This is a genomic window from Pseudoalteromonas sp. KS88 (genome assembly GCF_004766475.1).
Lineage (GTDB): Bacteria > Pseudomonadota > Gammaproteobacteria > Enterobacterales > Alteromonadaceae > Pseudoalteromonas.
Window position 1 is genome coordinate 1 of the sequence record NZ_PYHV01000011.1, and the last position, 57,671, is coordinate 57,671.

At 39.3% G+C, this 57,671-nt stretch carries 45 protein-coding genes and 1 pseudogene (1 of these 46 running past the window's edge); 20 read left to right on the forward strand and 26 right to left on the reverse strand.

Going from position 1 to position 57,671, the window contains the following annotated elements:
* From C7Y70_RS07005 to glnB, 4 genes and pseudogenes are all read right to left on the reverse strand, one after another.
* Nucleotides 1–226: helix-turn-helix domain-containing protein (locus tag C7Y70_RS07005; RefSeq protein WP_135473963.1), on the reverse strand; the 226-nt coding region annotated here is incomplete at its 3' end.
* A gap of 64 nt (nucleotides 227–290) precedes the next feature.
* The gene (locus C7Y70_RS07010; RefSeq protein WP_135473965.1) at nucleotides 291–1,187 is read right to left on the reverse strand and encodes an EamA family transporter; all 897 of its coding nucleotides are present in this window, start codon (nucleotides 1,185–1,187) and stop codon (nucleotides 291–293) included.
* 80 nt (nucleotides 1,188–1,267) lie between these two features.
* Nucleotides 1,268–1,640 (reverse strand): annotated as a pseudogene (gene tnpA, locus C7Y70_RS07015) (IS200/IS605 family transposase).
* Nucleotides 1,641–1,817: 177 nt separating this feature from the next.
* Complete coding sequence (gene glnB / locus C7Y70_RS07020; RefSeq protein WP_058559912.1) at nucleotides 1,818–2,156, reverse strand: nitrogen regulatory protein P-II; 339 nt, start codon at nucleotides 2,154–2,156, stop codon at nucleotides 1,818–1,820.
* A gap of 194 nt (nucleotides 2,157–2,350) precedes the next feature.
* Here glnB and C7Y70_RS07025 point away from each other — a divergent pair, with 194 nt between their 5' ends.
* Together C7Y70_RS07025 and C7Y70_RS07030 are read left to right on the forward strand one after the other, a co-directional pair.
* Nucleotides 2,351–2,896 carry a GspH/FimT family pseudopilin gene (locus C7Y70_RS07025; protein WP_099297870.1) on the forward strand — a complete coding sequence of 182 codons (546 nt, stop codon included), beginning with the start codon at nucleotides 2,351–2,353 and terminating at the stop codon, nucleotides 2,894–2,896.
* A gap of 74 nt (nucleotides 2,897–2,970) precedes the next feature.
* Nucleotides 2,971–3,501, forward strand: a complete 531-nt coding sequence (locus tag C7Y70_RS07030; protein WP_099297872.1) for a GspH/FimT family pseudopilin — start codon at nucleotides 2,971–2,973, stop codon at nucleotides 3,499–3,501.
* Between the two features lie 14 nt (nucleotides 3,502–3,515).
* Here C7Y70_RS07030 and C7Y70_RS07035 read toward each other — a convergent pair whose 3' ends face one another.
* The 13 genes from C7Y70_RS07035 to murJ all read right to left on the reverse strand — a co-directional run bounded on the left by C7Y70_RS07035 (nucleotide 3,516) and on the right by murJ (nucleotide 18,456).
* On the reverse strand, nucleotides 3,516–3,938 hold the full coding sequence (locus tag C7Y70_RS07035) for a type IV pilin protein (RefSeq protein ID WP_099297874.1): 423 nt from the start codon (nucleotides 3,936–3,938) through the stop codon (nucleotides 3,516–3,518).
* Entirely contained in the window at nucleotides 3,919–7,149 is a 3,231-nt protein-coding gene (locus C7Y70_RS07040) for a PilC/PilY family type IV pilus protein (RefSeq protein ID WP_135473967.1), read from the reverse strand. Before C7Y70_RS07040 ends, C7Y70_RS07035 begins: the two co-directional genes overlap by 20 nt.
* Before the next feature lie 12 nt (nucleotides 7,150–7,161).
* On the reverse strand, nucleotides 7,162–7,644 hold the full coding sequence (locus C7Y70_RS07045; protein ID WP_099297878.1) for a pilus assembly protein PilX: 483 nt from the start codon (nucleotides 7,642–7,644) through the stop codon (nucleotides 7,162–7,164).
* Nucleotides 7,632–8,630, reverse strand: a complete 999-nt coding sequence (locus C7Y70_RS07050; RefSeq protein WP_099297880.1) for a PilW family protein — start codon at nucleotides 8,628–8,630, stop codon at nucleotides 7,632–7,634. Before C7Y70_RS07050 ends, C7Y70_RS07045 begins: the two co-directional genes overlap by 13 nt.
* A complete protein-coding gene (pilV, locus tag C7Y70_RS07055) occupies nucleotides 8,631–9,194 on the reverse strand; it encodes a type IV pilus modification protein PilV (protein WP_099297882.1) in 564 nt (187 codons plus the stop codon).
* A gap of 171 nt (nucleotides 9,195–9,365) precedes the next feature.
* The gene (locus tag C7Y70_RS07060; RefSeq protein ID WP_135473969.1) at nucleotides 9,366–10,070 is read right to left on the reverse strand and encodes a LytTR family DNA-binding domain-containing protein; all 705 of its coding nucleotides are present in this window, start codon (nucleotides 10,068–10,070) and stop codon (nucleotides 9,366–9,368) included.
* Entirely contained in the window at nucleotides 10,067–11,098 is a 1,032-nt protein-coding gene (locus C7Y70_RS07065; RefSeq protein WP_099294588.1) for a histidine kinase, read from the reverse strand. The genes C7Y70_RS07060 and C7Y70_RS07065 overlap by 4 nt, the downstream gene beginning before the upstream one ends.
* Before the next feature lie 29 nt (nucleotides 11,099–11,127).
* Nucleotides 11,128–12,057: a 4-hydroxy-3-methylbut-2-enyl diphosphate reductase gene (ispH, locus tag C7Y70_RS07070; protein WP_135473971.1), complete on the reverse strand. Its 930-nt coding sequence runs from the start codon at nucleotides 12,055–12,057 to the stop codon at nucleotides 11,128–11,130.
* Entirely contained in the window at nucleotides 12,057–12,515 is a 459-nt protein-coding gene (gene fkpB / locus C7Y70_RS07075) for an FKBP-type peptidyl-prolyl cis-trans isomerase (RefSeq protein ID WP_135473973.1), read from the reverse strand. Before fkpB ends, ispH begins: the two co-directional genes overlap by 1 nt.
* Nucleotides 12,512–13,012, reverse strand: a complete 501-nt coding sequence (lspA, locus tag C7Y70_RS07080; RefSeq protein ID WP_099294582.1) for a signal peptidase II — start codon at nucleotides 13,010–13,012, stop codon at nucleotides 12,512–12,514. The genes fkpB and lspA overlap by 4 nt, the downstream gene beginning before the upstream one ends.
* 9 nt (nucleotides 13,013–13,021) lie before the next feature.
* On the reverse strand, nucleotides 13,022–15,850 hold the full coding sequence (ileS, locus tag C7Y70_RS07085; protein WP_135473975.1) for an isoleucine--tRNA ligase: 2,829 nt from the start codon (nucleotides 15,848–15,850) through the stop codon (nucleotides 13,022–13,024).
* A gap of 25 nt (nucleotides 15,851–15,875) precedes the next feature.
* Nucleotides 15,876–16,802, reverse strand: coding sequence for a bifunctional riboflavin kinase/FAD synthetase (ribF, locus tag C7Y70_RS07090; protein WP_135473977.1), 927 nt, complete (start codon nucleotides 16,800–16,802; stop codon nucleotides 15,876–15,878).
* Between the two features lie 73 nt (nucleotides 16,803–16,875).
* Nucleotides 16,876–18,456, reverse strand: a complete 1,581-nt coding sequence (gene murJ / locus C7Y70_RS07095; RefSeq protein WP_280953825.1) for a murein biosynthesis integral membrane protein MurJ — start codon at nucleotides 18,454–18,456, stop codon at nucleotides 16,876–16,878.
* A gap of 254 nt (nucleotides 18,457–18,710) precedes the next feature.
* Here murJ and rpsT point away from each other — a divergent pair, with 254 nt between their 5' ends.
* Nucleotides 18,711–18,971 (forward strand): 30S ribosomal protein S20, encoded by a 261-nt coding sequence (gene rpsT / locus C7Y70_RS07100; RefSeq protein WP_016708897.1) that lies wholly within the window; start codon nucleotides 18,711–18,713, stop codon nucleotides 18,969–18,971.
* A gap of 54 nt (nucleotides 18,972–19,025) precedes the next feature.
* On the opposite strand, the gene C7Y70_RS07105 is transcribed toward rpsT, so the two are convergent.
* Nucleotides 19,026–19,409 (reverse strand): response regulator, encoded by a 384-nt coding sequence (locus C7Y70_RS07105; protein WP_099294576.1) that lies wholly within the window; start codon nucleotides 19,407–19,409, stop codon nucleotides 19,026–19,028.
* Between the two features lie 108 nt (nucleotides 19,410–19,517).
* Here C7Y70_RS07105 and C7Y70_RS07110 point away from each other — a divergent pair, with 108 nt between their 5' ends.
* The 3 genes from C7Y70_RS07110 to smrA all read left to right on the forward strand — a co-directional run bounded on the left by C7Y70_RS07110 (nucleotide 19,518) and on the right by smrA (nucleotide 21,015).
* A complete protein-coding gene (locus tag C7Y70_RS07110; RefSeq protein WP_135473979.1) occupies nucleotides 19,518–19,964 on the forward strand; it encodes a hypothetical protein in 447 nt (148 codons plus the stop codon).
* Nucleotides 19,965–20,063: 99 nt separating this feature from the next.
* Nucleotides 20,064–20,309, forward strand: a complete 246-nt coding sequence (locus C7Y70_RS07115; protein WP_058559944.1) for a hypothetical protein — start codon at nucleotides 20,064–20,066, stop codon at nucleotides 20,307–20,309.
* Between the two features lie 127 nt (nucleotides 20,310–20,436).
* Nucleotides 20,437–21,015, forward strand: coding sequence for a DNA endonuclease SmrA (gene smrA, locus C7Y70_RS07120; RefSeq protein WP_099294572.1), 579 nt, complete (start codon nucleotides 20,437–20,439; stop codon nucleotides 21,013–21,015).
* Between the two features lie 19 nt (nucleotides 21,016–21,034).
* On the opposite strand, the gene C7Y70_RS20745 is transcribed toward smrA, so the two are convergent.
* Nucleotides 21,035–21,166, reverse strand: coding sequence for a hypothetical protein (locus C7Y70_RS20745; RefSeq protein ID WP_256827023.1), 132 nt, complete (start codon nucleotides 21,164–21,166; stop codon nucleotides 21,035–21,037).
* Nucleotides 21,167–21,264: 98 nt separating this feature from the next.
* Nucleotides 21,265–22,185 carry a glyoxylate/hydroxypyruvate reductase A gene (locus tag C7Y70_RS07125; protein ID WP_135473981.1) on the reverse strand — a complete coding sequence of 307 codons (921 nt, stop codon included), beginning with the start codon at nucleotides 22,183–22,185 and terminating at the stop codon, nucleotides 21,265–21,267.
* 153 nt (nucleotides 22,186–22,338) lie between these two features.
* On the opposite strand from C7Y70_RS07125, the gene C7Y70_RS07130 reads away from it, so the two are divergent.
* Complete coding sequence (locus C7Y70_RS07130; protein WP_099294568.1) at nucleotides 22,339–24,057, forward strand: GNAT family N-acyltransferase; 1,719 nt, start codon at nucleotides 22,339–22,341, stop codon at nucleotides 24,055–24,057.
* Nucleotides 24,058–24,656: 599 nt separating this feature from the next.
* On the opposite strand, the gene dapE is transcribed toward C7Y70_RS07130, so the two are convergent.
* Together dapE and C7Y70_RS07140 are read right to left on the reverse strand one after the other, a co-directional pair.
* The gene (dapE, locus tag C7Y70_RS07135; RefSeq protein WP_135473983.1) at nucleotides 24,657–25,838 is read right to left on the reverse strand and encodes a succinyl-diaminopimelate desuccinylase; all 1,182 of its coding nucleotides are present in this window, start codon (nucleotides 25,836–25,838) and stop codon (nucleotides 24,657–24,659) included.
* A gap of 55 nt (nucleotides 25,839–25,893) precedes the next feature.
* The gene (locus tag C7Y70_RS07140) at nucleotides 25,894–27,312 is read right to left on the reverse strand and encodes an MATE family efflux transporter (RefSeq protein WP_135473985.1); all 1,419 of its coding nucleotides are present in this window, start codon (nucleotides 27,310–27,312) and stop codon (nucleotides 25,894–25,896) included.
* 234 nt (nucleotides 27,313–27,546) lie between these two features.
* Between C7Y70_RS07140 and C7Y70_RS07145 the strand changes: the two genes are divergently transcribed.
* Entirely contained in the window at nucleotides 27,547–28,200 is a 654-nt protein-coding gene (locus C7Y70_RS07145) for an OmpW family outer membrane protein (RefSeq protein WP_099294560.1), read from the forward strand.
* Between the two features lie 46 nt (nucleotides 28,201–28,246).
* Here the strand turns inward: C7Y70_RS07145 and C7Y70_RS07150 are convergent, their stop codons facing one another.
* A complete protein-coding gene (locus C7Y70_RS07150) occupies nucleotides 28,247–28,783 on the reverse strand; it encodes a thioesterase family protein (RefSeq protein WP_135473987.1) in 537 nt (178 codons plus the stop codon).
* A gap of 108 nt (nucleotides 28,784–28,891) precedes the next feature.
* Here C7Y70_RS07150 and C7Y70_RS07155 point away from each other — a divergent pair, with 108 nt between their 5' ends.
* On the forward strand, nucleotides 28,892–29,380 hold the full coding sequence (locus C7Y70_RS07155; RefSeq protein ID WP_099294556.1) for a hypothetical protein: 489 nt from the start codon (nucleotides 28,892–28,894) through the stop codon (nucleotides 29,378–29,380).
* 14 nt (nucleotides 29,381–29,394) lie between these two features.
* Here the strand turns inward: C7Y70_RS07155 and tyrR are convergent, their stop codons facing one another.
* On the reverse strand, nucleotides 29,395–30,951 hold the full coding sequence (gene tyrR, locus C7Y70_RS07160; protein ID WP_135473989.1) for a transcriptional regulator TyrR: 1,557 nt from the start codon (nucleotides 30,949–30,951) through the stop codon (nucleotides 29,395–29,397).
* A gap of 262 nt (nucleotides 30,952–31,213) precedes the next feature.
* On the opposite strand from tyrR, the gene C7Y70_RS07165 reads away from it, so the two are divergent.
* The 8 genes from C7Y70_RS07165 (at nucleotide 31,214) to C7Y70_RS07200 (ending at nucleotide 51,495) form a co-directional block, all read left to right on the forward strand.
* Nucleotides 31,214–33,439 (forward strand): CapA family protein, encoded by a 2,226-nt coding sequence (locus tag C7Y70_RS07165; protein ID WP_245321404.1) that lies wholly within the window; start codon nucleotides 31,214–31,216, stop codon nucleotides 33,437–33,439.
* A 78-nt stretch (nucleotides 33,440–33,517) separates the two neighbouring features.
* On the forward strand, nucleotides 33,518–35,428 hold the full coding sequence (locus C7Y70_RS07170) for a hypothetical protein (RefSeq protein WP_135473991.1): 1,911 nt from the start codon (nucleotides 33,518–33,520) through the stop codon (nucleotides 35,426–35,428).
* An 8-nt stretch (nucleotides 35,429–35,436) separates the two neighbouring features.
* Entirely contained in the window at nucleotides 35,437–38,553 is a 3,117-nt protein-coding gene (locus tag C7Y70_RS07175) for a poly-gamma-glutamate biosynthesis protein PgsC/CapC (RefSeq protein ID WP_135473993.1), read from the forward strand.
* A complete protein-coding gene (locus tag C7Y70_RS07180; protein ID WP_135473995.1) occupies nucleotides 38,540–40,810 on the forward strand; it encodes a hypothetical protein in 2,271 nt (756 codons plus the stop codon). The genes C7Y70_RS07175 and C7Y70_RS07180 overlap by 14 nt, the downstream gene beginning before the upstream one ends.
* The gene (locus tag C7Y70_RS07185) at nucleotides 40,797–41,561 is read left to right on the forward strand and encodes a hypothetical protein (RefSeq protein WP_135473997.1); all 765 of its coding nucleotides are present in this window, start codon (nucleotides 40,797–40,799) and stop codon (nucleotides 41,559–41,561) included. Before C7Y70_RS07180 ends, C7Y70_RS07185 begins: the two co-directional genes overlap by 14 nt.
* A complete protein-coding gene (locus C7Y70_RS07190; RefSeq protein ID WP_135473999.1) occupies nucleotides 41,546–45,847 on the forward strand; it encodes an autotransporter outer membrane beta-barrel domain-containing protein in 4,302 nt (1,433 codons plus the stop codon). The genes C7Y70_RS07185 and C7Y70_RS07190 overlap by 16 nt, the downstream gene beginning before the upstream one ends.
* Nucleotide 45,848: 1 nt before the next feature.
* Nucleotides 45,849–49,961 carry a poly-gamma-glutamate synthase PgsB gene (locus C7Y70_RS07195; RefSeq protein WP_245321405.1) on the forward strand — a complete coding sequence of 1,371 codons (4,113 nt, stop codon included), beginning with the start codon at nucleotides 45,849–45,851 and terminating at the stop codon, nucleotides 49,959–49,961.
* 319 nt (nucleotides 49,962–50,280) lie between these two features.
* Nucleotides 50,281–51,495 (forward strand): DUF642 domain-containing protein, encoded by a 1,215-nt coding sequence (locus tag C7Y70_RS07200; protein WP_135474001.1) that lies wholly within the window; start codon nucleotides 50,281–50,283, stop codon nucleotides 51,493–51,495.
* A gap of 120 nt (nucleotides 51,496–51,615) precedes the next feature.
* Here the strand turns inward: C7Y70_RS07200 and bcsG are convergent, their stop codons facing one another.
* Together bcsG and bcsE are read right to left on the reverse strand one after the other, a co-directional pair.
* Nucleotides 51,616–53,190, reverse strand: coding sequence for a cellulose biosynthesis protein BcsG (gene bcsG / locus C7Y70_RS07205; RefSeq protein ID WP_135474003.1), 1,575 nt, complete (start codon nucleotides 53,188–53,190; stop codon nucleotides 51,616–51,618).
* A gap of 169 nt (nucleotides 53,191–53,359) precedes the next feature.
* On the reverse strand, nucleotides 53,360–54,979 hold the full coding sequence (gene bcsE, locus C7Y70_RS07210) for a cellulose biosynthesis protein BcsE (RefSeq protein WP_135474005.1): 1,620 nt from the start codon (nucleotides 54,977–54,979) through the stop codon (nucleotides 53,360–53,362).
* A gap of 116 nt (nucleotides 54,980–55,095) precedes the next feature.
* On the opposite strand from bcsE, the gene bcsR reads away from it, so the two are divergent.
* The 3 genes in view from bcsR to bcsA are tightly spaced (at most 14 nt apart) and all read left to right on the forward strand, a layout consistent with a single transcriptional unit that may run on beyond the window.
* Complete coding sequence (gene bcsR, locus C7Y70_RS07215) at nucleotides 55,096–55,299, forward strand: BcsR/BcsP family cellulose biosynthesis protein (protein WP_099294538.1); 204 nt, start codon at nucleotides 55,096–55,098, stop codon at nucleotides 55,297–55,299.
* 14 nt (nucleotides 55,300–55,313) lie between these two features.
* Nucleotides 55,314–56,033, forward strand: coding sequence for a cellulose biosynthesis protein BcsQ (bcsQ, locus tag C7Y70_RS07220; protein ID WP_135474007.1), 720 nt, complete (start codon nucleotides 55,314–55,316; stop codon nucleotides 56,031–56,033).
* Nucleotides 56,026–57,671 carry the 5' portion of a UDP-forming cellulose synthase catalytic subunit gene (gene bcsA, locus C7Y70_RS07225; protein ID WP_135474009.1) on the forward strand. It continues 1,021 nt past the right edge of the window, so only the first 1,646 of its 2,667 coding nucleotides appear in the window; it begins with the start codon at nucleotides 56,026–56,028; its stop codon lies beyond the right edge, outside the window. Before bcsQ ends, bcsA begins: the two co-directional genes overlap by 8 nt.

The window sequence follows — 57,671 nt, forward strand, 5'->3', positions numbered from 1 at the left end:
CTTTTGATTTAGGCATATCGGTCATATAAGTTGGTGTAGACCAATCTAATTTACCATATTTTCTTAGCCATACAAGAACGGTGCTGCGACCTTGAATACCATAGTGTTTTTGAGCTTGTTTATACGTAAAGTCGCCTTTTTCTACCAGCTCAACAATGGATAGTTTAAAGCCCAATGTATAATCTCGTTGAGTACGCTTAGTGCCTTTAGTTTCGGTGGTCTTCATAAATAAGTCCTAAATGTGTAAACACATTTCAGGACAAGACAAAATACAGTCATGAAAAGCCCGCTTAATTGCGGGCTTCTTGTATCATCATTCTTCGTTTTATTAAGTCCAAGCCTTGTGGCAAAACCGAAAACACAATCATCAATAACATAATTGCATATTGCCAACTTGCATACTGCTCGTTAATTAATATTCCTGCACATAAAATACCGGCAATTGGGTTGGCTATAGTGCCAAAAGTAAATTCAACTACTGACATTCGCCCTAATAACCAAACATATAGAATGTAAGCCAAAGCAGTATTAGGGACCACCAACCAAAATAACGCCAGCCATTGCGTGGTATTTATTGATGCAGTTAAAAATTGATACTGCTGAGGAGTAAAATAAAAAGCTTGCACCATAGCCGCCATTGCTAGCAAACTGCCACCAATGATTAGCTGCCACGTAAGTACCGTCCACCAGTGTACTTTAGCAGTTACTTTTTTTACCAGCGTACTGCCTATAACAATGGTTAATAGCGCCCCTATCAGTGCCAAAACTCCCAATACATTAAGCGCAACATGTTGTGGATCAAATAAACGCCATGCTAAAACGACTAAAGCAAGCGCACAAAAGCTTTGCACTAGCGCTGGCTGTTGTCGCTTTACAAGCCATGCATATAATAATGCAATCACAGGGACAGATACCATTCCAACGCCTGCAATAGCTGCAGGTAGGTTAATTGCCATTACAAAAATAAAGCTAAAAAATAACGCAATATTAATTGTGCCGATTAGAAAAATGCCTGGCCATTGTTTAGCCGTTGGCCAAGAAGGTTTAAACAGCAACAACAATAAACCGGCAGGCAATGACCGTATAGCACCGAGTAAAATAGGTGGCCAGTCGGGTGTTGCATACTTAGTTACCGCATACGTAGTGCCCCATAAAAAAGCAGGGATCATGGCGAGGAGGATATTCATTTCATTCCTTTGTATATTTAAGAAATGCAAGGTTAAAACCTTAACTTGGGTTGAGGTCAATATGTGAAAATATATTTATTCTAAAGAAAGTAGCTTTGGATTACCTTTTCGCTTATGCCTACCGTAGTAAGCAATGCCCTAGCAACCAAAAGTAATTACCCTCACTTTTTTCTTTATTAAATGTGGGTATTTACTAAACATTTTTAACGCTATTTTACCTTTCAATACACCCATTAAATTTGAAATTGGCCCCTTTGGGGGCACTTAACGACTAAATGTACGTTGTCTATATGTAGATTTAGCCCAACAACTTTCACCCAAGCTGTTCATATTAGACCTGTATACAGCTCTAATCACTTTATTTTCAAGAATACTAAATCTATATTTAGGTGTCTAAACTATATGATTTTGGCATAGCGAATACACATTCGGTGCTTTTTCGTATCTGATCATGCTTTTTCCTGTTTTGACTTGGCTAAAAACCAACTACGGAATTAACTTGAGTACTTTTTACAGGCAAAGAATATTTAATGATAACCAGCTACTCAAGTAGTTGAAGCAGGGGCTTAAAATAAAAAAGGCACTAATTTGAAATAGCGCCTTTCTTATTATTTAATTACTTGGTTGAAGTTAAATTGCGTCTTCGTCTTCTTCCGCAGTACGGATACGCACAACGCGTTCAACATCAGTTACAAAAATCTTACCATCGCCTATCTTACCAGTTTGCGCCGTTTTCACAATAACTTCAATCGCACGGTCAACATCTTCATCACCAAGTACTATATCTAATTTTACCTTTGGTAAAAAATCAACCATATATTCTGCACCGCGATATAGCTCAGTATGCCCTTTTTGACGACCAAAGCCTTTTACTTCGCTTACTGTCATACCTGTAATACCGACTTCTGACAAAGCTTCACGCACATCGTCCAGTTTGAACGGCTTAATAATTGCTTCTATTTTCTTCATTTTTTATTGCTACTTTAAATTCTTATTGAGTCGATTTTAGACAATCCTGCTGTTCATAGCAAACAAAGCAATTGAATAACGGGGATTTAATCACCAACAATGGTATCATTAACTAAAATATAATAATCACAAAAATATTACATCCGCTATCGGCGTTAGTTAATCACAATTTGATCTGTACTTAGAGGTGTAGAATGAAAAAAATACAACGCGGCTTTACACTTTTAGAGCTGATGGTCACTATTTCAATAGTCGGCATCATCGCTGCTATTGCATTTTGGAACAGCAGCAATATGTTAGAAGAAAACCAAGCTGAAAATTATTTGTTGGACTTAAAACGCACCCTTACTTTTGCCAGAGCGAAAGCGACAAGTACTGACGCCCTCGTTGTTGTATGTAGTGGCGATTCCAGCAATATTGCAAACAACAAGCGCGTCCCCTGCACTAACAGCTGGACATCTGGGACAGTATTTGTGTTCTATGACAGTAACAGCAATGGCGTACAAAACCCAAAACAAGGAGATGTGATCTTAAGAGCTCTTGACGAAATCCCTGATAATAGTCGTCTTAGCTTCTCAGGTGACAAATCGATTATATTTGATGCCAGTGGTCGCATTACAACGGCAGCGGGCACCTTTGTTTACTGCCCTAATAATGACAATGAAAACAATAAAGCGCTTACCATCACGCAGTCTGGCACTACGCTTTATAATGGCGATACCGACAGTAAGTGCAATTAATTAAGCAGATCACCTTGCATCTAAAATAGGGTCAGCTAAGTTTAATATAACTGTCACAATTCAGGTCTTCATGGATGAAGGTTATTCGCAACAAGCAAAGTCAGGGCACCTCTTTAATCGAGAGCATGGTGGTATTAAGTATCATTGCGATAATGTGCCATATCGCGCTATATAACTATCAGCCATTAATCATCGAAAACAGACTAGACAACCACATAGCAAAAATTAATCGAGCCGTTGGGCTTTCGCGATTAAGTGCGGTTTCGCACGGTTCAAACGTGACCTTATGTGCACTTAAGCACAATAAATGCGAAGCAAACCAATGGCACAAAGAGCTAACCGTATTCACAGATTCAAATAAGTTAGGTGTACTTGACGACGATGATGTTGCTCTTTTAAATGTTGATGCAACACACCTACAAGATAAACTAACTTACCCTAGAACGTATTTAACATTTCGTAACGATGGAACACCTATGGGCTTTCATAATGGTACGTTTGTTTACTGCCCCGAATACGAAAAAGCAAGCCACGCAGGGCTTGCTATATCGATAAGTTACACAGGCAGAACAAAAATAAGAAATACAGAAAAGTGCTTAGAGTAAAGCTATTCTCATTCTTAATTCCCCCAGCATTTAGCACTATTAGTACTAGGTGTTGCTGTTTTAAGGCCCGCGTCGTTAATAACGAAAGTTTTGCATTCATCATCTTTTAAAGGTGGCCCGTCAGCGGGGGTCGCCTCAAAGCTAAAAGTACCTGCATCGTTATCCACTTCAACAGTAATTGTATAAAAGCCATGCTCAGTTGGCGATACAACACCTAGATTATCTAAATCATTGGTGTATTCTCGGTTATCAACAAAGAATTGCTCCTGTCTGTTTGCAGCATCCAGCAAGGTCGTTATAGCCTCTGTGCGTGCCGTTCGCTTAACATGTTCAAAATAACTCGGTATGGCGACAGAAGCTATAATGCCTACAATCGCAACCGCTATCATTAGCTCAATGAGCGTGAACCCTTGTTGTTTACTTGTCTTTATTATCATTCACTTCTCGCTTATATATGAAAGTCTGCTGGGTATTAAAGCCAAAACCGATAGGAACTGCACTGTCAACCAAATCAATATTGCCATCTTCATCGAATGAAATGCCAGGTCCTTTTATTTTTTTCGGAATAAACGGATTTTGTGCACTTAAATCAGAGCTGTCACTCTCTTTTATACCTGGCCCAATCATTAAAAATTGGCTTGTTGTTTCTACCTTTTTATTCTTATCATTTCCTCCATCTTCTCCGTCATCGCCCATACCGTCACAATACCCATTAGAGTTACTATCGACACAACTATCAGCACTACCAAAATAAAGTTGAGGGGTATCTGGCACGTCATTACTTGTTGTAAATCTTAACTGATCATACACTTTAGTCCCATAGTGCAAATGAAAGGCATACAATGAACCGGAACCGCCAGTTAATGAACATTGATTAATGGTTTCTGTGGCTGAAGCTGGCGTGTAACTAGTGTAATAAGCAACTCCCCCAACCACTGTAGCAGCCGCTAGAGACTTTTCACCGCTAGCGGGCAAATCATAGTACCAGCCAGATTGCTTACTTAACTTTATTTCATTTTTAACAAACGTGTCGATATCGTCCAGAGAATTACCAAAAGGGTCATCATTGACATTCATTAAATCTGAAACAGTGATTGTATCTGGAATATCTAAACCCTTAAATGACTTGGTTAGCGTATTTACATCTCTAATCATATAGAGCTGATCTTTAGTAACAGTGCCAATTGGATTTGAGCGATTACCACTGCCAACTAAAACAGCATCAAATGGCGTGTCTTTTCGAGTAACAATCGTTTTTCCATTATAGGTTGTGTTCGTCACCTTGCTATACATAGTGCGAGCAATCATGGGTTTATAAAAGAAACGTCTATCAAGCGCATTCGTTGAACCATTTAGTTTTGCGAACTCAAAATGACTCCACTCACTTGTTTTGTTGCTTGGCATGTCAACTCGCCAAATGCTGCCGCTAGTATCTGTTGCATAAATACGATCAATATAACCATCGTAATCTGAATCCAGTGGAGTTACTGACGCTGCAATGCTATTTTTACCTTTAAAGCCTTTTTTAGGGGTTAATTCCCATAACAAGGTACCGTCAGAGGCTTTTACGATATAAATACCGCGACCTTTGCTATCATCTCCAAGTATTACGGTATCTTTATTAATATCGTAACCAGCTCCAAATATTAGCACAGGCTCATCACCAAATGCTTTTATAAAAGAAACCGTCGGTGCAGACCATGTTTGCGCTAACTCAGTGAAGCTCCCAGTGCCTCCCTGGATTGGCCCACCCCACATTAAACTTGGGTTATCTGGATCGGTAATATTTAAACCATAATAGTTATTACCTCCACGACGCATGCCAAAGAAAGCCCACACTTTATCGCTACCGTTTACGATGCCATCACGGTTTGAGTCATCAAAATAGATCGTAATTGGGCCATCAACACCGTATTTTTTAGTATCGGCAGCATTTTTACGAATGGGGTCAATAATGCCATACAGGCTACTGGGTATGAACGCCCAACTTTCACTGACTGTGTTACCACTGTCTTTGAACATATGTAAAAACCCAGCGTTAGTGCCAATAAGAATTCTTACATCGTCATTGCCATAGTCAACTGTAACAGGTTTAGAATGTAAAGGATCACCAAAGATATCTAGCCGTTGGTCGCTGCTTGAAGCGTCTCCATCTTCGTTATCTACATCTATGCCTCGGGCCCAATCAATCGTGTTTTTAAGTTCACCCTGATCAACACCAAATGCTTTAGCCGCTTTAGCATCACCACCATAAGCTGATGATACTGCATTCTTATTAAATGCGATAAGCCCCGCGGTTCCTGCATCCGTGTATAAATTGCGACCACTATTTGCGGTAGTTGAAAGCATCAAGTTAACCCCGCCATTTTCAACTGAATTACCATCTGCAGCAGCAGTACTAGGTAACCAAAATGTGCGTGCACCTTTATCAATTAAACCTTCCGAGTTAAGAGCTTGCAGGTTTGCAGAGTCAATAATTTGAGTGCCTGAAACTTTAAGCTTTTTTAAATTACCACGCCAACGAGCGCCACTGTCAGGGTAAAACATTGCGTAGTAGATAGAATCACGACTACGTGTTTGGTCAACATTATTACTGGCAATTGAAGGTGAGGTAAATGTGTCGTTTACTTCGCGAATACGCGTAATGGTATTTTTAAGTGCTTCAGATAATTGCTCTGCTGTGTCTGCGTGCAAATATTGCCCACCACCATACTTTGCTGCTTCAGATAATAAGTTTTTACCTGCGTTACTCATCCCGGTACCAAAACCAATTGGGTAGATTCGACCGAATTCACGCGTTTTCGTTGTGGGTGAATATAAGTCAATCTCTACGTCTTTTGTTCCATTGATCACCTTAGACAGTGCGGTTAAATAGCTGTTACTCACTACAGGTGGGTTGGCAGTAAAATAATAATTGTGTAAATTCTTAATATCGCTATTTCTGTTTGAATCGCTGGTTGGGTCGCCATCAGTCATCAAAATAATGTTAATACTGTTATCACAGCGCAGTGGCTCACCAGTAATTGGCTTAAATGGAGACTTATAAATACCAGAAGACTCTGCTGTATAATCCCTGTCAGTAGTATTTCCACCATAATAGACGCCTTGACCTGTGATATAAAGGTAGGCTTCCCACAAAGTCTCGGTAAGCGGTGTACTTCCGCTTGCAGGCAAATTATCTACTTTATCAAGTAGAAAAGATTTTGTTGCCCCTAACTTTGCTAAGACATAACCACCAGCACTGCCATTAAAGCGCATAAGACCAAACTCAATATCATCGTTATCACTAATTAACTGCGTGATCGCTTTTTTCGCAACGCCTAATCGAGTGTCATCACACTCAGCTCGATAGTATCCACTTCTAACGATATAACACTGCTCCTTCCAAGTGTAAGTATCTAAGCTTTTAAAACAATCTCCACGTTCAAACTTATTTTTTTTCACTCTTCTATAGCAAGTTTGGCTTTTGCCATCAACCACACTCCACGCCATACTCCCCGATGTATCAAACACAAGTAACACCCGTGGTTTTTCATCGAGCTCAACCTCATGATTTACATATAACTCGATATCTTCAGCCACACTAAAAAAACTAAAGCACGCAAAAACAATATATACCGACTTAATAATTAACTGTTTTATCTTCATTTTTAATCTCACTTAACCGCCAGTATTTAGGCTAGCCATTTGCTGTGCTATTCCAGTGGTTACCGTTATGGTGTGCTTACTCTTTGAACCATAAGTAATCGTTGAATTTATTTGAATCATGTTACATGCAATGCCCGCTGTGAAGTCATAATCTCGCGGACAAGGCAGATCAAGCGCGCCATTATTAAGGTTACTTAATTCACTCGCTGTGTCGTCAATTTGTGTGAGTGGGATTGAACCGTCTGGAATTTGCGCTTGTGTAAACAATAACTTACTTGTTCCACCTTTTTGCGCCTCTGTCGCAATTACCTTTTGTACATTCCCCATTAAGATATTCTCAGCTTCTTCTCGCTCTAATGCAGCGTTGGTAATTTTTATATCAACACTTGCACTGCTCATCAGCGTAACTGCAATGCCTGTCACAGCAACGACCATAATAAGCGCAGCAATTAAAACAACACCGCGTTGGTTGTTTGCTAAGGTTAAATTCGCCATTGACTAGCTCCTACATTGTTTAAGCGTATCGTGGTGGTAAACAAAGCCCGACGAAAACGATCATTGAACTTCAAAACGCGTTGATTTGCATCTTCACCTAAGGTGTATGTTTGATTCACTTGATTAAGGTCAGCATCTGGCTGGAGTGATCTTACTAACAGAAACACCTGAACAGTTAAAATGCCACGGCGATTTTCCCAGTCTGATGCTGTCATATTTTCAACACTACGATATGTATCGATTCGGCTGTCAAAGTTAGTATCTAAACCAAACAAAAAGCGCATATTTTCAACACCTTCCATAATAGTTTCGGTGATCATCCCCCCTTTAGGGGTTAGCCTTTTACGCATCAACACGGGGATTGTTAGATCTTGCTTATTTACCTTATAAGTCTGTTCATCAATGTAATATACGTGATGACGATACCGCCACACGGTTGAGTTTGGGTTGGCTGGATTAGCAGGACCGCGAGTAAACTCCCCCCACTCTTGCTGAGCAATAAAATAATAATTGCCGTTGTTATTTTGTACAGCATCTGTGGTGTCTATTTGCAACCCTTCTAAAAACTTGAGCTGCAAAACATCAGTATTATCTTGTGCGTTTGAAATACAATTTAGCTGGGCACCACCGCTTGATTCAATAGCATAAATAAGTCGGAAATTAGAATTAACACTATTATCTGGGAAACTTTTATTATTCAGCCCTTCGGTGCAATCCCCGGCCGGGTTACTAGCACTGCCTGCAACAATTGTATTGTCTGCTGAAAATGAATCTTCATAAAACGTGCCCCAAAAACCAATTTGTTCTATATCGCGCTGCATTATACTCAAAGCCAAGCGGCCAGTTTCCTGTAATTCACCGATGGTCATGGTGTCTCGGGTGGTTACTTTCATACTCACGTAAGTAAACATGACGCCACCTAATACTAAGCCACCTACAAATAAAGCGACCATCATCTCAACTAGAGTAAACCCTTTTTGCTTCATTTAAGATGCCCTCAAATACATAAAACTTGTTAGCACAACGACTCTGCGCTTTTTATTGTTGGCACCACATTTAATCGCTGCGGTGTCACCAGTAGCAGTATATTCTTGGCGCCCTTGCCAACTAATGATTACTTCAAGGTTAAATGCGTTACTGCCCCTTGCAGCATCAGCTTGGTTGTTAATACACACTGTTGCATCATCAAGCGCACCTGTGTTCTCACGTGCTTGAATTGCGCGAATCCATTGTTGCTTATCAAGTGCTGCAATTTCAGCGGCCGTACACACATTTGAATAGCAGCGTAACTGTTTGTTTAATTTGTCATCACTTGTAAAGTTACCATTATAGCGCGCTGTTAATCCTGCATCGTCATTTGCACGCATCCGCTGAATAATATCATTGCCAAGTGCTATTGCTGCTGAGCGCTGCATAGCATCAAAGCTTGCTTGCTTTGCTTTTGCCTGCAATGCCACTGCACCCAATAGTCCAAAGCTTAAAATTATAAACGCAATTAACACTTCCACTAAAGTGAAACCGCGTATCGATTTAGGTGATAAATTAGACATAATAGCGCCAAAAAAATTACTTACAGTAAGATTAATTGACCTTATTTGAAATACAAGAGGTAGGTAGATGAGCGGTAGATTTAACTGATAAACGGTACTTAACCTGAACTCTGGTTAAGAGATATACTAATGTATTGATATTAANNATTTATTATCCAGAGTTCAGGTTACTTAAGATAGAAAAGATTTAACAACTTTATATTCACGCCTACTCACTACCAATTCGTGTGCACAACCATTAATTTGTACTGTATGTGTTCCATCGCTATGTGTTTTTAATGCCGAAATTCGTTCTTTATTCGCCAGTACTTTACGATGAGTCCTCAAGAAGGAGGATGGATAGTCTTGTTCTATTTGCTTTAAACTTTGATCGATTAATGCCTCCCCTCCACTAAATACTATACGGGTATATTTATCCTCAGCAGACAGAAAATATACATCTTGAATTTGGACTGTTTTAATAGTGCCGCCACTTTGATAGCTGATTGATTTAGATCTTTGGGCTTGAAGATGCGCCCGATTTAACCGGCCTAACTGGGCAGTTAGCTTTTCAACTGAATCTTTGGTAACAGGCTTAACTAAATACCCAACTGCTGATAATTGCAGTGCATCTAGTGCATGCTCAGGGTGTGCAGTAATAAATACAACTGCTGGCGGAAGAGTAAACTCATTCAGTTTTTCAGCCACTTCTAAACCACTCATTTGGGGCATATCAATATCTAAAAATACAATGTCAGGACTAAAAGAATTGGCCAACTCCAGCGCTTCTTGACCATTACAGGCTTGTTCAAAAGCTGAATATTCACTCATATTACTTAGCAAGCGCTGAACTCTTATTCTCGCTAACGGTTCGTCATCTACTATCAGTGCCTTCATACTTTCCTCTCACTGAACAACGGAAGTACCAGCTTAACTCTAAAGGTCGAATTGCGAGCACTTATATTCAATGTAGCTCTACCTTTATAATACAAGTTTAAACGCTGACGAATATTATCAAGTGCCATGCCATTTCCTGTACGCTCATGCTCTGTTGTTGGTATCTGGTTTTCAACTATAAACGTGATGGACTGCTTACTCACATTTGATAGAACATTTATTTGCGAACCTTTTGAAAATGGCTCTACCCCGTAACAAATTGCATTTTCGATTATCGGCTGCAACGTTAAACAAGGAATACTGATATCAGGAAGTGAACCTGGCAATTCCCAATTCACTTTTAATCGTTCACCAAAACGCCAACTTTCAAGACTAATATATTGCTTCGTCAGAGCTATTTCATCTTGTAGTGTTACTCCTTTACCTGCTTTGAGAGCTGCTTGTGATAATGCAGCTAACGCTAAAATAGCATTCTCTGCTGCGTCTGGATCGCACTGTGTTAGCTCTGCAGCGGTATTGAGACTATTATATAAAAAATGTGGACGAATACGGGCTTGCAATGCATCTAGCTCTGCTCTTGCAAGTGATTGTGTTTGCTTGTGTTTTTCAAAATATATTGTCAGAAATTGAACAAATAAACAGGCAACTAAAAATACAATCAACAAATTATGAGATACAAATATCCATGGCTTTGCAATATCGACGATACCGTCAATCATGGTTATAGCTAATATACTCATTAGTATGGTAGTCATAATTAATGACAAAAATAAGCTTATGCTTTGTACAAGTTGAGAATGCCTACTCAGTAGGTTACGTGTTAGATAAAGCGCACTCAGGCTAAGTAGAAAGGTAAGTTGTATAAAAAGGCTGATAATTCCAAGACGAACCCAAGTACCATGTGATGCTGTGGGGGCAAAGGCAAGTATCGTTGCAATAACTTGGCCAACCACTAACGTAGCAAGTACACCTCTTTCAGTAAAAAGAGGTCCAAAAAGCAACGCATTGGGTTGCATTGACTTGCTCATTGGACCTTCTCCTTTGCATATTTACGTAATTAACGTAACTCCACAGGTACAGCGAATACGATATTTTCCTCTTCGCCTGGATTTTCTATTACCTGTTTGCCACCGAGTTCTTTTAAACGACTAATAACTTGTTGTACAAGCACCTCAGGAGCTGATGCGCCTGCTGTAACACCAACGCTATTTGTACCGTCAAACCATGCATCTTCAACACTGCTTGCATCGTCAATCAAATAAGCCACTGTGCCCATTTTATCAGCAAGTTCACGTAAGCGATTAGAGTTTGAGCTGTTTTTGGCACCCACAACTAAAAGCACATCTACTTTATCTGCTAGGTCACGCACAGCATCTTGACGATTTTGTGTGGCATAACATATGTCATCTTTTCTTGGACCATCAATGACAGGGTACTTAACACGAAGTGCGTCAATAACATCAGCAGTGTCATCAACCGAGAGCGTTGTTTGGCTACAGTAAAATAAATTATCGGGGTTTTTAACTGTTAGGTTAGCGACATCCTCAACAGTTTCGACAAGATAGATACCGCCTTCACTGTTGCCATATTGCCCCATTGTGCCTTCAACTTCGGGGTGCCCATGATGGCCAATAAGCACACATTCAGTCCCCTTTCTACTTGCACGAGTTACTTCCATATGCACTTTAGTAACAAGTGGGCAGGTTGCATCAAATACTTTTAATTCTCGACGCTTAGCCTCGCTGCGAACAGCTTGCGATACACCGTGAGCACTAAAGATAACAATACTGTCGTCGGGCACTTGATCGAGTTCTTCAACAAACACCGCGCCGCGCCGCTTTAAACCATCCACTACATAACGGTTATGAACAACTTCATGACGTACATAAATTGGTTTTTCAAAAATATCCAGCGCGCGTTCTACAATGCTAATAGCACGGTCAACACCGGCACAAAAACCACGCGGGTTAGCTAATAAAATATCCATTAATCACTTACCTTAGCCGTATTATCAACTTCTAAAATTTCCACTTCAAAAGTCAGTTTCTGACCTGCAAGAGGGTGATTAAAGTCGATAGTAACTGACTCGCCTTGCACTTCACGAACAAGTCCTGGTAACTCGGTACCATCAGGTTGAGTAAACGCAATAATAGAACCAACAGTCGCAGGAGTCTCAGAACCAAATTTGCTACGGTCAACATAATAAATGTTATCTGGGTTTGGCTGACCAAACGCGTCTTCAGGCTCTAGTTCAAATGATTTACTATCGCCTGGTGCTAAACCAAATAAACACTTTTCAAAATTAGCAGTTAAGCTACCATCCCCCATCACAAGCTTTGCTGGCTTGTTATGGACCTTGGTCGAGTCAGCCGCAGAGCCATCAGATAGCTTTATTGAAAAATGAAAAATGACTTCTGAGTTTTCAGTAATAACTGTTTGGCTCATGCTTTATGCTCCTTTGGACTTTCGCCAGTAAAGGCATCAAATAATAACAACGCAGCACCGACACAAATTGCGCTATCAGCAATATTGAACGCAGGGAAGTGCCAGTTTTCATAATAGAAATGTAAAAAGTCGATAACGTAGCCGTAATACATACGATCGTAAAGATTACCTATCGCACCAGCTAATACTAAAGAATAAGCACCACACAAGACTTTATTTGATGCAGGCAAGCGCTTTAACCACCAAATTAATAGTGCGCTAATCGTGATTGCGATTGCACTTAAAAACCAACGCTGCCAACCGCTTTCGTCACTCAAAAAACTAAATGCCGCACCGTAGTTATGTACATAAGTTAGATTAAAAAACGGTAAGATATCAATTGAATCTCTAAGATTCATAGTATTCACGACCAGTGTTTTACTAGCGAAGTCTGCTACTAAAAATAGCAGACTCAACCAAAGCCACACTAAACCACTTTTTTGGGCTAGCTTGCTCACTTACTACTCCTATGCGAATTGACGAGTTTCGCCTTCGCCATCTACGTTGCTTACACAACGACCACAGATTTCAGGATGAGCAGGATTACTTCCTACATCATCACAGTAATGCCAACAACGTTCACATTTTTGTGCATCCGTTGCCGCAACGCTAATGTATAACCCTTCGATTTCAGTTGCATGAGTCTCATCAGGCTGTGCATCGACTACTGTAACCGTTACCTTTGATGTTAATAATACAAAGCGTAACTCATCACCTAAAGCGGCTAGCTTTTGAGCAAGTTCAGCTGTCGTATAAATGCTTACATCTGCTTGCAATGTTGCACCTATAGTTTCTTCTTTACGTGCAGCTTCTAGAACGCGGTTCACTTCATCACGAACAGTTAAGATAGTGAGCCAATCATCATTGCTAAACTGACCTTCACTTACTGTCTCTAAGCCATCATACCAAACCGACGTAAACACGTATTGCCCACGTTCACCAGGTAAAGCTTCCCAAATTTCTTGAGCTGTAAAGCTCATTATTGGTGCCATCCAGCGCGTCATTGCCTCTGCAATATGATAAAGCGCAGTTTGACAAGAACGACGAGCGTGGCTGTCACTTTTAGCTGTGTATTGACGGTCTTTGATTACATCCAAGTAGAACGAACCAAGCTCACCTGTACAGAAGTTCATCAGCTTTTGCGTCACTTGTAGCATTTGGTAGCTATCATAAGCCGTGACAATTTCATCTTGTAGCTGTGCCGCACGACTCACAATCCAACGGTCAAGCTCAACCATGTCTTCAATAGCAACTTGATCTGTTTTTGGATCAAAGCCACTTAAGTTAGCCAATAAGTAGCGGCTGGTGTTACGAATGCGACGGTAACGATCTGCTGAACGCTTAAAAATTTCATCAGAGACGGTCATTTCAGCAGTGTAATCCGTTGAAGCAACCCACAAGCGTAAAATATCAGCGCCTAGTTTGTTCATCACATTTTGCGGAGAAATAACATTGCCTAATGATTTTGACATCTTACGACCATTCTCATCCACGGTGAAACCGTGCGTAAGTACTTGGCGATAAGGTGCATGACCATTAATTGCAACTGACGTCATCATTGATGACATAAACCAACCTCGATGCTGATCCGATCCCTCTAGGTATAAATCAGCTGGGCCAGTTAACTCTTCACGCGCATCAACAACACAAGCATGTGTCACGCCTGAGTCAAACCATACATCAAGTGTATCTTGCACTTTCATGTATTGCTGAGCATCAGCTTCACCTAATAGTGTTGCAGGGTCTAAGTCATACCAAGCTTGAATACCTGATTTTTCAACCAGTTTAGCAGCTTCTTCAATCAGTGATTGCGTATTAGGGTGCAATGCACCGGTGTCTTTGTCTACGAATAACGCGATTGGCACACCCCAAGTACGTTGGCGTGAAATACACCAGTCAGGGCGCCCTTCTACCATGTTTGCAATGCGGCTTTCGCCCCACTCAGGTAACCACTGGGTATTTTTAATTTCAGATAACGAGTCTTGACGCAAATTAGCCTGATCCATGCTGACAAACCACTGAGGTGTTGCACGGAAAATAATCGGCGTTTTATGACGCCAGCAATGCGGGTAGCTATGCGTTAGTGCATGGTGATGCATTAGTGCATTACGCTCAGTAAGCACATCTATAACGCTCGCATTAGCTTTAAATACATGCTGACCTGCAAATAACTCTGTATCAGGTAGATATACGCCATTAGCACCCACCGGATTGGCAACTTCTAGGCCGTACTGTAAACCTGCCACGAAATCTTCCTGACCATGTCCTGGTGCTGTATGAACAATACCTGTACCAGAATCTGTGGTTACGTGTTCAGCAACAATAACAGGCACGTTAAAGTCATAAAATGGATGCGCAACGTGTAAGTTCTCAATTGCAGCACCTTTTACATAACCCAAAACGTGGTAATGATTAAAGCCATAACGGTCCATGGCATCTTTGACAAGCTCTGAGCCTAAGATCAAACGCTGCTGCGCGCCTTCATCGTCAACTTGAACAAGGGCATACTCTAGGTCAGCATGAACAGCAACAGCTCGGTTAGCTGGTAGCGTCCATGGTGTTGTTGTCCAGATAGCTGTACTTACCGTACCAGTACCTTCATGACCTGCTTTTAAATCAAATGCGTTCACGACCGCGGCTTGATCAGTAAACTCAAAGCGTACGTCAATAGCGGGTGATTGTTTATCTTGGTATTCTACTTCTGCTTCAGCTAATGCTGAACCACAATCTGTACACCAATGAACCGGCTTTGCGCCTTTGTGTAAATGGCCTTTTTCGATAATGCGACCAAGCACGCGAATAGCGTTGGCTTCAAAATCAAAATTCATTGTTAAGTAAGGTTTATCCCAATCGGCAAAAACACCTAAGCGTTTAAAATCAACCTTTTGGCCTTCAACTTGCTTTTTAGCGTAAGCACGGCATTTTTCACGAAATTCGCTCGCAGTTACTTTAACGCCAGGCTTACCAACTTTCTTCTCAACCATTAGTTCAATTGGAAGACCATGACAGTCCCAACCTGGTACATAAGGGGCATCGAAGTCAGACAACGTTTTTGCCTTAACAATAATGTCTTTTAATATTTTATTAACTGAATGGCCTAAATGGATATCGCCGTTCGCATACGGAGGACCGTCATGCAAAATAAAAGTTTTCTTACCTTTTTTAGCGTTGCGAATTTGACCGTATAGGTCGTCTTCATACCATGTTTTAAGCATTTTTGGTTCACGTTGTGCCAAATTGCCGCGCATTGGAAACATTGTTTCCGGTAAATTCAAAGTATGTTTGTAGTCGCTCATTAATCCTACTTTCCGTATCGGCTACCTAATTTAAACCAAAACACTGTTTAGCGGCAGCAACATCAGTTGCTATTTGTGCCGTCAATTGTGTTAATGTCTCGAATTTTTGCTCATCGCGAAGTTTTTTTATTAACTCCACATGCATAAACTGTCCGTAAATATCTTGCGCAAAACTAAATAAATGTACCTCTAATAATGCGCGTGTTCCATTAAATGTGGGCTTGTTACCAATGTTTGCAACCCCATGCAGTGTTTTATCACCCAGTGTTATTTGCACTGCAAACACCCCGTTTACAGGGCATACTTGGCGCTTTAAAGCTATGTTAGCAGTTCTAAAGCCAAGCTCTCGACCACGTTTCCAACCATGAATAACTCGCCCTGAAATAGCGTAGTTATGACCAAGCATTAATTTTGCTTGCCCAAGTTCACCGTTAGCCAATGCTTCACGTATTAATGTGCTGCTTACTCTAGCATTTAATTGACGAAAACTCGCAGTGCTTTTCACGTCCATTTGCGCAGCTTCACCCATTTGGGTAAGTAACTTAAAGTTACCTCTACGCTGTTTACCAAATCTAAAGTCATCACCCACAGTTAATGCTTTTACGCCTAACTTATTAATCAAAATTTCACTAACAAACTGCTCTGCTTGCATATTCGCAAATTGTTGATTAAAACTAATACAAATAACGCGTTCAATACCAAGATTATCTAGCAGCTTAAGTTTATCACGTAAACGTGTAAGTCGAGCAGGTGCGTTATTTTTTGCAAAAAACTCTTGCGGCTGGGGTTCGAATAACATCACTGTGCTTGGCAAATTATGCTTTTTAGCGTCTTTCAGCAAGCCTTTTAAAACTTCGGCATGACCTAAATGAACACCATCAAAATTACCAATGGTTAATACACAGCCGTTATGCTGCGTACGAATGTTGTAAATACCTCTAATTAACTCCATACCACCTAATTGCCTTTGCTAACCCGCCCGAAAATTTATTTCAGCCGTAGAATGGCCGATTATAATCTTTTTTTTAATTTGATTCAGTAGTTGCTACGTTTTTTATCGTATTTAGTCTTACACCTAGCAAAAACATCGACAAGAAATAGGCAACCCCTGCTAGCGCTAATAGGCTGCATAGTAAAACAACTTGTTGACTAAAGTGCCACTCACGCCATAAAAACTGGTTTGAAATATACCAAACACTCAATCCCATGACCGCACTAGAAATAAGACACTTCACGGTAAACCAACTACTAAAACTTGAAAAGCTGTATACTTTTTCTTTCTTTAATTGTCTATATAGCAAGTAAGCATTGCAACTAGCGGACATTGAAGTGGCCAAAGCAAGCCCCAAATAACCAATAAATGGGGCAAGCATTATATTGAAAACCATATTAAGTACGAGCGTAATAATACCAATTCGAACGGGGGTTTTGGTATCTTGGCGAGCATAAAAACCTGGCGCTAGAATTTTAATCAACATAAAGCTCACCAGGCCAACCGAATAAGCTGTAACGCCCAAGCTTACCGCGTGCACATGGTCAACCTCACCATTTTTAAAAGCACCATGATCGAACAACACTGAAATAATTAACGGGCTAATAAGTATTAAGCCAATCATTGCGGGCAGACCTAAAAAAATTACAAATCGTACCCCCCAATCCAGTGTATGCTGAAAATCACCACTACTTTTAGTGCTATGTAACTTAGATAACGCAGGTAAGATGACTGTGGCTATACCAATGCCAAACAGCCCTAGCGGGAACTCAATCAATCGGTCTGAGTAATACAGCCATGCGATAGAACCGGTCATCAATAGCGAGGCAATCAGGGTATCGAGTAGTAAATTGATTTGGCTAATAGAAACACCAAACAACGCTGGAATCATCAGTTTACGTACTTTCTTTACATTGCTATCTTGCCAAGCCCAGCGGGGCTTACTAAGCATTTTTGCGCGATACAAAAACGGCAGTTGAAACAATAATTGCACGACCCCACCAACAAACACGCCAATGGCAAGTGAATACGCTCCAACGTTAAATTTATCGTGCAACAACATAGCACAACTAATGATTGAAATATTAAGTAACACAGGTGTAAATGCAGCAACAGCAAAACGATTGTAGACATTCATAACTGCACCACTTAATGCCACTAAACTTACAAAAAATAAGTAAGGGAATGTCCACTTTAACAATTCACTGGCAAGAATGAACTTTTCACCGTCGGGGTTGCCTTGATACCAATCGATAAACCAACCGGCTCCAAATAACCCTGCAATCACGGGTGAAGCGATAACACCTAACACTGTGACGATTAATAAAATGGTTCCTAGTGTGCCTGCGGCCTGAGCAACAAAAAGCCTGACTTTATCATCGCCCTGTTGCTCTTTAATATCAGACAATACAGGCACAAATGCTTGGGCAAAGGCACCTTCTGCAAACAAGCGACGTAAAAAGTTAGGTATTCGATTAGCAAATAAAAATACATCTGCGGCAGCATTAGCACCCAGTAAATTTGCTACAACGGCATCACGCACAAGACCTAAAACACGCGAAATCATGGTCATTGCACTTACAATCATACCTGAACGAAATAATCCTTTTGCCACACTAAAACCTGCTTAAAAACCAATGAGAAAGTTAATTATGCCACAGTCTTTTTTATAAATCGCTCTAAAGCACTAGGCTCAGTGCATGGGCTTTGTTACAATAGGGATATTAACTGCTAGAGCGGCAAATTGATGTTCGTTACAAAGGAGCAGTTTTTCTTGTTTTGTCAATTTTTTATTGACAATCATGATTAAAAAAGGCATATTCCACGGCCTTTAAATTAAGCTTATTTTAAGATTGTTAGGAGCAAACCTTGGCTAACATCAAGTCTGCAAAAAAACGCGCTATCACTAGCGAAAAAAACCGTCAGCATAACGCAAGCCGTCGTTCAATGATGCGTACATACTTCAAAAAAGTAGTTGTTGCTATTGAAGCGGGCGACAAGGAAGCTGCACAGCAAGCTTTCGCAGTTGCTACACCAATTTTAGACCGTTACGCAACTAAAGGTCTAATTCACAAAAACAAAGCTGCTCGTCATAAGAGCCGTTTAGCTGCTAAGATCAAAGCACTATAATTTGTTTTTGTAGAATATAAAAAACCGGCCTTGGCCGGTTTTTTTGTATCTGAATCAGGCTATTTCAAGGTCTGGATAAAACTTTTTCAGCATGGCTGCTATTTTCTTTGGTGTAAAAGGTTTAACTACAAACCCCTTTGCTCCCTTATCAATAGCGTCTTTAACGTTCTCAACTGTTGAGTGTGCTGAAACCATCACAACATTCGAAGCGGGATTGATTTCATTTATCTTCGCAATTATTTCTTTGCCATCGCCATCTGGCAACTCAATGTCTAAAAAAATAATATTGTAATCGGCCTCTTGGCAAGCGCTAATGCATTGGGCTGCTGTAGACGCTTCTCTTACCTTCTCTATCCCTAAATGCATAAGTGTTTGATGCAAAAAGCTACGAACCGTACCTACATCATCGACTATTAAAATTGAAAGCTGCGCATTCATACTTGATCCCCATAGGCTATCCGCTAGGTTTAAGTTATTATACTTAAGAATTTTTTAATACACTGATCTCATTATAGAGACACCTGCTTAAAAGGCCAGATTTGCTTTATGTCAAATAAAATAAAAAAACAATCTCTGTTGGGGAAAACGCCACAGCGAAATAAAACGCAAAAGTCTTCAGCGAAGAAAACAACCGCAGCCACAGCTCAAAGTACTGCCAATACAGCGAATAATGTGAGTGCGGATGAAAACAAGCCAAAAAGCCGAAAATTAATAATAAGTTTAATTGTTATCGTATTAGGCTTTTTAATTACGCCAAAACCACAATTGATAACTTATCAGAAGCTAGGTTTAGTTACCCAGAGTGTCTATTGGCCAGGCCTATTCGGCTATGGTGCCAATCTATTTGACTCTAGCTTGCAGCCTAGAGCCGATCTGGAGCGCAATACAATTTACCTTTGCCAAGACCTTAAGCAACCAGCTACATGCCAAAAGTACCGAGTAACAGAAAAAAGTGGCTTTTTTGCCGCGATGAAAAAACTTATTTTGGATTAATAAAACTAATCTGAAAATTACAAAATTACTTGGTTGAAAGCTGTGTAAAAGATCACCATAATGGCGCTCCTTTTTCACCACAAGTACACTGAAACGACCATGTTAAACGAGCTAGATTGGCTTTTAAATTTTATTCTGTTAGCCCTTGGATTAGGGGCGCTATTTATCAATCAACTAACTTTACTACGTATTGCAGCTGTTAGCGCCTGCGTATTACTGTTTTTATCGTTTAGTTTAGACTTAATGTCTTCGAGTGTTATTTCAAATATGAGCTTAGTGTTGATCAATACATTCTACCTGTTCAAAGTTTATACTTTTGGGCAACTAAATGTAACGACGAATTAATATCTCTCCCAAGATAATTTTATACCTCGCTGAGATGACTCACCGAGGTATTTTTTTATCTGCTCAATGACTAAAAAGGTGAACTAGGCTAAAATCCGCTACGTATAAAGCTAATTTAAGGTGACCTATGTCAGTATCTGATTTTGATTTATTTTTATCATCCATGGAAGATGTAAAGCCGTTAAATCATGACACGGTCAAATTACAACACTCAAAGACGGCCCCTTCTTTATCACAACAAGAAAAGAGAAAAGCAGCTGAAGCAGATTTATCGGTTGATGAGAATTACCTTCGTAGTGAGCGCGTAGAGCTTTTACCCCCAGATTCACTTTTAAGTTATAAAAATGCGGGTGTCCAGGATGGTGTATTTAAAAATCTACGCTTAGCGAAGTACCAAGTTGACGCCACGCTAGATCTACACGGGCAGCCGTTAAAGTCCGCTAGAGAATCATTATTCGATTTTATCACTGACTGCCAAGCAAGAAATATCCGCGTAGTTTTAATACGCCACGGTATTGGTATTAAAAATAAGAAAACACCAGGTATATTAAAAAGTTACACCAACAAATGGTTACAAGAGCTAGATTACGTTTTAGCATTTCACACAGCATTAAAGCAGCACGGCGGTATAGGTGCTACCTATGTTTTACTGAAAAAGAGTGATGAGAAAAAACATGAGAATCGAGAGCGCCATGCTAAGCGCTGAGCTCTCGCAACGGGTATGATTAATCCTGTTGGGTGATTTCAGCTTGATTTGGCTCATCGGCATTAGCCTGATTAAACCATGCTGATACACCCATAAGGATGACTGATAGAACAATGAGACTAAATTTAACGCCGCCTTGTTGGTGTTTCATAGTTAACCTTGTTTTTATTATTATTTTTTCGCAACACATCTACAATAACTAAAATCACACATGTTAACAACATGTATACACCATGAATTGTTCAAATTTTAATAACCTTTTGTTCTATCAACCTGATGATTTAGTTCTAACCCTTTATCGAGGAGTTGGACATTGTCTGCTATTTGCTTTGCTACATTGGCAATACTCGACAAAGCAGCGCAGTGTGGAGTGACTGTAATTGCATCATGAGACCAAAATGGATGCTCTTTCGGCAATGGTTCTTGCCTAAAAACATCTAAGGTCGCTGCGCGTATAACGTTATTGTCAAGTGCCCAAATTAAGTCCTCTTCAACAACATGCTTACCACGAGCCACATTGATCACAACGCCATGCTCAGGAAGCTGAGTTAATAGCGCTTTATCAATAATATTTTCAGTGTGGGCCGTTAAAGGTAATAAGCATACGAGGTAATCTGCTTTAGATAAAATATTTGTCAGTCCTTCTTGGCTATGAACGCAGGTTACATCAGTAAATTGTTTCGGGCTTTGTGAAAAAGCACTTACGACTAATTTATTGGCAAGTAAGCGTTTAGCGCAGTGCTGGCCTAATTGGCCAAAGCCCAAAAATACTACATGGTTAAATTTATGTGCTCGTTTGGGTTGCCAAAGCTGAGCTTGCTGCTTACTAAAATACTCTTTTAATTTCAGTTTTTGCGCTAGAATGTGAGTTAACACGTATTCAGCCATATCATCGGCTAATGCGTCATCAACGATTCGTGTAACCACAACATCATCAGCTAACAAGTCTAAGTTTATACTATCAACCCCAGCGCCGAATGATGAGACAGCTTTAAGATTGGGTAATTGTTGCCACATTTGCTCAGGCGCAAGCCATGCAACGACAAATTCTACAGTATGTAAATTACGACAATGTGGCCACAGCGAGATTTCCACATCGGGTAAGTATGTTTGCAGTGTGTTAACTAACTTTTTGCAGTCTCGGTTACTAATCGCGATGAGTAAGTGCATATTTTTCTCTACCGTTTTTTTTCATTATATTAAACACTTCAATAAACACCAATGTTAAATACCCTCTTTAAAAAGTCATACAACTGCAACCTAACTGTCATAGCAAACTTTTAATCTGTTCGTATATTGATCACCAAAGACAATGAGGTAATTATGATCAGTGTTGATAAAGTCATTGCGGCTAACCTTCCACAATTAGAAAACTCTCCGAAGGTAAAAGGGTTAGTTAAAAAAGGGTTGGGTTACTTACTCCATGAGCAAGAGTTTGTTGCATTTGGCGATGCTTACCCACATTTAGAAGGTATCGAGTTTGTAGAGCAAGTATTAGATGAGCTTGACTTTGATACCCGCTATAAGCCTAAGCAAATCGAGAATATTCCCAGTGAGGGCAAGCTAGTAATTGTTGCTAACCACCCTATCGGATCATTAGATGCTTTAGCGTTGATCAAAGTTTTATTTAGTGCCCGAAAAGATTTAAAAGTAGTTGCTAATCGAATGTTGATGTCAGTAACGCCTATGCATTCTTTACTATTACCTGTCGATAACCTCTCTGGCACCAGTAAGAAGAAAGAGCTAAGCAATATTCATAAGCATCTTAAAGATGAGGGCGCTATTTTAATTTTTCCTGCTGGGGAAGTCTCTCGCCTAAGCCCAACGGGCATCAAAGATTGCAAGTGGAATAGCGGCTTTCTTCGCATAGCTAAAAAAGCGAACTGCGCCATTTTACCCATTTTTATCAAGGCAAAAAATAGTCCATTATTTTATGGCACATCCATGATTTACAAGCCATTGGCTAGCTTATTGTTAGTGAAGGAAATGTTTAAACAACGACAAAAATCTCTTGAGTTTGAAATAGGCGCATCAATTCCTCCTGAATCGTATTTAATTGAAAACTTGAAAGATAAAGAAGTCGTTAACCTCATTAGAAAGCAGCTATACCGATTGGTAAGTAAAAAAACACTTCCTCTAAAAACACAAACCCCAATTGCATCATCTGAGTGTAAAAAAGAACTTAAAAAGGCCATTGAGGCTTGTCAGTTACTCGGAACAACGAGCGACGGTATGAAAATATATTTGTACCAATACCAAGGAAGCTCCGCCATTTTTAGAGAGTTGGGTCGTTTGCGCGAAATATCGTTTCGCACAGTGGGTGAAGGCAGTGGAAAGCGCCGTGATATCGATAAATATGATATGGACTATCAGCATCTCGTCTTATGGGATCCAAACCAACTCGAGTTAGTAGGAGCATACCGTCTAGCATGTGCACAGGAAGTTATTAATAAACAGGGACGAAAAGGGTTATACACGGATAGCTTATTTTCTTATAGTGATGAGATGACCCCTTATTTTGCAGCAGGCATTGAGCTTGGTCGTAGTTTCGTGCAACCTAAATATTGGGGACGCAAAAGCTTAGATTATTTATGGTACGGTATCGGAGCATTTATACAAAACTACCCCCAGTATCGTTATCTCTATGGTGCTGTCAGTGTATCTAATGCACTACCTGATCAGGCTAAAGCCATGTTGGTTCATTACTACCAGCATTACTATGGTACAAAAGACATAATTGCCACGCCAAACAATGAATTTAAACCGACAGAGCAGCAGCTTAAACAATGCCAAAGCATTTTTTGCGGTGATGATATCAAAGAGGACTTTGTTGAGCTTAAACATATTCTTGCCAACATGGGGGCACAAGTTCCTACCTTGTTTAAGCAATACACAGAATTGTGTGAGCCTGGTGGCGTGCAGTTTTTAAGTTTTAGCGTAGACCCAGAGTTCAATAACTGTATTGATGGGCTGGTATTAGTGGATCTTAAAAAAGTCAAAGCAAGTAAAGCAAAACGCTATTTGGGCAAAGCGACCTTATAATTTAAAACCCCACAACCTAATGTTGTGGGGTAACTCAGAAACAATGTTCAAATATCTTTTATGCATCTTTGTGTTTATTCAAGGATTCTTCTATTCCACTCTTCACAGCTTTTTTTACTATGATATAGACAATATAAAATGGTATCAGTGCAACCAAAAATATTGAAACTAAAACGAGCAACGTACCTAAAATACCTAAACCTGATATGCCCATACGATAACCTTTATTTGTATAATTAACTAAAAATACAGCGCATCTTTTGATCGATACTCTTCATATGTATGTAAAGTTAAGCTTAAGTCTACTTACAGAAAAATTAGTAGTATCAGATAAACTATGGGGTCAATCTGTTTAGTGACTACATACTCACCAATAATAGAAATTAACTTTTCTTTAAACTAACTCCGACTCTCACATACTCGGTTCTCAATTTTGTGATAAACATTATACTTTTACTGAGTTTTACAAAATTGACTATAAAGCCAAAATAGTAATGAGTGAGAACAGGTATTTCTGATTCTGTAACTAGAAAATATCTGATTACTTACAGAAAGCTTACCCAAAAAAGTAACAAAGATGTAAGCAACTGTCAAACTGGCTAACATCGAAAAAGAGTAGTTAACAAAGTTGTATAAATGGATTCAATTTTAACTAAGTCGTCAATTGGCACATGTTCATTGACTTGATGAATTGTATTATTTCGGACCCCGCATTCAATCACTTGGGTATGATTATTAGCAAAAAAGCGCCCATCAGATGTGCCACCACTGGTGCTTAATAGAGGATAGCTTCCTGTCACACTCAATACTGCTTGCTCTACATGCGCTAATAAACAATTTTGAGACTGGTGGCTGGTATAAAATGATTCACACGGACGCTCCCATTCTATATTGAGGTTTTGCGCTAAATCGCCAAGCACAAATTGAATTTCATTTTTTATATCAGCGCTTTTATAGCCGTGGCTGTATCGCACATTAAACGTTACCTCACACTGAGCTGGCACCATATTGTCAACCACATTGTCGATGTTGATCCCGGTAATTTGCAGGCTAGTATTGGAACCTGGCTCATCGCAAGACCAATCAATGTTAGTTAGGCGTTTAACTACGTCTGCACTTAAGTGAGCTGCATTAATCGTATTTTCGGGATAGGCAACATGACCTGCCTTTCCTTTTATATTTAAACGCGCTGACAGCGCACCACGTCGTCCATTCTTTATTGTATCACCAACATGTAAATTACTCGTTGGTTCACCCACAATACAACCATCTAGCTTAACTCCTTGTTGAGCTAGACGCTCCGCAATTAATAAAGAGCCATATTCGGCCTCCCCCTCTTCATCTGAGGTAATTAGCCAATAAAAGGTGCCTTTTTTAGCTTCTTTATTAACAACTAACTGCTCAGTTGCACGCAGCATAGCAGCCACACCTCCTTTCATGTCAGCAGCACCGCGTCCATAAACAGCGTCGTTTAAAATAGCGCCAGAGAAAGGTGCCACACACCAATGTTCAGCTGTGGCTGGAACAACATCAATATGCCCCGAAAAAGCATAAATAGGCCCGTCACCAAAATGTATTTTAGCGATTAAATTAGTCACATTATTAAACGTAAATTGCTCACACTCAAAACCAAGTCTATCTAGTTGGCTTTCTAACCAATCAATAGCACCCGCTTGGTACGGAGTCACAGAATTAAATTTAATCAGCGTCTGTAAGTAATCAACAACTGCTTGGGCTTCATTCTCTTTAGCAAATAATGTAGGTTGAATAGATAACGTCATCAGAATCACACCTATTAACATAGAAGTGTTTATTACACCGTGATTTTATGACCGCTTAATGACTCCCCTCTTCTATAAAGGCTTCTTGCGTAACTTTAGCAATATTTTTATCTTCTTTGGTTAGGCGTGTTCGTTGCCAGCGCCCATTGCAAAACCACAGGTAAGATAATAAAGCTACAGCAATATTGGTCACAGCAAACGAGTACCAAATACCGTGATCACCTAATAGTGTGTGCTTTGATAAAATATATGCAACAGGAAACTGAACCACACACTGAGAGAATAAGGCCAGTAACATCGCGTTTAACATATTGCCCGACGCTCTAAATGCTGCGACAACACAAAGCTGCACCCCAATCCCACCCCATGTTAAGCTCATTACCCTTATGAAATGTGCACCTTGGTTTATAACATCTGGATCATCAGGAATAAAAAATGCCACCAGCGCTGAAGCAAAAAAGTAAGCAAGCCCACCAATGATTGATAATCCAATTAACCCCCATAAGACGGCAAGTTTGGTAATTTGCGCTGCACGTTTCACATTGCCAGCCCCCATGTTTTGCCCAACCAAGGTCGATACAGCCATCGACAATCCCATGGCTGGGATCATTATCATTTGTAGCACATTCGAACCCACGCCATACGCCGCGATGGTTTGAGTACCAAAGCTCGCTACCAAAAATGACATAATAATTAAACCAAATGCACGGGTAGATAACTCAACAGAGCCTGGCGCACCTAAAACAAAAGCCTGCTTTATATAGGCTAAATCAGGAATAAAGCTTGATAAGCTTAATTGAATACCATGGCGACCGCGCATAAATATAATAACACCAGTCAATGCAGCAAGGCTTTGCGTAACGAGCGTTGCTAACGCTGCGCCCATTACGCCATATCCCTTAAAATCACCAAAACCAAAAATAAATAAAGGGTCAAGCACAAAGTTTAGTAAAACTGTACAACTAACAATGATTAAAGGCACCTTCGTTTGGCCAATCCCCCGCATTAATGCTTGGAACATGGCATAAATAAAAACAAAAACTACACCAATAAAGGATACATGCATAAACTTCAACGCATCGTCGTAAACAACTTCGTCAACTCCTAACAACGTTAAAAAATATGGCGATAAAGTGTATCCAATCAGACCCAATACACTGGCGGTGATTGTCACCATTAGCATAGTTTGAGCAGCAACATGATTTACTTTTTCTTGTTGCCCCGCTCCCATATATTGAGCAGATAAAATAGCACCAGCCATTGCCAGTCCAGAACCTATCGCAATAACTAAAAATGTAACTGGCATACTCACTGATACAGCAGCCACTTGAGCGGCGCCTAATCGGCCAACCCAAAACGCATCTGTCAATTGATAAGCTGACTGCAAGATATTGATAAGAATAATCGGTATCGCGAGCTTTGTAAGCGCTTTGGCGATAGACCCATTAAGAAAAAGTGAAGTGGTTTGATTCATAGCATGCCTTATTTAGGCGCTTATTATAACGCAAAACCATGACCTAAAGATGAACAGTTCGAAATCCATCGACGTCAATATATTTCTATAACAAGTGGACAAAAACTTAATCTAAATCAAACAAACTTATGACGTCGCAATTGTGCTTAATAAACCTTGATCTAGAACAGTTTTTTATTTTTAAGTTGATTGATAATGGTCGCAATTCAAAAATAGTCGTTCTCGGAGAACAGCATGAAAAAACAACTTAGCGCAGCGTTATTTACATCACTATTAATCGCGTCTCCTTTTGCAAGTGCAAACCTGAGTGTTAATGTCGGTGCTATTAATGTAAACCCTGACAATACCAACTCAGCGATTAATGAAAATACAGCATTAGGCTTAAAAGCAGACTCAGATACCCAGTTAGGTATTACTGTTGATTACGCATTAAATGATAACTGGGTGTTAGAGTTAGTGGCTGCAACCCCTTTCTCTCATGACGTAAATGGCGCAGGCGGTTTAGCAGGCAATAAAATTGCAACAATCAAGCATCTACCACCTTCATTGTTTGCTCAATATCATTTTTTAGACAGTCAATCAGCATTTCGTCCATTTGTAGGCGTTGGTGTTAACTACACAGTGTTTTTTGATGAAGAGCCATCAGCAGCACTCAAATCAGTACTTGCCACAGATGATGTTGAAGTAAAACTTGATAACTCATTTGGTTTAGCAGCACAAGCTGGCTTTAATTACATGTTTGATAAAAACTGGGGCCTACACGCGATGGTGTCTGTAATGGATATTGAAACTGATGCTACTGTGTATGCAAATGGCGCAAAGGCACTTACCTCAACAGTTAAGATTGACCCTGTGGTAGCTATGCTAGGTGTAAAGTACAGCTTCTAAGATTACGCACTAACAAAAAAAGGCCGCAAGGCCTTTTTTTATGCAATTAAGAAGGCAAGTTTGTTACCTTCTTTTGCTCTAGCATTTCTTTCCAATGCATTACCTCAGCAGGTAAAATTGGAGCAACATCATTAAACCCAGCCACTTCGAGCATTTCCTCAACACTCACAACTCCTTTTTTACGCTTAAACACACCACGGACATAAGCAATTGCATGTAACCCACTTTTAGAATGAAACTTCTGTTCAATATAAAAGTATTTGTGGTCCCAACCAACTAAGCGCGTGCTAATGGTATAACGCTGCATCGGCTTAATATCACGTATATATGTAATGGCAGTTGCATTAACTATTGGAAACCAGCGCTTTTTCAATATAGGCCCTAATAAACCGACTCGCTCTGTCATCCACGTACGCGCTAAGTCCATCATAGCTAAGTAGCGAGAATTAGTGAGGTGTAAGTTTATATCACAGTCGGTAGGGAGCGCTTTATACTCGATATCAACAGTATCCAATAACGATTGGTAGTGTCGGTTACGTTTAATCTTAAAAAACAGCAATAAAAGGCGAAAATAAAGGTTCACGATAAAGGTCTTACCAGTCAAGAATAGCTCGAGTGTAACACAGTAAGTTGCATTGGAGAATAATCTACTCTAATCTCAACTATATGATGAGAAAGAGTATACATAAAAATGACTAAATTAACTTTCACGACCGCGATAGCTTGTGTAATGTTTAGCAGTTCTGTTTGGGCTGACTTTGATTACCTTGGTGAAGGTCAAGTTCGCTACCCAACGGGTGTAGAAAAGCCATTTTCATTTGGCTTTGGTTGGAATGAAGCCGAGGGTAAATTTAAGATTGGTAGTAAAAGCTATGCGATGCAGTTACCTGAGTCGTACTCTATCGCTATAACCCTATCTAAAGACGAAGAGCAAATTTGGGTTCAAGAATTTAACAATGGCTTCATCGAAACATTTAATTGGCAAATTGGTGAGCATTCACTACAACTTAAAAAGAGTAAATTCAAGGATCCTGTAAAAGGTGATTATGTAATTAGCCTTGATAATAAAGATTACTTTTTTGCACGTAATAATATCAGTATAACTGTTAAGTTTAACAATGATGGCATTGATAGAATTGCTATTGATGGTGTAACAAAAGACATGGGCACTAAACAATAGCGCCCATTAAAGGGTTAAACTTTTACTGTTTTACGGTTAATTCCATAGTCGCGCAGTTTGTTTGCAACAGCGGTATGGCTCAAACCTAAGCGTTTTGCGAGTTGACGTGAGCTTGGGTAAGCCGGATAAAGTTTACGAAGCAACGTCGCCTCAAATCGTTTAACAGCTTGATCAAGCGACCCCTCGAAATCCGATTCCAAATACCCTAAATCGTGAGTAAACGTAGGTAATTGCAAATGCTCAACTCTGAGTTCATTATCATCTAAAAGTGATACAGCTCTGTAAATCGCATTTTCGAGTTGGCGTACATTACCTGGCCACGGGTAATCTTGTAAAAACGTTAAACACTCTGCCGATAATTCAGGTATTGCATGGCCATTTTGCTGTGCATACTTTTGTATAAAGTGCTCAGCAAGCGGGCCAACATCGGCCTTTCTATCACGCAGCGGAGCTATCTCAAGGGTTAATACGTTTATCCGATAATATAAGTCTTCTCTAAACGCACCTTCTTGAACCATCGCGGGCAAATCTTTTTGCGTTGCAGCAATGATGCGAACATTTACTTTTACTTCGTTCTCATCGCCTACTTTTCTAAACGTACCGTCTTGTAAAAATCGGAGCAATTTAGTTTGCAACTGAGTCGACATTTCCCCAACTTCATCTAAAAACACCGTACCGCCGTCAGCCTGCTCTAATACACCACGCTTAGGAGCAGCATTTTCTTCATAGCCTGCATAACCAAAGAGCTCCGACTCTGCAACATCATCAGGCAAAGACGCACACGACAACGCAATAAACGGTTTAACTGAACGGTTGGAAGCATAATGACACGCACGAGCTAACAACTCTTTACCTGTGCCCGTTTCACCTGTGATTAATATGGGAGCTTCAAGCTGCGCCATTTTACGGGCTTCTCGCACAACTCTGCGCATTGCAGTGCTAAAGTTATGAATAGTTGCAAAGCTCTCTTGACCATAACGTCTAAACGCACTGACTTGCTGGCCTAGACGACTTTGAGATTTTATGTTTATTACTGCACCGGCAAGCACATCGCCTTCAGCACCTTGCGGCACTGAAATTGGTAAGATATCGGCAATAAAGTCTTCACCAGCAACTTCAACGCGCGTTGTTTGGCCAAGCACTTCTTTACTTTCTAGCCAACGGGTAAAATTAAACCCTTTAAGTAAGTTATTAATATTTGAGCCAATAACTTCTTTTTCTGTTAATTGTAAATCTTTACATGCAGCGTCATTGCAAAGTCTAACCCAGCCTTTGGCATCAATTGAAATTACTCCGTCAGGCAAGGCTCTTAAAAGCGTATTTAGTTCGTTATGTTCACGCTCAGAAGGTAAGAATGCAGTTGTTCGAACATCCATAACGCCTTCAATCAAACGAATTGAAGGCATGATTTTTTGAAATTGTTCAAATTCAATAGGCGGGAAACTTACATACATACGGCAGTTAACTGAATCAACCTCAATACCTTTTAAGTCAACTTGGTAGTTCACTAAAATATTAAGTATTTCTTGAGCAATACCAATCCGGTCTGCACAGTGTATATCTAAACGCATTTCACCCTCAAAAAAGAGAAAACCAATATTCCGCGAATAATACGCGAACAAAGCGAATGAGGATAGTATATCGTAAAGATTTTTGGACGATTACACTTTATATTTTAAATTAAGCCATTTCCTATAGGCTTCATGTAGTTTTAGTACTAACCTTAAAGGTACATTTTCACACTTTGTGATTTGTTGCCATTTTAAGAATAAGCAAAATAATTTACACTTAAAAAACATACAACAACAATATATTAATGTTAACGAGACTAATTTGCACAATATACGAACTATAACTCTGCCTTGTCTTATTATTATTTTTATCAGTGCATGTAAGGTAGAAGACCCTTACGAGACTGAGGAAACTCAGAGTCAACAAACTGAAATTCAACTGCGCGAGCAATACTTTCAAAATACAGACTCTGTTACCGTCACTATTTTGAATGAAAATAATGAAGCTGCGAGTAATGTTTCCGTAAAATTAAATGGTGTTGTGTATATAAGTGACAATGCAGGCAAAATATCGCTTAAAAACATGCCTTATGGAAATTACCGGTTAGATATAAATGCATCTAATTATTTGCCCCATATTGAAACACTGAGTATAAGTAACACTTCCAATTCAAAAACAATCACACTCCTTAGCAAAAAAACAAATGAAGTAGAGCTACTCTTTGCTGGCGACACAATGTTTGGTCGTCGCTACCTCGACCCCTCACTTTCAACAATGTCAGCTGATATTCCAAATATAGATGAAGCGTTAATTAGACCTTCTAGTGCAAGTGAAGATGCTAAAAAGCTATCACAATACGTAGCCCCTTTATTTTTAGCTGCTGACTTTGCCTCTGTTAATTTAGAAAGTCCTGTTACTGGGACTCCACAAACAGTACATCCAACTAAAGAGTTTGCTTTTTTCTCGTTACCTGAAACATTGCAAGGATTAACAGACATAGGGATCGACTACGTAGCTCTTGGTAATAATCACGTTTACGACTTTTTAGAAGACGGACTTGATGACACAATTATTGAAGTCAATAACGCTGGGTTTGCTCACAGTGGTGCTGGTAAGAATAATCAAGAGTCTTATGCGCCAAAGTTACTGGATGTTGGCACGATTAAATTAGGTTTATTTTCAGCTACATCAATTCCTGGGAACGAGCACGAAATAAACTATGTGTCCAGCGAAACGAAAGGAGGGGCTGCTGATTTAACCAATACACCATTAGTGATTAATGCGGTTGAAGATACGATAACCAACAGCGATTACTCAATTGTACAAATGCATGGCGGCGATGAGTATTCTTACTCTCCTACCCCTTATATTGAAAGTCGATTTGAAACGATTGCTAAATACGGCGTTAATCTTTTGATTGCACACCACCCGCACGTTGCTCAAGGCTTTGCAATGTATGATGGTGTACCTGCTATTTTAGGCCTTGGTAACTTTATGTTTGATCAAGACCGATTGGAAACCTTATTGGGTGTTGCCGTGATGGTTAAGGTTGACACAGACAGTAGTTCCCCGACAAAACGTGGAGTAGTTTATCCTGTTTATGTAGAAGGGTATCAACCTAAATTCACACATGGATTTTTAAGTAACTATTTAATCCGCCGACTCGCAAGCCTTTCGGACGATAACATCACTTTAATCCCTAGAGATGGGTATGCTGATTTATACTTTAGTAAAAACCAAATGCAAGTAACTCAACACACTGAAACAGTTTCACTAAGCGCAGAGCAGAGTATGATTGATTTACGCGATTATGCCCCCTCAACAGCCGCTTTTTTATCTAAAATAGAAATAATAGAAGGCGATGCCCCCACATCCCTTAAGTTCGGCCGTGACATGATGATATTTGGCGACTTTGAAGATTGGGATAATGATGATGAACAACTTGAGGTTGCAAGATGGGATCACAGTGGCGATAGCGTCACGCCCTGTATAAGTAATGTTCGAAGTGGTCTTCAAGCCTTGTGTTCATCACGAACACAGTTTGATAATACGCCTTCAATAATTCCGTTCAGACAAACAATACGTACAATGGAATTTTATGATAACAATGGTCAAACACAAGCATTTAAAGACTTCAGCTTAATTGGCTATATGAAAGGCGAGAACGCAGGTAGATTAGAGCTAAAGTTAGTCACGACTACTGCAGAAGATGCGCTAGAGTTCTCTACAGAGTATAGCGATATCGCACAAGCAGGAACATACTCATGGCAAGCATTTAATTACAATTTTACGTTACCAGCAGACACAACTACATTAGGTCCAGAAAATCTGCCAGCACGTGGGGTGAAAGTAACCTTTAGACATTTTCCTCCCAGCAACGATGAAGCCAGCTTAGCATTAGACGATATTGCGATGGTGTCGTGGCAAGATAAGCTCGTAATTGATGAAGGCGTTTGGCAAACAAAAAAAATGCATGGGTTTGATTTTTTATACGCCGATTCCAGCACACCTGTCACATACAAGCTTACATTTAGCACTTTTAACTAACGTACTTTCATTGGATCTTCTGTGGCTTTAAAGCACCAACTATCACTATTGCAACGCCAGAAAAATTTCTGGCTAATAATGATGTTATTTAGCACCATTATAGTTGCCAATTCACTCTCACTTTTTCATTCTGTGAATGCGTTGTTATATAGCCAACTTGCTCATTTAACACAGAGTCAGCAAAGTGAAGTCGTGCTTATTGAAAGCGAGCACCTGAGCCGCGAACACACTGAAATAGTTAAACAATTACAAACCTATGAACCAAGCCATATCATTGTTGTGTCAAATGAGCAGCTACAATTAAATAACGATGTGAGCAAATCTGATCAAAAGACTGTTTATTATCCGCACCCAGATAATGACTACTGCCTGCCCACTTTAAATGATTGGGCTGGTTATAACATTGAAATTACATCATCGGATAAGACTCGCTGTCATTCTATTTGGCCCCTTCTATTTAAAACCCAAAATACGACTGCATTAGTCAATTTTGAACTAGCCCCGGCTGCATTACCTAAGTTTTCAGCTGAACGCCTTATGGCAATGGACATTATGGCCAGTCAATTACAAAATAAGTTCATAATTTTAGGGCAAAAAAATGCAGGGTTAGGGGTTTCACTTAATGCACCTAAGCTTTCGCAGAGCACAAATTACCTTTTACTTGTGGCCTATATTGCAGACACACTGCAAAAAGAAAACGCAGTGCTAATTGTTCAACCGTGGCAAAGTACATTGTTATTTTTATGTCTTTCTATCACGCTGTTATTTGCTTATCAAAAGCTATCAATTGTTTACAGCCTAGTTTTAGCCTCTGTATTGAGTATTGCGTGGTTTGGACTTAGTTATTTTGTTTTATTTTTTCAGTACGTTTTTCTGCCTGTAGGTCAAATGATTGTTTTGACATTTTATACCTTGCTTTGGGTTGTTGTTATAAGAAAACTAAATGAAGAATATGAGCTTGTTAATTTAATTGGAAACATACAGCAAAAAATGATTGGCCGATATTTACCTCAATCGTTTATCTCGCAAAGTTCACCATGGGACTCAATCACGCGCTTAATTAGTCAACAATTAGCATTAAACAAATCAATTTTTTTAGCCCGTAAAGAGGGTGAACATCGCCTGTCAGAGATCAGAGCTGTCAACTGCCACCTTACTGATATACAAGAGATGCGACGTGACTACAAACGCCCTCCATACTCTGACGCTTTAAAAGCATTGACCGTCATCGCCATAGAAAGACCATTCTTTGAAGAATTAGGTGAGGGTGAAGTTCAATACATAGTGCCATTAACTTATGCAGGCGACGTTCGCGGTTTTTGGGCAATGACCGTAACCCCTAATGAGGATTTTAATCAACAAGCCTTTGAAAAAAATGTTAATGCATTTGCAGGTCAAGTAGGTGAATTACTGTTCCATTATCGGATATATGAATCACAAACGAGTATCAATAATAGCACCCTATCGCGATTACTTACTCTAACTCTTCAAGAGCCTTTAAGCCAAAAAGTAAAAACGTCGATTACTGAAATGGAGCAAAAGTTAACAACCCTAGAGCATGTTTTTAATCATATTCGATCTGCCACTATACTCTTTAATTTATTTGGCCAAGTCGTACAAATAAATAAAGCATTAGAGGAGCTAGCTTCACGTCATCAATTTTCAATATTTGAAATGACAGCATTAGATTTACTTTGCCAAGTAACTAATTTAGATATTGAAACTGCAAAAGGAAAGTTACGTTACATCACACTTCAAAAGGGCGAAATTTACCTAGAAGCTCAACTCGATAATCAAGTTTACATCCTTAATGTTAGAGCTGTGGACTCTGCCAGCGTGCAGAGCGCATCAGGGGAGCCATTTCAAGTCTCAGGGATATTGTTTGAATTTGTCGACATTGCCTCTTTAATATCTCAAATGCCTAACAGCAAACAGTTAATTGATGCCCTAAATAGGCAGCAGCCATTAACAACAAGTTTAATGGAGTAATTTAACCTGTGGGTGATTTAATTTTACACTTGTTTCCATCTGGAGGTGGACTTGGTCAGTCGGTGATTACCACTGTATGGATTGGTATCACCGTTGTATGTTTACTCAACTTACGCTTTGGCTTCCCTTTAACCGGGTTAGTTGTTCCGGGTTACCTTGTACCACTTCTTATTGTAAGCCCTACCTCTGCTGGCGTTATTATTATTGAATCTGTCGTGGTGTATGGCTTGATGCGCTTTAGCGCTAAATACATTATGGAAAAATTTGGCTACGGGGAAATGTTTGGCCGAGATCGGTTTTTCGCTATTATCTTAATTAGTATTTTAGTCCGTGTAGTTATGGACACCCTTTTTTGGCCATTAATTGCCAATATCCTAAGCGGTTGGGATATTACTTTTGACTACTCTTCACAGCTTTATTCACTTGGCTTAGTTATTATCGCATTAACCGCAAACGTAATGTGGAACGGCGGTTTTAAATACGGCATGAAAGTGACCATTATTCAGCTTGTTATTACCTATTTACTAGTGCGCTATGCACTCATGCCAATGACCAATTTTAGCATTGCTAACCTTGCTATAATGTATGAAGCGGTTGCTGCTTCAATTATTGCTGCGCCTAAAGCGTACATCATTCTAGTAATAACGGCATTTTTTGCATCCAGAGCGAATATAAAATATGGCTGGGAATTTAATGGCATCATGTTGCCTGCTTTACTTGCTTTACAATTAATGCAACCAACCAAGTTACTCACCTCTTTTGCCGAAACAGCCATTATATTAATTATTGGCGCATCATTACTTAACTATACAAGATTAAGGAATGCCAATATTGAAGGCGCTCGACTATTATTGTTTTTCTTTAACATTGGTTTTATTTATAAACTCTTTTTAAACTATTTTGTTGTCCATTATTACCCTGAGATAAAAGTAACTGACACCTTTGCCTTTGGTTATATGTTATCTACTTTATTAGCTTTAAAAATATACCAAAAAAGTGCGTTAGGTCTCGTCATAAGAGCGACGTTTCAAACGTCAATTGTTGGTGGTTCGTTAGCAATTGCCATTGGTTTTCTTATTATGTTTATCCCTTCTTTATTTATAGATACCGGCGTTAATAGCTTTAGCCCAACCCAACAAACGAGTACCTTGAGCCAACAAATTAGTGAGTATAAAAGCTATTTGTACACCGATAGCAAAGACACTGTAGAATTGAGCCTTTACCAAGTAAACCAAGACAAAAACAATTTTAAGTACGCAATTAATGAAATAAACAAAGCCCCCGATAATTTACAGAACATACAGAATAACCTACCACGTTTCGCTAAACTCGGTTTTCAACTTCAATTTGATGAACGGTTTATTTATATCCGTGATACGAGAAAAACCTCTCAACGAGGATTTTTTGTTATTGCGCGCAACCCTTCAGCAAACTTTATAGTCACAGTGCCTTATCCAACGTCGGAAAGCCTTGCAAGTGATTCCGCAGGTCATATTTTTGAGCATTTTTCAGCTCAAGCTATGGTATTTGGTACAAGCTTAACACCCAGTGCAAAACTCTCTCAAAATAATCAACAGAGTGATTATTATTATGCATTCATTGAGGCGATGGATCTTGAGCAAATATTTCAAGTGCGCGAGGTAAATAACCGCAGCAGCCGCTTACTAGCAAAAACCACGTTAGGTGCGTCGAGCCAATATTGGATATATAACCAGATCCCCAGCGAATTGAGCCAACGATTAGTTCAGCAGCTGCTTGGTTATCAAGGGACATTCTTCGGTCTAGCAACAACAAGCTCCTTGCCCGATCAAAATTTTAAAGGTCAATTATTTGAAGCTTTCTTAAGTCGTGAAAACTACACTACGTTATTAGCTAATATTGCTCGCGATAATCAAGGAGAAGCAAAAAATGAAATCGCCTACGTCAATAAATCGCTAAACGAATTGGTGGATTTTTATTCAGACTATATTACCGCAAAAGGAAGTGGCCAGTATAAACCATTATCACCTAATCAAGCGGCTTTATGGGAGTTTGAAATTTTACGCCCGCTGTACAATTTAAAAGCCAGCCTAAGTGAAAAAATGGTCGATGGTGATGTAGTAAATCTACTCAAGCAGGTTAATTCGACGGTTAGGTTAATGGGCTACCAGTTAAGCTTGGTTCGTAATGGCCAAGGCCGTTTCCTCCTAATTGCGCCTAGTTTAGAAGGCCCTGCACTTGGGTATGGCCAAGGAGTATATTTTTTAAATCTCAATAATAGTGAGCGATTAAATATCCAAGTCCCTCGGCCATTATTTGAAAGTAATACACTTAAATTTGCGACTGAGTTATTTATTGCCAGTAAAGCTGAACAGCTTATGATTGCTGGCGCTCATCCATATGCGCATCCGCAAGCAAATGTATTAGCGCCAAACAATATTGACGCACTTTTTAATGTTGTTCATCAAAGCTACCTTAGGTATGCACAAAACCAGCATGTACTTAATTTACAAATTCGTAGTCATAGTGCCCCATCGTGGATTAGACCCACAGCACTGGCATTTCAGTCTACTCAAGCAGGCAGTAGCTATAAGGCACTTATTGATGCCCTTGATAGTGGCCTAAACACTTTGTCGGTAAACTATCAAACAGTATTAGGTCAAACTGCAACAAGAGGGCTTGAATTAGGCACTTCACCACAATCTGGCTATCAAGTATTTACGTCACAAAGTGAACTTGCAACATTGTGGCTAGCATCTGACTTTAAAAAACAATTTTCAGTTAATCAGCAAAGTTTATTACAACGCTTGCTGGCAATATCTGCTCAACCCTATGTAAAAACAATAAATATCAGCACACTGTCACCAAATGACTGGGCCGATTTAAGCTTTAATCAAGAACAGCATTTTAATGACGTACTGCAACAGTATGGTAGTTCACAACGCTTAACAGTACTGGCACAACTATGTAAGCCCATTAATAACTGCACCTTACAAACTATAGAGTTTGAAGGCCAACAAGAATATGCCCTCGCTATACTCTTAAATTCAAAGTTGCTCGCTATTTTTAATCCAGTGACAAACCGATTAACCGATCAATCACGTTTTAACACCATGATGATGGAAGGCACTTATGCAATTTATTAAGCGCTTTTTTAAGCTTATAGTATTATTAACATTGTTAATTACCGCTGGCTTTTCATTGTTTAGCTTTTATCTTTGGTTAAAATCTGCCGAGCCTATAACCGCTCGCTCAGACGATGAAACTCGCTCTAATGTCCAGTGGCTATCCACTGAAAAGCCCTTAATTTTTGCATACTCACCATCACGTACCCGCTCTATTCGAGTGCTCTCAAATGCCATATTTCAGCAACAGCTCAATCTCGATACACCTATTAATTATGCCATTGAGTACTCATTAAATGACGAGCAAAACAAACCTATTAAAACCCGTATTTACCATCATGCAACTAAATTAACGCCAGCCGATGACGAGCACCAAATAAAGCAAATTATTGAACAGCGTGAGGCTTTACACGTTTCATCTGGGCAATCGTTTTATATTAGCTCACAACAACTTGAGGGTGTTTTTTCAATTTCCTTAAGATTAATCCCAGAGGACCCTAACGTCAAAGGTGTTGTCGTCAGAGTGCATGCAAAGACCATCAATAATGCCCAAGATCAAGATAGCGCTTGGTTAAAACTACCAATAGAAAGACGTGAGCGAGCTACAAATTATTTAAGTCTTGGTGTTAATGCTTTATCAGAGTCAGAAATGAGTAGTGCAGTTGCGTTCAAGTGGTTAAAGCTTGCGCCACAAGGAATACCAAGCATCGATTTTAAATCAGATATTTTATACGAAACCTTACCTTACAATGTCGTAACGTATGATTTCAGCCAACAACAACTAAATCTAGACGATTACTATACCGATCAGCACCTTTGTGCAAGTATCAAAATAGAACAACCAGATAGTTTAATTTTCACGCAAAACAACACGGCAAAAATCGACCTAGTTTGGTACGATTTGCATCAATTTGTTGCACCGAAAACAGTTAGTTTTGGACAATATGAGCAAACAACTCAGTTCATTACCGAACCTCTACTGCCAGGCTTAGTGACTATTTGCAGTACTCAAAGCACATTGACTAACTGGTCATTTAAATCAATGCAGCCGCTACTCACATCGCAAGATGGTTTTTATAAAATCAGCGAAACAATTAACGCTCGCTACACCCTTGAAGCAAATAGTGACATTAATATTGAGCTACGGGCTCCCCGAAACAGCCAAGCGATAGTCGTGGTATATGATATAAATAAAAAGGAAATAGAAAGGTTTAACGTATTTTATGACGGTGAAACATCACAATTTGACCGAATTATTCTCGATACAACACAGCGCCAACTAACTAAAAAAGCCAAAGCATTATATTTACGTGTTGGGGAAAAAGCGGCCAGCCTAGAAGTTATTTCAAATCAACCTGCTCTGATAAGAGTCAAGTCTCGTAATAGTGATTTTAATTACCAACGAACTGTGTGTCACACCGTTTGTGAAGAAACACCAGACTTTTACAATATTGCTGCTTGGTATGAGCAACAAGCAGATAATCACTATAGCTTCACTGATAACGACGCTTACATAAACATCCGCGTTTTTGAAGAACCACCAGAAGTCATTATCGAAGACACCTTTTACCAATCAAGAGAACTTTTTTCAGTTCTACCAATATCCAACGTGGCCTTAATAAATAGCCCCAAAAAATACTTTGCACCGTTAACTGAACCTACCCCTTTTAACTACGAAAAAGTGCAATCACACCTGTTGATACAAACATCAGCACAAGCCCCGGATACTATTGCCGCCAATATTGTGTATCAAGAAAATAAAAATAGCGCTAAAGAGATTGATTTAAAAGACACTGATTTTAATAACTTAACCCACATTAAAACAACGGCTAAAGCTATTTATCAAAACTGGCAAGGTCCAAGGCCATGGATTAAACAACGTTTATATAAATTAGCAGCGAATAAAACGCTCACCTTGAACTACCCGTCACTTCGACCAAAAAGTGTTGTAGTGAAAGCCTATAGCTCAAAAATAAATCAGCCCGTCATACTTAATATTGCACAAAGTGCTCGTTATCAACGAGGTTTAACAGATGAATATAGCCTAAAAAGCAAACGGTTACGTTTATTACCAAGCGCTCTGAGTGATGCATTCCTGATACACCCTAAAGACAGCACACTATATGCCTACCCTGCTATTACTAATCAAATCACCAGTGATATAAGGGCTATTAATGATATTACGTTGAGCAGTGATAAAACGATTTGGATTGCCATACTTGAAGAGTATGAAAATGAAGAACAAAGAATAAGGTGGTGGAACGATGAAACTCTTTAAACCAACCCTACTTTTAAGCTTATTTTTGAGCTTTGCATTAAGCGCAACAGGACCTAGTGTTGCCGATAATTATGCCACTTTAAAACAACAGCTTAGTCAGTGGCTGACAAATCAAAGAGTGATGCAGTTAAATTATCATCTAAATGCAGAAATAATCTTGGATGATAAACATGAATTAATTTCCGGCGCTCTCATACGCTATAGCATGCGCGAAGAACCCTGTATTATCTATGCACCACACCGTTATTTTGACAAATACACTTTTGACATTGCAGAGGCATTATCCGCACAGTGCCAAGTACTCATAGCCAATACAAAACACCGAAATACCCTAAACAAGCTGGGAGTTAAAGCCGATTTAGGTAAGTCCCGTTACAGTGTTGCAAATGCATTCATCGAATCGTACGCCAGTACTGTGCCAGCGACCCGTATTTATCAAATTCATGGTTTTGATGAAAAGAAACGTCGCACAGAGCAAGCTCAAGCTCTTGATGTCATTATCAGTCAGGGGGCACGGCCGCCCTCGGCAAAAGTGAAAAAAATAAGCCGTTGCTTCAATGAACGCTTAAAACTCAAAAGCGCCGTCTACCCATTAGAAGTAGCCGAGCTAGGTGGTACTAAAAATATTTTAAACAGTATTACATTGCCAAAAAATGAATTTTTCCATATTGAACTTAGTTATTCATTACGTAAAAAACTTATTCAACAGCCTAAATTAATGAGTGGACTAAAAAAATGTATTTCACTGTGATTGTCTTTATTTTTAGCCTTTTCTCTTTAGTGAGCACTTATGCATTTGCTAGTAACGACAACGTCTTAAACTCTCCGACTTGGGTAAATGTTGGGTCAGAACTCACACTAAAAGAAAAACAACATTCAAACTTTTTTGAAGCGAAGCAGAGCCAGCATTTGTGGTTACCTAAAGGACAATGGCTTGAACTTGAAAGTAGTCACTTTAATATATTTATTCTTAGCGCCGGTACCAGTCACCTTGCGCAACAAAGGTTGAACCAACAGCGTGATTTTACCTGTAAAAAATCACGCTGCCAGCTGCCTAGCCAACCATACAACCGAATTATTAAAATAACGAATCATTTAGATGTTGGTAAAACGTTTAATGTCATGGTGGGTAAAAATTTGCGGCACAGCGATAGCTTTCTCCACGCAATAAAACTCCCTAGGCATATTACACGTCTTACTTATGGTCAAAATATTGAGTATTATTATCACTTTAAAGCTGGTGAGCAGGTTAAGTTATACTTTCAACATGCTAAAAAACTAAAAATATCAGTGCGTAAAGATTTACTCAGTCATGATATTAACGGCAAAGTATATGCTTCTATTAATGAGAGGCCCGCTGCAATTATTAGTGTATTAGCCAGTAGAGCAAATGAATACCCGTCACAGCACATTGGATTAGCCAATGCTGATTATATCGCCATTGAAAAAGGTGAATATTTAACACTTCGAAGCGAAACGGCTGCTTATATAAAGGTCGAACAAAGTCATCACGCTCTATATGACGATCAAGCATTGGATAAACTAGAGGAAAAGTACTTCCAACCATTTTGGATCAATAATCTAGATAAAACACTGAAAAAAATATATGTAAATCACGATTTATCGGCTGTTAATTCGAGTGTTTATCAAAAAAATAACGCGCTTGCCCAGCGTCGTTATCAAGACCTTTTAAAAACAATTTCAACCAGTCATTACTTAATGCCCAACGCCCATAATAACATTATTTTTAATAGCCGATTCGAACACTTTGATAGCTTAAGTGGCATGCGTATTGTTGATGATACTGGCTACCCTGTACTGACAAAAGAGTATGCTCAAGTACATTCTCTAAAAGCACAACCTCATCATTTTGATCTTAAAACAAAACAACGCGTCAAGCCTACAATCACATTGCATGCCCGCAGTCACATTGACACCCATATTTTAGTTAGCAGTGGTAATCAACAATGGCATTTAAACCTATTAAAAAGCGACAAGTTTGCAACATTTGAATTAGCTATTCCCTTAGCCACCAGCTCAATAAAAATCCAAAACCTGCAACCACAACGTAAGCCCATAGAATATGTAATGCAAAGTTCACAATTGTTAGACTTACCAAACAATGAGCTACTTTATTTGCAACCTGGTAAGTTAATAGAAAAAAGCCCTATCATCAGCCAGCTCCTTAAAGATAAGCTGGCTTTAATGGGCGACGAATACATTAACACTTTAGTCCCCTACAACCCGCAAATTGTAAGTGTAAAAGAAACGCAACAGCAACAAGTGCACTGGCATAACCAGCTTGCAAAAGCACATGACTTAAGTAAAAGTGACCCGTTAAAATCACTACAATTACTAAAATCATTAGTAAATGCAACAAACCCAACCATTGCAATAAAAGCATGGCAACTGCGCATTGCATTATTATCACAACAAGGCAGAGGTGTACTGGCTAAAAGCTATCTTGAGGGATTATATAAAAGCACCGCAACTCCAACACTTAAAAAATATGCTGCACAAGCGCTACTAGAAAAATACATCAACCTAAAGCAAGACTATAAACTGCTAGGCTTGTGTGCTGATGCAGCCAATACAATAAATACGTGTCAACATACTATGGTAAAGCTTGCCATTAAACAGCAGCGCCACCTGCTAGCACTGTGGCTTAGCCACAATCTAATAACTGATCCAAAATTAAAAAATAGTTACGCGCGTTTAAATTGGCGTAAGTACGCTAAAGCAGATAGTAATCAAACAGCTTATTCTTTAGCACATATAGGCAGCAACACCTTAATTAGCCCAAATGGTTTATTTCAGACTTATGTTTTAAACAACCAACAAGGAGTTACTATAAGTGCAACAGATAAACCGGTGACATTCGCCATAAGAGCCCGCAGTCAGAGTGTCCAAAATGGTCAATATAAAATGAGCTGGATGTTCGCCACCAAAGGTCAACAACAAAGCATATTGCCCATTTATTCAGATATAAGCTCAACGACAGCACGAGAAGATACTGGGCAATTGCTATCTATTGCCAGTGAAAGCTTAGTTACTTTACAGCCAGGCGAGTCTGTTCGACTACACAGTGATAACCCTGCATATATAAGTTTAAAGGTTTTACCTGCGCTTTTATTAGAAGATTTTGTTTTTCAAGACATGGCTACGGCTCATTATTGGCAGCAGTCATTTCTTGATTTGGTTTACGATCCCTCTAAAAATGAAAAAGCATTATTAAACAACACTTTATTCAAACTATCTGGTAATACTCTTGGTATAAATGAGTATACACAAGCGCTCGCCAAATTAAGAACTGTCACCTTGCCTGAAAGCCTTGAACCACTACTATCTCGGGTGCAAAGTTATGGTCAATGGACACCCCTTGAGGAATACGCGGACTTTGCTGGCACCCAGTTGCTTACGGTTGATTCGCTCAGTGAAGCAAGTTTTAGCGATCAGTTATCACGCAGTAGTAGTAAGCATGACTTTAAGAGCGGGTTATTGCTGCGCCCATTACACAGTCTAAATTTAGACTTATCGCAAACCCGTTCAGATCAAATACGTTTGAATTTTCACTTTTCTAATGCAGAGCTATCACAAGGAAATATAGCTAATATTGCAATCAATCTAGGTGATACTACAAAAACATGGTCTGTTGAGCCAGACAAGGTGACTGCATTTGGGTTCAATAAATCGGAACTTGTAAACAATGTCATTTCATTGCATTGGCTCAATCCTTACTTATCGCAGATTATAACCTTGAATGCACAGGAGTATCGTCATGGGCATTGGTATGATCTTCCTCTACCAAAAAAGCTACTCTTTTACACGGTACTACCAAACCAACCGTTAATTGCAAAACTACCTGCGGATAGATTGGTAAAGCTTGAGCAAATGCTTAAGGGCAATGAGAGTAATGGGTATAAGCAACGTATTGAGCGAACTTTTTTTCATCCAGCTGGAAAAGTCGAAGTCACTACAGATAAATTAAAATACGTCAGACTCTACACATGGCAATTGAGAGACTCACACCATAAAATTTCAAGTTATCAACCCCAACCCCAGCTTGAAGGTGACATATTGACCTATATATTACCTGAGCAAACACACACTTTGCACAGTGAAATCGCCACCTTTAAGCCTGAAGAAATAAACTGGCAAGCGTTTGTTAAGTATAACCGCCGTGGTATATTTGAAACCAGTGAAGACATTCCAACTCGCCATAGTTTAGATCTCGGAGCGCGACTTCGCCTTGCCGACGATGAAAACTGGTATCGTTTAGACTTAACATATTCATTCAGCGAGCAAGACGCTGACATACTTTCTATCGACGGCTACCATGCTTGGCAAGACCATGATAGCCCGTGGTATATAGACAGTGCATTACAAACCTCTTGGCAACCTAGTAAAGGTAAACTTTCAAGTCAATACGGTATAAATGCCTATATTCAAATTGGTCAAATTTGGCGAATAGACCAAAGCCACCGGCATCAATGGCAGGTGAGCCCTTTTTATAGTTATAGCAGTGCCTCCCTTGATGACTTTTTATTTGATTCGAATTTAAACTCCGACATCTATAATTTTTACCGTGAGGATCACCCTTATGGATGGCGAGGAGAATACCAATATCGCTATCAACCTTGGGTTGATGGTTATGTTAACTTTATGGCGGGCAGCACCAGTAACGCTGATTGGACGAGCTTAGATTTATTACGCTTTGGAAGCTCATGGAGTCAATTTTACCGAGGCCACATCTTTCAGGCAGGCTTAACCAGTTATTATAAATTTGCCGATGATGATAGGCCGAATAGCACGTGGCAATATATCACCAGCCTAGGTTGGCGCAAACAAGTGCATTTAGGTAACTTTTCTCAAGGCTGGATAAAATTACGTTGGGATCAGGATTGGTTTCGAAATGATCACAATGTGAGCTTAGAGTTCTCTACTGGCAATATATCAGACACTGGTTTAAGTGTTTTCTCCCATGATGAAATCATCTTTGAATCACTGCAACTCAATCACTTTTTAGAGCAAGATTAGTATGGCATCTGCAAATAAACAAATGACACAGCAAGAATTAAAGCAACGTTTAGAGCATGTGCTTTTTGCTGACATTGCCAATTTTTGGCTCGACTTGTACCGTCAAAAATATCGCCAGCTCGTTGATGATTTAGCAAAATGGGAGCTGTTACAAACGATCCCAGAACAAGAAGACGAGAACGATTGGCTACTGCGCCAGTCTATTGGATTTTTGCGTCATCAAGTAGAGCAAAAGCAACAGAACCTACAGCAACTAGATGCCGGCTACCTGTTATTTATTGAACGCATTAGTCATGCTGAAATAAGTGCTGAGAGAGAGTTTCATATTCTTGATTATGCAAAACAGCTCGGCGCAACAGATGAACAATTAAAACAAGACAAACAAGCATTTTCTCGTTGGTTTGATGAAGGCGCTGTCATTAACCGCTACCAAGACAGCATTGCCGATATTGAACAAACATTAAAATTTTTAATTGGTAAACTAGGCGATTTGAGTAACCGCTATCTACTAAATTATGCCAAAAATATTTCAAGTGCATGGCAATCTCTCGATTTAGAAAACTTTTTCCTAAATGTCTTGTCGCAAACAAAAAGCGAACATGTAAAAAATGCGCTATATCGCGCGCTAGCCAATCAAGTACAACTTATACATAACACAGTGGATGAACATGAGCTCAGCGCAAATTTAGTGGAAACATTAGTGTTAGCATTAGAGCAGCCTCATACACCACATTTAGCCCGATTAGATATTTTAGAAATCTTGATTCATCAACGCCCTACATACATTCGTGCATTTATGGCACAAATCATCAAAAATCAAGATCAATTTCAACTCAAAGATGATCAGCGTTTATTTCTATTAGCCGCTTTACCAAAAATTTTAGTCAGTCAATTGCATTTAACCAAGCACTGCGAAGATTTACTGCAACGTCTTGCTTGCCACACTTACCCAAGAGTAAGGCAAAGTGTTGTTGAGCAGTCGTTGTATTTTGATCTTCCTTTTTTACAAAGGCTGATCACCGAGCGACTCAAGCACGAAACAGAAGATTCAGTACGTTTTACATTAGTAAAACAATTAAGCAATGCACGCATGAGCACAGACGGGATAGCCTTTAGCTTATGGAAGGAGCTATTAAAGTCCAAACACAGTATACAAATTAAACGTTTAACCTTAGAGCTCAGCGCTAGAATAATGCTCAACTTACAACTTGAAACAGATGATCCAGACGCAATCTTCAAGCAGTTTATAGCGTGTTTAAATGACCAACTTAATCAAGAACCTAACCGCGCCGTTCGTCGATACATCACGAGAACGCGCGAACAACTGGTTTCATTTGCACACCAAACTAAGGTGGCATCTTTGGAGCATTCACTTCCACAATCTGATAAAACTCTGATAGATCAAAAGTCATTAGATGAAGAGCTATTAGGGCGCTTACTTAGCCGTAAAGCACAGCAAAATGAAGGCTACAATGTAACCAATAAAAAACATCATTGGCACATTCGTAATGGTTATCACAGCGCGTTTCGCATTTGGCGCTTTATTCATGAATGGCGAAATCCAAGTACTGATAAACGTCAAAGCTTTAACCACAGCGTAGCGAGAAAGCCTTCTGCATTTATGCATGTTCCTAGCTGCACGGTTGCTGAGATAAGTACAACAAGCGTTCCAGGAGAGCCACTGTTTGATGATAAAGAGCACTCAACACGCCCTCACCTTCCCTTACCTGATTTTTTATTATCAGTGTTAAGTCAAGACGATATAAAGCAAGCAGCAAAAACATACACACCTGACGGTATTTTATGTGTCACTCCACCTGCAACACTTTTTCAACGCGTAAAGACATACATTTGGTTGTCACTTAACCTTGAGCAACTAGATAACTTGCGAAAAGGTAACGATATTGAACAAAAAAACTATTTATCAAAACTCGAAAAAAACGGCTTTAAACTTGAGTTTAAGGCTTATGGTGAACAACTTGGTTGTCACTTTGAGGTTGAAGAAGGAATTAGTAACCTTTATAAAAAGTTAAGTGTTTCTCCGCTCTTTGTAAATGTGTGGCTTAGCTTTAAAGAGTATTTATATTCTATTTATCAAAACAGTATTGGCCAGTTAATATTTTTTGTACTGGGTTTTATGCTGTATTTTTGGGGCCGCCATGTCCATGTCAGTCAACGTATAAAAAGAGATAGAAAAGCAATCCCCGTTAGTATTGGAGGCTGGGGAACACGAGGTAAGTCAGGCACAGAAAGGCTCAAAGCAGCTCTTTTTAGTGGCCTAGCACTTAAAGTTATAACCAAAACAACTGGCTGTGAAGCCACGATGATATTTGCACGTTCAAACGGTGATCAATTTGAAGTACCTATATTTCGCCCTTTTGATAAAGCGAGTATTTGGGAACAAAGTGATATTTTACATTTTGCAAAAAATGTAAAAGCCGATGTTTTTTTATGGGAATGCATGGGGCTAACTCCTCGATACGTGAGGATTTTACGCCAATGGATGCAAGATAACTTTTCTACTATTACCAATGCATACCCTGATCATGAAGACATTTTAGGGCCTACAGGTATTGATGTTGCTAAAGAAATGGCTAATTTTATCGCACCAAATAACTTAGTATTTACCAGCGAACAAACGATGATGCCCATTCTAGAAAAGGATGCCACGCTAAAGAAAAGCACCCTTGTGCAAGTTCATTGGGGGGATGGTTATCAAATCCCCCCTGATATAAGAGCACTTTACCCTTACCAGGAGCACCCAGACAATATCGCTTTAGTGTGCAAGATGGCGGCACATATTGGCCTAGATAAAGACTTTGTATTTAAAGAAACATCACAACGTATCGTTCCTGATATTGGTGTTTTACAACACTTCACAGCAGCACCATTTAATGGCTTTAGCATGTCATTTGTTAATAGCATGTCTGCCAACGAACGTTTAGCAACTCTTGAAAATTGGAAGCGTTTAAACCTATTTGAATTATCAAACGATCCAACAAAACAGACCATAGCACTTATAAATAATCGTAATGACCGCGTTGCCCGTTCTAAAGTGTTTGCTGAGATTCTCGCTAACGATTTACCATTCGATAAAATGGTCGTGATAGGGACAAATGTAGATGGGTTTTATAGTTACTATATTCAAGCATTTACAGCTCGTTTAGAGCGAATAATCAAGAACAATGATCGCCAAGAGTTAGAATTATTATGCTCGCAATTACATTGTATTAAGGATTTTGACTCACTTATTACGCTATTTAATAGTGCGCTAGAGTCTACTTTGCCAACGCATGAGCTTGAGGGAATAACCAACCAAGCACGCTTAGATTCTTGGTTTAAAAATCAAGATTTTGACTTACCTAAACAACGCAAAACAAGTTTAAAAGATGTATTTGAGCATTATATAAGTTATAAAAAAATTCAGCCTTTATTTGATAACATTGAAAAAAACCAACAACAATTAAAACAAACTTTACTTAGCCTTGCACACAGTAAGTGTGTGCTCATAGATGACTCTCAAATTTCTGCCAACGAATTGACTGTTGAATTATCGACTTATGCTAGGCCTAACTGTCATCAAGTTATTGTAGGAATGCAGAACATCAAAGGGACAGGCCTTGGTTACGTTTACAGCTGGCAGCAGTGGCAACGTATTTACGACAATATTACAACATTACTTGATGAAAGTTGCTCTGCCGATCACTTTAGGCAAGCGTTAGCACGTCTATCACTCATTAATCAGTTCTCAGAACTTGAGGCCACCTATTTAAAGAATGCGATTATTCAAATCAGAAAAGCCCATCACGCACAAAATGAGTATAGCCAAGCTGAACTTCAACATATTACTGAGCGCCTAAGTAAACGCGCACATATAAAGAACGGCCAATCAGTTAAAAAGCAAAAAAGTACAATTAAGCGCTTCGCCACTCAAGTCGTAGAGTCTTTCTTAGAAGCCGGCGCTGCGGTAAAACGTAAAAAAATCGCTATCCGTGTTTATAAAGATATTGCAAACAATCGCATAACCTTGGAAAAAGCGATTGAAATCCTCGCTAAGCTAAACCGAAACCAGAAACCTGGTTGGCTTTCTTTTTCAAACGAAAAAAATAAATGACATGGATAAGACTTGAGTATAAAAGTTGCTAAATTCTTTTTTATTAGACCCCTGATAATTATTTAGACTTATGCACTAATTCAAGCCAACGTTCAATTACTACCAGATAAGTGATTTAAATTGTTCACACCCATCAAAAAATTATAAGTCACTAAAAAATAATAAATAATATTTTGTAGAGAAAAATCCAACGTAATAATACGAAAATTCCGAGTGTTCTACATTTGACCAAACCACCAAAAAATAGCAAAATAGTACCAATTAAAGTTAAACAAAATGTTAACAGAATCATTACTAGTCATCTTGTAGGAGATACTTTATGAAAAACTCAACCTTTAAGCTTGCTGCTCTACCTCTACTTTTAGCATCTAGCTTTACAATGGCCAGCAGCAACTTAGTTGTAAATGGTTCATTTGAAGACACAGCACAAGTTTCAGGAACTTGGAGCTTATTCAACAAAGTACCTGGCTGGCAACGCTCTGATAATGCGAAGTTTGAAATTCAAACAACAGCACTCAATATCGTCCCTTCACAAGATGGTACTCAGTATATCGAACTAGATTCAACAGCCAACTACAGTGTGTTTCAAACACTTGAAACACAAGCACAGCAAAACTATGAGATTAGCTTTTATTATTCAGCCCGTAGAGATGGTGATGAAACAACAAATAAAGCTAAAGTTTACTGGGATGGTGAACTTCTTGATACATTAAACGCATCAAGCCGAGGCTGGCAGAAGTTTACTTACACTGTTAAAGCTAACTCAAATAGTTCAGAACTTAAGTTTGTTGGTGCTGGGAAATCTGATTCTTATGGTGCTTTTATTGATGATGTAAAAGTATCGACGGCTTGCGCCTCTGGTCTATATGGTATTAATAACTTTGGTTCTAACGAAGAAGGTTACGTTTACTTTTTCAACACAGATACAAATACTTACTCAATAGTAGCTGGCTTGAATAATACAGCATCAAATATCGCTTCACATAATGGTGTGCTTTATTTCATGGAGCAATTAGACCGTTCAACAAAAGTATCGCAAATTCTTTCGCTTGATCTTGCTAACAACCAACAATCATTAGTATCACCAACTAAATCATACCCAATCTATCGCTCTGCAATGAGCGCTGATGGCACGACACTTCGTGCAACCAGCAAAACATACATGTATGACTTTGATTTAGCGACGGGTGATAAAACAGTGTTAGGCAAATTAACTTACCCGGGTGACTCTTTCTCTCACGGTGATATTGCTTACTCTGCAGATAACAATGTGCTTTATGTGTTAACAGGTAAAGCACTTTATACTGTTGATCAGGGTACGCTGGAGCTTTCTCTTATTGGTGAGCATAACGTAAATTGGGCATCAGGTATCGCTATTGCAGATGATGGGGCTATTTATGTATCTGGACGCGAAAGTGGCGAGAACGCTAAAATTTATCAATTAAATCAGAATACCGCTGAAGCTACTTTTGTAATGGAAGGACCTTCACACCTAAATGATTTGACATTTGTTGATGGTAATTATTGTAATTAATACCGACTAGAAAAAGTATCGGGCAATGTAAGTTGCCCGATTTTTTATGTAAAAAGCGTAATCCCCGCTAATTTCCCCTAATAGTCCACACAAAACAAAGTGCCTGAGCCTTATTTCATATTAACCTTGAGGATATTCAGTCCACTCCCCACCATCAAGCTGAATATACGGTCGCTCATTGATATACATCATTATAGTGTCTTCATTCTCAGCTACTTTAGGTGCCCGTGGCAAATCGTCAAGTAGTGAACCAATTGATGTATTTCCTGAGAACACATTAGTTCGTAGTGCACGGCTGATGATTTCAGATAGGGCAAAATAGCTCGTTGACTCACTGATCTCAATTAACCCCGAGTGAGTTATATTAGGCCCAATAAACTTAATCGCACTAGGAACTGAAACTATCTTAGGGCTTGGTATTTCTCGTAATCCTGAAAATTGAACCTTATCACCCTCTAAGGCTGCACCATGCTCAGGCACGAGCACTAATAACGTATTACGCTTTGCACTCTCAAGCTTATCAATAAACTGATTAATATCACTAAAAAGCTGTTTTTGTCTAATTGGGTAACTTTGTGGGCTGCTCATGCGGTCATAACCTGCAATTTGATTACCATCATGTAAGCTGATCGTATTGTAATAAAGCGCACGTGGTTTATTGCTCTTTTGCTGGGATGAAAGCCAGTTGGTTAGTACTTCTTGATCTGAGTAAATAGGTTTTCCATCAAACCCGAATTGAAAGGGTGAATAATTCGTAAAGTTTAATTTAGGAATATTTATGCCACCATATGAGTTTATTAACCCTTTAAAATCATCAAAGTGCCCATCGTGGTTCATAGCAACTGAGGTATCAAACCCCAGTTCAGCTAAATTTTCAAACAAGTAACACTGCTTAGGCACCGACTCAAAGAGTTGTGGTTGACTCGTTTGCCCACAGCTTGCTCGCAATAACCTAATAGCTGCTGGGCCACTATAGGATGTGGCTGAATTAAAATCACTAAACAAGACATCAAAATTACTAAATAGCTCACGCGGATCTACATCAATTGCATTTAGGTCTGCTGTTGATAAAGAGCACACATTGAGAATTAATACATCAAAAGGGTTTTCTGGCAATTGTTCAGGAAACACACTGGTTAATTGGCTTTGCTCTTGATAAAAACGTGTAAGCTGTTGTTGTGGAGAAAGTGATGCTCCCACATCAACTAATTGCTTTGCAGCAACCCGAGATTGTTTTTGTGATACTTGAGCTGGGACGACCTCAACATCAACGCTCGCTGAAGCCAGCCAATAAGCATAGCCAAACCCAACCAATGAAAGCGTAGTATAGCGAAGCCATTGATGAGTGTATCGGTAAAACACACACACTATGAAGAGGCTTAAAAACAATTCTAAGCTAACCACGCGCGCGCTTATTTCAATAAAATAATCTAGGCTAAAATCTTGTACATTGCCAACCTGCTTCAGTAAACGCGATATAGGCGGTAACCATGAATCATAATAAAATAAAATAATCGCAAATCCCCCTGCCAAAACGTGCTTAGCACGCTGCACTAAAGGGTGATTAAATGACAATGCCAAAAAAGCAAAGAAAGCTAAATTCTCTATAAAATGAAATGAAATTTCGCCACGCGCATATAAAGCAATTTTAATTAAAAAATAGACATTCCAAATACCTAAACCTGTTATTTTCACATTTTATCCTTCTTTTTAATACTCGGCTCATACGGCTTAAGTAATACATGCCTGAATGTCAGCTTTCGATAAAACCTCATAAAATGAACAAAAAGTGTTTTTGCGATATTGCTCAAAACGACCCCAAAGATTAACGCAACAACAAAAGTAATAAAAAACTGATTTAGGTTCATTTCATCGATTCCTTCAAACTCATTAAACAACGCGTTGCAAAAGGCCTAGTTACTTTTCTAAATTCAGGTGAATCTACCTTGGCTTTTGTATTATCGGCAGGTCGTTTATCAAATATATGACGAGTATTATCTTGTAATTGCATTGTATAATCAGGCACTTCAACAGCATCGTACTTATTTTTTAAACGCCTACATTCTTGCTGAATAAAGAAGTGGTCGGCGATTACAATTTTTGAATCGAAGAAATCAGCCACTTTTAACCTAAATAGATGTTTAATTGCATTTTCAACATCATGTTCACGACATGCATGCAAGTATAAGTATACTTGGTCATCGACAGTGCTAAACACATCCCCTTCGCGCTTAACATGGAACAGCTGTAAAGGATGTATCGCCTCTATACGGGGCAATAACCGTAATACCACTAACACGCCACTTACGCCCATATTCGCAGCAGAATCACTGTAATTCAATACCTGTTTTGCAAACTCTTTTAGTGGTAAAAACCCTTTTGAGAGCGAGCTTTCTGAATATTTCAAAACCTCTTCAATGTTGCTAGGCAAAGGCCTTGAAAACTGAAACCCCTGTATTGACTGAATCTGAGAAAGCAAACGAGATGGTTCTGAGAAACTGTATAAAATAAGGTTAACACCCAAGGTCAAAAACAAACATTCGTCTTGGTGGCGGATAATACCATCTACGTTCTGCACCACTAATTTTAACTTCTTACCACAGTGGTTCCTTAACGAAAAGCACTGGCTTGCTAAGGTTGCTAAATCTGTGTAGCGCGTCACAGCAAATACCAATGTGGCCGCTTTAACTTTTTTACCATGCTTAAACAGCGCTTCGTTATCGGCGACTGTTTTATAAAACACCGGTAATTTGGTGCCTTCTGGTACTGCTGTCTTAACTAACCACACATCATCTTCGTCAAAATTTTGATGCGGATTTTGCTCACTCAATTCACTTTTTGTGACCGCTTTTAATCGATCGCCAAAGACCTCTAGCTGAACAGACTCACCCGCCTTAACACCCTCACTGTAACTCCAATAATCATACTCAATAGTGCGTACAGCAGATTCATTTGAAATATAAACAATGCCATCAAAATATTTGTTGAGCACTTGCACATCTCTGCGTACTTGCGCAACTTCAATTCCTGTAACAATAAAGATGAATGTCAGTTGGTTTTTTTTCGCAAACTTATCGTATTGCTTCAGTCGTTCAGTTAACTGCGCTTGAGAGTGTCGCGTAAATAAGTCGGTATGAATGTGAAGCACAACCGTGGAGCCCGCAAGCTCATCATACACTTTCAGTTCATTCAGTAGGTTGTTAGTAAAACTAAGCTGCTTTTTTTGTGCGACAGCGTAATCAAATGAAAAAGAATGTACGTTGCCTCTTTCATGAAGAGCGTTTAAATTAGCGCCGTGGGCCGATTCGTAAAACAGTTCGATTTGAGATGATAAGATAAACAGGTGCGCTGACGAAGTGCTCGAGATAGCCTGCAAGGCAAACTCTATAACTTGATTATCTAGAGGAGATATAAATATGTATGTTGCATTGGCTTTGAGCTCGGTAAATGAGCTCGGCAACCCCTCTATATCGAATTCAGGCACGTCATATCCTATAATTAATACTTTTAGCTAGTTTTGTCCAACATTCTATATATAATGTTAACTAAGTCCATATCGAAACAAAATTTATAGCGTTTTATTTACAAGAGACAGTCTTAATGAATGAGTTTGCAGTAAAAAAATCAAATATCCTCACCCAGTACGATATTGATAATTTATTAAACCGATTTGGTGGCAAGACTTCATCCTATATTGAAATTGTTGATGTGCAAAAGAATAACCAAATAATTGAAAAATATCCTTTATTAAGCGATGTATCACGTTCTTGCGACATGTTTGATATTGCAATAAATACAAAATAATCGTTTATCAAATTATGAAAAAAGTGTTTCTCAAAGGAATTAAAGGCGGTACAGGTGCAACCTCGATTGTGGCTAATCTTGCCTGCGCGCTAAGAAAATCAGACGAAGATGTCATCGCTATTGATCTCGACCCTAAAAGTGACTTGGGCCTGCATTTTGGTTTACCGTGGGAGCATGCTTCTGGCTGGAGTAATTACCTGTCGTTTGAAAGTGCACTGGATGAGTTTCACATTGATGATGACGGTGTGATTTTTTTACCCTTTGGTACATTATCTGCCAACACACAACGTACCCAAAAAACGATTGAATCAGCACAACAACTGCAAGTAAATGACAACGCTTGGCTTTTATTTGACTGCCCTGCACACCAAGATATACAAGATTATGACTTGTCATCTCATGACATTGTTTTAGAAGTAATTAATTGTGATGCAGTGTGCCATAGCCTTATTTACAGACGCTTGCTCCAATTAAACCAATCTGCAAAAAAGTGGCAACATTATTTCTTAGTAAATAACTACAACTCCGCCAGTGAGCTCGAATCTGACTTGCTTCAAATATGGCAATCTGAAACCCCCTTGCTAGCACCTGTACATATTAATAAAGATGAGGTTATTAAAGAGTCTACTGCCTTTAGAAATGTAGCTGTCAATTGCGCCCCTTATAGTGTTGCCTACGATGATTTTGAAACGCTTGCTAGTTGGCTAGTTACTCGAGCAACAGATAATGATTAATCACAGTAACAAAACAAATGTGGCTGAACGATTATTCTCATTAACTCTAAGCCTATTTTTTACAAAAAAATTAGTGCGGTTTATTTTATTTAAATTTCATAGCTATTTTAATCACCACAAAGTAAGTGTGATTGGTGCTGTTTTAATGCCTTTTGCTTTATTGTTTATTTCATTATTCATTAAGTTGGATAACAATAAGAAAAAACGCATAAAAACAAAGTTAAAATACTTATACCCTCACGTATCTGAGCCAGTTTCGACACCAGCAAATATAGTTAGAGTGTTATTACAAAGCCTTTATTTAGCAACATTTAAAGTATCGACTAAACGCCAGCCTAGTGAAGCTGTGATAAAAACCAGCACCAAGCTCATTAGCAAAGCAGTTAGGTTAGTACGCTTTACTGACAGAAAGCTTACTCGGCGATTCAAAAAAATATGGCTACAGCTTAGAGTAGGAACTCAAAGCGAATCGTATCAACGTGTAAAAAAAGCAACTATTTGGAATAGTAAATTACTCAAAATTACCTTGTATTTTGTCATTGCTTTTACAGTCTTTGTATTTGTTACTGTACCATTTAGCCTTGAAGCACAAGCAATCTACATTAGCCTAATATTAATTGTTGCCTACTCCTTAAGACGCGTTAAAGGGCAAATTGCCACAATTACAATGATCACGCTTGCTGTCACAACCTCAACACGTTATTTATGGTGGCGCTATACTGATACACTCAATTGGGGGGACCCTGTTGCACTGGCTTTAGGTTTGGGCCTGCTACTCGCTGAAACGTACGCTTGGCTCGTGCTAATTTTAGGTTTCTTTCAGACAATCAATCCATTGCAGCGTAAGCCAATCCCGATGGATAGTGACACGTCTAAGTGGCCAACTGTTGATATCTATATCCCGACATACAACGAACCATTAAGCGTGGTTAAACCCACCGCTATTGCAGCACAAAGCATTGATTGGCCAGCAGATAAGTTAAATATCTATATTTTAGATGATGGTAAACGCGCTGAATTTGCACAGTTAGCAAAAGAGATAGGCGTTGGCTATTTAGACAGGCCTGATAATAGTCACGCAAAAGCGGGTAACATGAACCACGCAATGAAATACACTGATGGCGAGTATATTGCCATCTTTGATTGCGACCATATTCCAGCTCGTTCATTTTTACAAATGACCATGGGACAGTTTATGAATGATGAAAAAGTGTGTTTAGTGCAAACACCCCATCACTTTTTCTCAGCAGACCCATTTGAAAGAAACCTTGATAACCACCGCAAGATTCCGAACGAAAATATGTTGTTCTATGGATTAATTCAAGACGGCAATGACATGTGGGATGCGACCTTCTTTTGTGGCTCGTGTGCCGTTTTAAAGCGTAAAGCGCTTGACGATATTGGTGGTTTTGCCGTGGAGACGGTCACCGAAGATGCCCATACAGCATTGCGCATGCAGCGTGAAGGTTACAAAACGGCCTATATTAATATTCCACAAGCTGCAGGACTTGCAACTGACAGTTTGTCAGCGCATGTAGGCCAAAGAATAAGATGGGCCCGCGGTATGGCGCAAATTTTTAGGCTTGATAACCCATTACTTGGCAAAGGGCTCAGCTTAGTACAACGATTATGTTATAT

What these genes read in the sequence shown, in the direction of transcription:
- C7Y70_RS07060 (WP_135473969.1), bottom strand. Translation starts at nt 10,070, where the DNA reads ATGAAGGCACTGATAGTAGATGACGAACCGTTAGCGAGAATAAGAGTT.
- C7Y70_RS20745 (WP_256827023.1), bottom strand. Translation starts at nt 21,166, where the DNA reads ATGAAACACCAACAAGGCGGCGTTAAATTTAGTCTCATTGTTCTATCA.
- C7Y70_RS07125 (WP_135473981.1), bottom strand. Translation starts at nt 22,185, where the DNA reads ATGCACTTACTCATCGCGATTAGTAACCGAGACTGCAAAAAGTTAGTT.
- C7Y70_RS07105 (WP_099294576.1), bottom strand. Translation starts at nt 19,409, where the DNA reads ATGAATGCGCAGCTTTCAATTTTAATAGTCGATGATGTAGGTACGGTT.
- pilV (WP_099297882.1), bottom strand. Translation starts at nt 9,194, where the DNA reads ATGTCTAATTTATCACCTAAATCGATACGCGGTTTCACTTTAGTGGAA.
- C7Y70_RS07180 (WP_135473995.1), top strand. Translation starts at nt 38,540, where the DNA reads ATGCAATTTATTAAGCGCTTTTTTAAGCTTATAGTATTATTAACATTG.
- fkpB (WP_135473973.1), bottom strand. Translation starts at nt 12,515, where the DNA reads ATGAGCCAAACAGTTATTACTGAAAACTCAGAAGTCATTTTTCATTTT.
- C7Y70_RS07145 (WP_099294560.1), top strand. Translation starts at nt 27,547, where the DNA reads ATGAAAAAACAACTTAGCGCAGCGTTATTTACATCACTATTAATCGCG.
- C7Y70_RS07195 (WP_245321405.1), top strand. Translation starts at nt 45,849, where the DNA reads ATGGCATCTGCAAATAAACAAATGACACAGCAAGAATTAAAGCAACGT.
- dapE (WP_135473983.1), bottom strand. Translation starts at nt 25,838, where the DNA reads ATGACGTTATCTATTCAACCTACATTATTTGCTAAAGAGAATGAAGCC.
- C7Y70_RS07170 (WP_135473991.1), top strand. Translation starts at nt 33,518, where the DNA reads ATGATGTTATTTAGCACCATTATAGTTGCCAATTCACTCTCACTTTTT.
- ileS (WP_135473975.1), bottom strand. Translation starts at nt 15,850, where the DNA reads ATGAGCGACTACAAACATACTTTGAATTTACCGGAAACAATGTTTCCA.
- C7Y70_RS07050 (WP_099297880.1), bottom strand. Translation starts at nt 8,630, where the DNA reads ATGAAGCAAAAAGGGTTTACTCTAGTTGAGATGATGGTCGCTTTATTT.
- C7Y70_RS07190 (WP_135473999.1), top strand. Translation starts at nt 41,546, where the DNA reads ATGTATTTCACTGTGATTGTCTTTATTTTTAGCCTTTTCTCTTTAGTG.
- tyrR (WP_135473989.1), bottom strand. Translation starts at nt 30,951, where the DNA reads ATGCGTTTAGATATACACTGTGCAGACCGGATTGGTATTGCTCAAGAA.
- C7Y70_RS07155 (WP_099294556.1), top strand. Translation starts at nt 28,892, where the DNA reads ATGACTAAATTAACTTTCACGACCGCGATAGCTTGTGTAATGTTTAGC.
- C7Y70_RS07025 (WP_099297870.1), top strand. Translation starts at nt 2,351, where the DNA reads ATGAAAAAAATACAACGCGGCTTTACACTTTTAGAGCTGATGGTCACT.
- C7Y70_RS07140 (WP_135473985.1), bottom strand. Translation starts at nt 27,312, where the DNA reads ATGAATCAAACCACTTCACTTTTTCTTAATGGGTCTATCGCCAAAGCG.
- C7Y70_RS07035 (WP_099297874.1), bottom strand. Translation starts at nt 3,938, where the DNA reads ATGATAATAAAGACAAGTAAACAACAAGGGTTCACGCTCATTGAGCTA.
- C7Y70_RS07030 (WP_099297872.1), top strand. Translation starts at nt 2,971, where the DNA reads ATGAAGGTTATTCGCAACAAGCAAAGTCAGGGCACCTCTTTAATCGAG.
- ispH (WP_135473971.1), bottom strand. Translation starts at nt 12,057, where the DNA reads ATGGATATTTTATTAGCTAACCCGCGTGGTTTTTGTGCCGGTGTTGAC.
- smrA (WP_099294572.1), top strand. Translation starts at nt 20,437, where the DNA reads ATGTCAGTATCTGATTTTGATTTATTTTTATCATCCATGGAAGATGTA.
- C7Y70_RS07045 (WP_099297878.1), bottom strand. Translation starts at nt 7,644, where the DNA reads ATGGCGAATTTAACCTTAGCAAACAACCAACGCGGTGTTGTTTTAATT.
- C7Y70_RS07115 (WP_058559944.1), top strand. Translation starts at nt 20,064, where the DNA reads ATGTTAAACGAGCTAGATTGGCTTTTAAATTTTATTCTGTTAGCCCTT.
- bcsR (WP_099294538.1), top strand. Translation starts at nt 55,096, where the DNA reads ATGAATGAGTTTGCAGTAAAAAAATCAAATATCCTCACCCAGTACGAT.
- C7Y70_RS07200 (WP_135474001.1), top strand. Translation starts at nt 50,281, where the DNA reads ATGAAAAACTCAACCTTTAAGCTTGCTGCTCTACCTCTACTTTTAGCA.
- C7Y70_RS07065 (WP_099294588.1), bottom strand. Translation starts at nt 11,098, where the DNA reads ATGAGCAAGTCAATGCAACCCAATGCGTTGCTTTTTGGACCTCTTTTT.
- C7Y70_RS07185 (WP_135473997.1), top strand. Translation starts at nt 40,797, where the DNA reads ATGAAACTCTTTAAACCAACCCTACTTTTAAGCTTATTTTTGAGCTTT.
- bcsQ (WP_135474007.1), top strand. Translation starts at nt 55,314, where the DNA reads ATGAAAAAAGTGTTTCTCAAAGGAATTAAAGGCGGTACAGGTGCAACC.
- ribF (WP_135473977.1), bottom strand. Translation starts at nt 16,802, where the DNA reads ATGGAGTTAATTAGAGGTATTTACAACATTCGTACGCAGCATAACGGC.
- C7Y70_RS07010 (WP_135473965.1), bottom strand. Translation starts at nt 1,187, where the DNA reads ATGAATATCCTCCTCGCCATGATCCCTGCTTTTTTATGGGGCACTACG.
- C7Y70_RS07040 (WP_135473967.1), bottom strand. Translation starts at nt 7,149, where the DNA reads ATGAAGATAAAACAGTTAATTATTAAGTCGGTATATATTGTTTTTGCG.
- C7Y70_RS07130 (WP_099294568.1), top strand. Translation starts at nt 22,339, where the DNA reads ATGATCAGTGTTGATAAAGTCATTGCGGCTAACCTTCCACAATTAGAA.
- C7Y70_RS07110 (WP_135473979.1), top strand. Translation starts at nt 19,518, where the DNA reads ATGTCAAATAAAATAAAAAAACAATCTCTGTTGGGGAAAACGCCACAG.
- glnB (WP_058559912.1), bottom strand. Translation starts at nt 2,156, where the DNA reads ATGAAGAAAATAGAAGCAATTATTAAGCCGTTCAAACTGGACGATGTG.